The organism is Sphingobium sp. FW305-3-2-15-F-TSA7, from assembly GCF_058787155.1.
In genome coordinates, this window is sequence record NZ_JBYSZM010000038.1 from 1 (window position 1) to 57,032 (window position 57,032).

Sequence of the window (57,032 nt, forward strand, 5' to 3'; positions counted from 1 at the left end):
CGCCGAGCAGCACGAGAATCGTGGAGGCGAGCCGCTGGCCGAAGAACGCGCCCTGCACGTGCGCGGTCATCGGCATGCAGCCCCACAGGTCAACGCCGGGATCGAGCTCGCGCACGGTGCGGCGCACGGCGCCGGCCGCGGCCGCGGGATCCTGGTCGATCCTCGCCCAGGGTGTCGAGACGTTGCGCAACATGGCCTGGTTCGGCTTCATGTACCTGCTGCTCAGCCAGGGACGGCGCGCCGACGAGAAGTTCGGCGTCACGCTGATCTACGTGGCCGTCGCGCTGCTCGGTGCGGGTCTGATGGCCGTGCATCTGCTTCCCCTTGCCGTGCCCGTGATAGGGCCGGCGGCCGATGCCCTGTTCTTCCTCTCGCTCGTGCTCAGGATGATCAGCGCGGTTGCGGCGCTTGTGCTGGTGCACAATCTCTACACCGCCGCGGCCCCCGAGGCGCGCTGGGGAATCCGGCTCGCCATGTTCGGCCTGGCGGGCATGTGGCTCGTCGATCTCAACATTTACACCCTCGCCTATCTCGGTCGCGGCTGGTCGGCGGAGGCCTTCATGCTGCGCGGCTGCGCCATGGTGATGGTGGCGCCCGTCTTCGGCTTCGCGCTTCGCCGCAACGAACGCTGGCAGCTGCGCCTGTCGCGCACCGTGACCTTCCAGTCGCTCTCGCTGATCGCCCTGTGCGCCTATCTGGTGCTGATGGTGCTCATCGCCGGCGTGCTCGAATCGGTCAGCGGCGCCCTTGCCCGCACGGTGCAGGCCGGTTTCGTCATGACCGCGACGGTCGTTGCGCTGGCCCTGTTGCCGTCGCCGCGCTTCCGCGCCTGGTTCCGCGTCAAGCTGGCCAAGCATCTCTTCCGCCATCGCTACGATTATCGCGCGGAGTGGATCCGGTTCACCGACACGCTCGGGCGCCCGGGCGAGGGCGCCGCGCCGCTCGACGAACGCGTGATCAAGGCGCTGGCCGATATCACCGAATCGCCGGGCGGGTTGCTGCTGGTTTCGGGCGAAGCGGGCATGCTCGGCGTGCAGGCGCAGTGGAACTGGCCGTCGCTCGACGCGCAGGGGACCGGTGGCGACGCCGGCCTGGCCGCGCATCTGGCGAGCGGCCGCATCGTCGAATTCGACATGCTGCGCGGCGACGAGATGCGTCACGACCGCGAGGCGGCTCTGGTGCCGCAATGGATGCTCGGTGCGCCCGATGCCTGGGCGCTGGTGCCGCTCGTGCATTTCGACCGGCTTCAGGGTGCCGTCCTGCTCGAACGCCCGCCGATCGATCGTGCGCTCGACTGGGAGGATTTCGACCTGTTGCGCATCGTCGGCCGGCAGGTCGCGAGTTATCTCGCCGAAGCGCGCGGGCAGGAGGCCTTGAGTGACGGACGGCGTTTCGACGAATTCAACCGTCGCTTCGCCTTCATCATGCACGACATCAAGAATCTGGTGAGTCAGCTGAGCCTGGTCGCGCGCAATGCGGAGCGCCATGCCGACAATCCCGAATTCCGTGCCGATATGGTGGCGACGCTCCAGTCGTCGGTCGGCAAGATGAACGATCTGCTCGCCCGCCTGTCGCAGCACAACAAGGCGCGCCACGACGAACCGCGGCGGGTTTCCGGCCAGCGCATCGTCGAGGCAGTGGCGGCGGCGCGCAACCGCCAGCATCCCGTGATCGTCATGGCCACCGGCGATCCGATGCTGATCGCCGATCCGGCGCGGCTCGAACAGGCGCTCGGCCACCTCGTCCAGAATGCGATCGATGCGAGCCCGACCGGCGAACCCGTGCTGCTCAAGCTGGTCGACCAGGGGGCCGAGGTCGCGATCGAGGTGTGCGACCGGGGCGGTGGCATGTCGCAGGAATTCATGCGGTCGAGCCTGTTCAAACCCTTCGCATCGACCAAGGAGGGCGGCTTCGGCGTCGGCGCGTTCGAGGCGCGGACGCTGATCGCGGCAATGGGTGGCCGCATCGAGGTCAAGAGCCGCGAAGGTGAAGGGACGAAGTTCATCGTGACGCTGCCCTCGGCGGCGTCCAAGATTCCGGAGATGCAATGACGGCGGAAAAACCCAAGCTCCTCATCGTCGAGGATGACGAGGGGCTCCAGCGACAGCTTCGCTGGGCCTATGACGATTATGAGGTGATCGCGGTCGGCGATCGCGCGTCGGCGATCGCTGCCCTGCGGGCCGAGGAACCCGTCGTGGTCACGCTCGATCTCGGCCTGCCGCCCGATCCCGACGGCACCAGCGAAGGCTTTGCGACGCTTGCGGAGATCCTTGCGCTCAAGCCCGACACCAAGGTGATCGTCGCATCCGGCCATGGTGCGCGCGAAAGCGCTTTGCGCGCGATCGCCAGCGGCGCTTATGATTTCTACCAGAAACCCGTCGATATCGACGAGCTCGGCCTGATCGTCCGCCGCGCTTTCCAGTTGCATGCGATCGAGACGGAGAATGTCCGGCTGGCGCAGGCCAGCGGCAGCGATGCGACGGTGCTCGGGGGCATGATCACCGCCGCGCCCGAAATGCTGAAGGTCGCGCGCACGATCGAGCGTGTCGCGAACGCGGACGTGTCGGTCATGCTGCTCGGCGCCAGCGGCACCGGCAAGGAATTGCTGGCGCGCGGGGTCCATCAGTCGAGCGGTCGCCGCGGTGGCGCCTTCGTCGCGATCAACTGCGCCGCCATTCCCGAAAACCTGCTCGAATCCGAATTGTTCGGCCATGAAAAGGGCGCGTTCACCGGTGCGGTCAAGACCAATGAGGGCAAGATCGAACAGGCCCAGGGCGGCACTTTGTTCCTCGACGAGGTCGGCGACATTCCCTTGCCGCTCCAGGTCAAGCTGCTCCGCTTCCTGCAGGAACGCGTGATCGAGCGGATCGGCGGGCGCACCCCGATCGCGGTCGATACGCGCATCGTCTGCGCGACTCACCAGAATCTGGAGACGATGATCGCCGACGGCCGTTTCCGGGAGGATCTCTATTATCGCCTCGCCGAGATCGTCGTCCGCATTCCGGCCCTGGCCGAGCGCCCGGGCGACGCGCCCCTGCTCGCGCGCCATTTCCTGCTGCGCTTCGCCAAGGCGATGAATCCGGCGGTGAAGGGGCTTGCGCCCGACGCGCTGGCCGCGATCGACGCATGGGGCTGGCCGGGCAATGTGCGCGAGCTGGAGAACCGGATGAAGCGCGCGGTGATCATGGCCGACGGACGGCTGGTCACTGCGGCGGATCTCGACCTGCCCAGCCAGGCGCGGCTCGAGGATGGCGACGTGATCAATCTCAAGACCGCACGCGAAGCCGCCGATCGCAAGGCGATCCGCCGCGCATTGGCGCGCAGCGAGGGCAATATCTCGAGCAGCGCCAAGCTGCTCGGGATCAGCCGGCCGACATTGTACGACCTGCTCAAGCAATATGGCATGCAGGCCTGATCCGGCGATGCGCCGCATCCTTGTCCTGACCGCCGCGCTCGCGCTGCTCGCGGCGCCCGCGCTGCTCGCGGCGCCCGCGCTGGCTGCCGACCGTGCCGCGGCCGATGCCGCCATGCGGCGCGCGGTGGCGGCATTTGGCGGCGGCGATCCCCGCGCCGCCCGCATCGAGATGCAGAATGCGCTGAAGGCCGATCCGGGCTGGGGCGCCGCCTATGCCATGCAGGCGCGCATCTCGCTGGCGCTCGGCGACGGCCCGGGCGCCGCGGCGGAGTTCGAGCGGGCCCGGCGCGCGGGCGTGTCCGCCGCCGACATCTCGGTCTTCGTCGCCCATGCCAATGTCCTGAACGGCGATGCCGCCGCCGCGCTCACCGAACTGGATCGCGCGCCGCCGCCCGCCGCGCAGGCCGCCTATGCCGAACGCATCCGCGCCCAGGCACTGGCGGCATGGGGGGACATTGCGGCTGCGGCAAGCGCTTTCGACCGGTCGATCGCGCGCGCGCCCAGGGACGTCGCGACCTGGGTCGCGCTCGGCAATTTCCGCATGGACGTCGCCGATCAGGCCGGCGCCGTTGCCGCGGCCGATCGCGCAATGGCGCTCGCGCCCCGCTCGGTCGATGCGATGGTGCTGAAGGGCGTGCTCGTCCGCAACCAATATGGGCTCGTCGCGGCATTGCCCTGGTTCGAGCGCGCGGTCGAGATCGATCCGCAGGATGTCGATGCCCTGCTCGAAACCGCCGCGACGCTCGGCGATCTCGGGCGCGCACGCGACATGCTGGCGATGACCCGGCGGGCGCTCGCCATCGACGGCCGCAATGTCCGCGCCTTTTATCTCCAGGCGGTGCTTGCCGCGCGCGCGGGCAATTTCGGCCTCGCCCGCTCGCTCATCCAGCGGACGGGCGATGCGCTTGACGACATGCCCGGGGGCATGCTGCTGCAAGCGGTGCTCGAGATCGACGCCGGCAGCTACGAACAGGCCATAGCGCGGCTCGATCGGCTGGTTTCGATGCAGCCCGAAAATCTCCGCGTCCGCCGCCTGCTGGGAACCGCGGAGTGGCGCGCCGGCAATTATCGCGATGCCGTCGACGCGCTGCGCCCGATCGCCGACCGGCCCGATGCCGATGTCTATACGCTGACCGTGATCGGCCGTGCGCTCGAGGCGATTGACGCGCGCGATGCGGCCGCCAGCTATCTCGATCGTGCATCGGCCTCCACGCCTGGTGGCGGTGCAGTGTTCGGCGGCGGCGATCTCGGCGCATTGTCGCGGGACGCGGCGCTCGATCGCGGCGCACCGGCGCGCATTCGCTATATCCGGGGCCTGCTTGCCACCGGGCGCGGCGAGGACGCGCTGGCGGAGGCGCAGGCGCTCCAGCGTGCCAATCCGGGGACGCCCGCAGCGCATATGCTGGTCGGCGATGTCCTCGGTGCGCTCGGCCAGCCACTGCAAGCCGCCGATGCATACCGGCTCGCCGCCAATATCAGCTTCACCGAGCCGGTGGCGCTGCGCATGATCGACGCGCTCGATCGCGGTGGCCGGCGCGCCGATGCGATGACGACGCTGCGCCTGTTTCTGTCGCAGAATCCGCGCAACGTCGCCGCCCTGCTGCTCGCGTCCGACTATTTCCAGGCGGCCGGCGCATGGGAGGATTCGATCCGCATCCTCGAAGGCCTGCGCGCGCGCATGGGCAATCGCGACGCGCTGATCCTCAACAACCTGGCCTGGGCCTGGTTTCGCAGCGGCGATACCGACAAGGGGCTGGTCTATGCCAGCCGTGCCTATGCGCTCACCCCGTCCAATCCGGCGGCGGCCGATACCCTGGGCTGGCTGTTGTTTGAGACCAAGGCCGACCGCCGCGCCGGTATCGAATTGCTGGAAAAGGCGCGGGCGATCGCCCCCGCTTCGTCGGCGATCCACTGGCATCTCGCCCAGGCCTATGCCGCTGTCGGCCGCAAGCCGGAGGCCGCGCGCGCCGCGCAGGCCGCAATCGCCGCGCCAGGCTTCGGGCAGGTCGTCGAAGCGAAGGCGCTGATCGCCAGGCTCTAGGCAAAAAAAGGGCCGATCCCGAAGGACCGGCCTTTGAAAGTTTAGGAGAGGATGCCTGAAAGGCCCGATCCCTTTGCGGCGCAGCGGCCTATCTCGCAAGTGCGAATGACACCCGCATGCGTGCAAAGATTGCAACCGTGCGCAACATTGCTGCGCGCGGCGGACATTTGATTCAGTGCGCGACCGGCTCGCCGCGTGCGATTCCCGACGCCGAGAGCTGGGCATCGATCTGTGCCATCAACCGTGCCAATCCGGCTTCGTCCTTGGCTTCGGCGCGCGCGACGAGAACATCCTGGGTGTTGGATGCGCGCAACAGCCACCAGCCATCGGCGGTGTTGACGCGCGCGCCATCGGTGCGATTGACGTCGGCGCCTTCGGCCTCGAGCCGGTCGAGCACTTCGTCGACCACCGCGAACTTGCGGCTCTCGTCGACCTGGAAGCGGAGTTCGGGCGTGTTGACCATCGCCGGCATCTCGTCCTTGAGCTGGGTCAGCGACTTGCCCGACATGCGCACCGCGCTCATCAGCCGCACCGCGCCGTAGATCGCATCGTCGAAGCCGTAATAGTCCCAGAAGAAGAAGATATGGCCGCTCATCTCGCCGCCGAGCGGTGAGTTCTCCTCCTTCATCTTGGCCTTCACCAGGCTGTGGCCGGTCTTCCACATCAGCGGCTTGCCGCCCAGCGCGGCAACGCGGTCGAACAGCGCCTGGCTGGTCTTCACATCGGCCAGGATGGTCGCGCCCGGATTGGCCTTCAGCACGGGTTCGGCGAGGATACCGAGCAACTGGTCGCCCCAGACGACCCGGCCCTTGCCGTCGATCGCGCCGATCCGGTCGCCGTCGCCGTCGAACGCAACGCCGAAATCGAGATTCTTCTCGGCGACCAGGCGCTTGAGATCCTCGAGATTCTTCTCCTCGGTGGGATCGGGGTGATGATTGGGGAAATTGGCATCGACATCGGTGAAGAGCAGGTGATGTTCGCCGGGCAGCAGCTTCACCAGCTTCTCGATCACCGGGCCGGCTGCGCCATTGCCAGCATCCCAGCCGATCCGATAGGCGCCGCCGGCATAGCCCGCGAGCAGGCGGCCGACATAATCGTCCATGATATCGACATTCGAAACGGTGCCCGTTCCCTCGGTCCAGGCGCCTGCGGCGGCCAGCCGACCGATCTCCTGGATCTGCTCGCCATAGAAAGGCGCATGATGGATGACCATCTTGAAGCCATTATAATCGGCGGGATTGTGGCTGCCGGTGATCATGATGCCGCCATCGACCTCGAGCACGGCTTCGGCATAATAGAGCATCGGCGTCGGCCCCAGCCCGACCCGGGCCACGTCGACACCGCCTTCGTTGAGGCCGTTGATCAGCGCGGTTTCGAGCATCGGCGACGATTCACGCCCGTCATAACCCACTGCCACGCGTGTCCCGCCGGCCTTGCGCACCAATGTCGCGAAGCCCCGGCCGATCGCATAGGCGTCTTTCGCACCCAGTGTCTGGCCGACGATTCCGCGGATGTCATATTCGCGCAGCGTGGTGGGATCGAAGACGTGGCTCATCGTTTACTCCGGTACTGGATGGGGCAGGACCCCCGGTTATCGGGACGGCGGCACAACGCGCGAACGCAGCAACAGGTCGCGTGCCGCGTTGATTTTTCCGGCAAGCTCGGCGCTGCCCCCCGCATCGGGATGGACGCGCGCGATCAGGCGGCGATGCGCCGCGCGGATCTGGTCGGGCGTGGCCTCGGGCGTCAGGTCGAGCAGGCGCAAGGCTTCGGCGACGTTCATCGTCGGTCGCGGCGGACGACGACTCATCTTGCCGCGCCACCAGAACCAGATCAGCAGGCCGATCCCGGCAAGAAGGATCAGCTTCGCCATATCAGAGCGAAAGCTCGCCCTGTGCCTGGGGCAGTTCGAGCGCGGAGATCATCTCGCGCAGTTCCTGGCGCGCGGCGATATGGCTGATGCCGAGTTCGCCGAGTTCCTCCAGGTCGAGCAAGGTGATGCCGCGCGGAAAGAGCTCGCGATAGATCACGCGCTCGCCAAGGCCGGGTATGACGCGAAAGCCGACGCGGCGCGACAGTTCCGCCACGGCATTGCCGACGCGGCGCATGTTGCGCGCCTCGACATGCTGGAGGCGGTTGCGCAGCACCACCCAGTCCACCGTGGCGCCGTCGGTCCGCGCGCGTATCTTGCGCTGATCCCAGATCAGCTCCGCATAGAAGCTCGGGCGCTTCACCTTGAAGGTCTCCGGATCGACCTGGCCGATCAGATCGAGGTCGATGAAGCTGTCGTTGATCGGCGTCACCAGCGTATCCGCCATCGCGATCGCGGCACGTGCGACCGCGTCGTCGCGCCCCGGCGTATCGATGATCACGAATTCCCGGCCTTCGCCGAGCCGCGCGACCGCGTCCTCGAGCGCCGGCACCGTCAACGGATCGAGCACGCTATGGGGCGGCAGGATCAGCTGGACGCTTTCGCGCCGCACCGTCTCTGCGCGATTGTCCAGATAGCGGCCCAGCGTACGCTGGCGTGTATCGAGGTCGAGCGCTGCGACGCGCCGGCCGGCCTTGGCCAGTCCGATCGCGGTATGGACCGCGGTCGTCGATTTGCCACTGCCCCCTTTCTCGTTCGCAAAAACGATCAGATGCACGCCATTCACCGCCATGTAGCGATCGGGCCCCCCTAGCCACTTGATTCCAGAAGACGCGCCCCTCAAAGAGCGCGTCCCGGCCATATCGGAGGCAAGCCAGGCGTGCAAACGGTCCGTGATCTCGAAAAGCTGCGCGCCGCGATTGCGGCGTTTCGGGCTGAGGGGCTGTCCGTCGCGCTGGTACCGACCATGGGCGCGCTTCATGTCGGGCATATGGCGCTGGTGGAGGCTGCAAAGACCCGTGCCGATCGCGTCGTCGCCTCGATCTTCGTCAATCCCAGGCAATTCGGCCCGAATGAGGATCTTGCGCGCTATCCGCGGCGCGAGCGCGCCGACGCCGACATGCTGGAAGCGGCGGGGTGCGCGCTGCTGTGGTTGCCACCCGTCGAGACCATGTATCCGACGGGCTTCGCCACAACCGTTTCGGTCACCGGCGTAAGCGACGGACTCGACGGCGCATCGCGCCCCGGCCATTTCGACGGCGTCGCGACCGTCGTGTCGAAGCTGTTCAACCAGGTCCGGCCGGACGTCGCGCTGTTCGGCGAGAAGGATTATCAGCAGCTCGCGGTGATCCGCAGGATGGTGACCGATCTCGACCTCGCCATCGAGATTGCGGGCGTGCCGACTCAGCGCGACGAGGATGGCCTCGCGCTGTCGTCGCGCAACATCTATCTGACCGAGCAGGAGCGCGAAGCCGCGCGGACGCTCCCACGTGCACTGGGCGAGGCGGCGCGCGCCATCGCGAGCGGGATGCCGGTGGCGGCGGCACTCGAACGGGCGGAGTCGGCGTTGGCGAAAGCGGGGTTCGATCCGATCGACTATGTGTCGCTTTGCGACGCGGAGACGCTCCAGCCGGTGACGACGCTCGACCGGCCCGCGCGGCTGATGGCGGCGGCGGCCATCGGCGGCACCCGCCTGATCGACAATCTGCCCGTCGACTGACCGGTCACCGGCGCTTGCCCCCATCCCGATGCGCCGACATCGTGTTTTCGTGCCGGAAAACAAAGTGAAGAGGCGTTAACCATTTTTTTAAACCATGTGGCCGATTGTGCCTCTGGGCCGAAAGGTCGAACAGGGGTGTGGGAACATGGGACATAGTGCAAAGCTTGAACGCTTCTTCATAGAAAGCCGCCTCGCCGATGCGGGGCGCGGTGATCCGGATGCCTGCCTGGAACTGGGCATGGCCTATTCCTCGGGCGCGGGGAACACGATCGTCGATCTGATCCAGGCGCATAAATGGTTCAATCTCGCCGCATTGCGCGGCAGCCGCGATGCGCAGAACTGGCGGGCCGAAATCGCCGGGGAGATGAGTGCGCGCGAAATCGCCGAAGCGCAGCGTCAGGCCCGTGCCTGGCTGAGCGAGACGGCGCGCCACGCGGCCTGAACCGGCGTCAGGCCGGTGAAAGCCGGACCGACGGTGAGGATCAGCAGCTCTTTCTGAACGGACCGAGTTCGGCGAGCGCGCCGATCTCCTGGGCCACGGCGGCGCGTTCGCGGCGCAGGAAATCGGCAACGGCCGCGCGGAACCCGGGATCGGCGATATAATGCGCCGAATAGGTCGGCACCGGCTCATAGCCCCGGGCCAGCTTGTGCCCGCCTTGCGCACCCGCCTCTACCCGGTCGAGGCCGCGCGCGATCGCCGCGTCGATCGCCTGATAATAGCAAAGCTCGAAATGGAGGAAGGGCACCTCCTCCACGCATCCCCAATAGCGTCCGTACAGCGCGTCGCCGCCGATCAGGTTGAGCGCGCCCGCGATCGGGCGACCGTCGCGCAGCGCCAGGATCAACAGCAGCGCGTCCGCCATCCGCTCGCTGAGCAAAGTGAAGAAGCTGCGCGTCAGATAGGGATGGCCCCATTTCCGGGCGCCCGTGTCCTGATAGAAATCCCAGAATGCGTCCCAGTGATGCGTCTTGATCGCCTGTCCCTGCAGATGGACGATGTCGAGACCGTCGATCGCCGCGGCCCGCTCCTTGCGGATCGCCTTGCGCTTGCGTGAGGCGAGCACTGCGAGGAAATCGTCGAACGCGCGATAGCCGCGATTCTGCCAATGGAACTGGCTGTCGGTGCGGATCAGCCAGTCCGCCGCCTCGAAGAACGGTATCTGGCTCTCCTCGACGAAGGTCGCATGGGCGGAGCTTAAGCGGTTCTGCGCCACCACGGCCTCGGCCGCGGCAATGAGCTGCGGCGCGACCGCCGGATCGCGTAACAGCAATCGCGGCCCCGGTACGGGCGAGAAGGGGACGGCGACCTGGAGCTTGGGATAATAATGCCCGCCCGCGCGCTCCCATGCGTCGGCCCAGCCCTGATCGAAGACATATTCGCCCTGGCTGTGGCTTTTGGCATAGGCCGGCAGCACGCCTGCCAGCCGGCCGTCGGCGCCATCGACGGCGATCGGCACCGGCTGCCAGCCGGCCGCGGCGCCGACGCTGCCGGATTCCTCGAGCGCCGACAGGAACGCATGCGAGACGAAGGGGTTGGTGCGACCCGCGCAGTCATCCCATGCGTCGGCGTCGAAATCGCCGACGCCGTGGCCGATCCGTGCGACAAGGTCGGAATTCATCGCGGATGCACCCCGGACACGGCCCCCCTCGCGCGGGACTCGAATCGATGAAAGCTGCGCGAGACGAGCGGAACGGGGTGCATGCCGCCTATATGGGGTCAGCCCGCCTTGATCGCCACGATCGCGTCGACCTCGACCGCGGCGCCCAGCGGCAGGGAGGGGACGCCGACGGCGCTACGCGCATGCTTGCCGGCGTCGCCGAACACCGCCTGCATCAGTTCCGATGCGCCGTTGGCGACCTTGGGCTGTTCGGTGAAATGGGGATCGCTGCTGACGAACACGCCCAGCTTGACCACGCGCTCGACCCGGTCGAGCGAACCCAATGCCTGCTCCATCTGCGCCAGCAGCATCAGCGCGCAATTGCGCGCGGCCTCGTAGCCGAATTCGACATTGACGTCCTCGCCGACACGGCCGGTCATCAGGTCGCTGCCGCGAAAGGGGAGCTGGCCTGAGATGTGGAGCAGCCCGCCAATCTCGACGGCGGGAACATAGGCGGCGATCGGTGCGGCGGGCTTGGGAAGCTTCAGGCCGAGCGCTTCCAGCTTCTGGGCGGGCGTGTCTGTCATGGTGTCGGGTTCCGTTGTTTGGGTGAGTCGGTCAAGAGGGCGAATGCCTTCGGATCTCAAGAGGCGTCTTCTCGAGCTTTTCCGCTATCCAGTCCTTGGCGTCGCGCCAGTCGTCGATGCGGACATGCGCGGCGGGCGCAGGCGGCACGGCAGGGGCCAGGCTGGGTTCTGCGATCATGTGGAGGCGCCAGACCTCCGGCGCCGCGTCGGCCACCGACTGGTGATGATGCGCCAGATCGTCGACGAACACCGCCGCGCTGGGCGCATATTCGTCGAGCAGCGCCCGCACCGGCGTGCCCTTGCCGCCCTGATTGGTGACGACGCGGAAATCGATGCCGAAACCGCGGAGCTGGGCGACGCGATGCGGCTGGCGATGATCCTCCAAATTGGTGAGGACGACGATATCGGCATAGCCCGAAATCTCGGCGAGCGCTTCGCGGGCATGCGGCACCAGTGTCTGGCGGTGCATCTCGGTGTCGAAGAAGCCGCCGAGCAGCGGCCACATCTCGACACGCGACAGATATTCGCCATCGGCACGGCGCTTCATCGCGCGCGAGAAATCGCCGCCATCGGGTGTGAAATCGATCGCATGCGCCTCGTCCAGCCATGCGCCGAAATGGCTGACCATGTGGAGCAGCACCTCGTCGCAATCGGTGATCAGCAGCGGGCGGGTCATGATTCGAGTATCCTGCGCGTCTCGACGAGAATCAGCGGCTTCACCTCCAGCGCCGTGGCACAGCCGATCAGGTCGGGCTCATGCGCTTCGAGGAAGCCGAGCACTGCCGCGAGCAGCGCCGGATCGCCCGCCCGCTCGCGCAGATCGGTCGCGGTCAGTCCGGTCACGCTCAGCAGCCGGTCGGCGCGGGCGGGGTCATTCAGGGTCCAGACCAGCGCGGAAAGCGCCAATGCCTCTGCATTTGTCTCGGGGGCTGCCATCGCCTAGAGCGTCTCCATTGCATTGCAGAGGCGGGGGACGTGGCAAAAAGGGTGCTCGTTGTCGAGGACAACGAACTCAATCTCAAACTTTTCTGTGATCTGCTGCGTGCGCATGAGCATGAAGCGGAGCCGGTTCGCGACGGGCGCGAGGCGGTGGACCGCGCGCGCGCCTTCTCGCCGGACCTGATCATCATGGATATCCAGCTGCCCTATGTCAGCGGGCTCGACCTGATTCGCACGCTGAAGGCGGACGAGTTGCTGAAGCGGATTCCGGTGATGGCGGTGACCGCCTATGCCGCGCGCGGCGACGAGGAGCGCATCCGCGAAGCGGGCGCGGAGGCCTATGTCTCCAAACCGATATCGGTGATGAAGTTCATCGGCGAGGTGAGCGAGCTGCTATAAGGCGGCAAGCGCGCGGAATCGCCCCTGCGACTCGGCGAAAGCGGACAAGACAAAGGGCGAGCGCATGCGCGGCCCGCCCCGTCTTCCGAATCATCACCTTCCCGCATGCGGGAAGGTGAGAGGGATCACTTAATCTTGGCTTCCTTGAACTCGACGTGCTTGCGCGCGACGGGATCATATTTGCGGAAGGACAGCTTCTCGGTCAGGGTGCGCGGATTCTTCTTCGTGACGTAGAAGAAGCCGGTGCCTTCCGAGCTGACGAGCTTGATCTTGACGGTGGTTGGCTTGGCCATGACCCGAAACCCTTGTGAAACACTGAATTGTGCGAATCTGAAAATGAAAAGCGGCGAAAAACGCCGCTCGTTCAAGGGCGGCCCAATGCGCGATGGGGCGCCGATTGTCAACCGCTTTAGCCCCGGCACCAGGCGGACCCTAGCGGCGAGCAGCGACGCACGATAAGCAACCGCCAACGATAATCACTTACGGAGAGCCCATATATGCGCGCATTGCCACTCGTCCTGATCCTTGCGGCATGCGGGCCGGCGACCAAGACTGCTGAGCCGATCGACGCCGCGGCGCTCCATGAGAAGATGCTGGTGCTCGACACCCATCTCGACACGCCCGCCAATTTCGGCCGGCCTGGCTGGGACATCGCACAGCGCCATAGCATGGCCGACGACATGACCCAGGTCGATCTGCCGCGCATGAAGCAGGGCGGACTCGATGGCGGTTTCTGGGTGATCTATACTGCGCAGGGTCCGCTGGACGCCAAGGGTTTCGCCGATGCCAAGGCGTTCGCGCTCAAGCGCGCGGACGAGATCGCGGCGATCGTCGCGAAGAATCCCGACACGATGGCGCTGGCGACGACCGCCGACGATGCGGCGAAGATCGCGGCGACGGGCAAGGCGATCGTCTATCAGAGCATCGAGAACAGCTATCCGCTCGGCGAGGATCTCTCGCTGCTTGCCGAATTCTATCGTCGCGGCGTCCGCATGGCCGGGCCGGTCCATAGCGCCGACAACCAGTTCGCCGACAGCACAACCGGCAAGGCCCGCTGGGGCGGGCTCAGTCCGCTCGGCAAAAAATGGGTGGCGGAAATGAACCGGCTCGGCATGGTGATCGATGGCAGCCATTCCTCCGACGCCGCGCTCGACCAGATGCTCGCACTGTCGAAGACGCCGATCATCCTGTCGCATTCGGGGCCCAAGGCGGCCAACGACCATCCCCGTAACCTGGACGATGGCCGGATCAAGGCGCTCGCCGCCAAGGGCGGTGTCGTCCAGGTCAACAGCATTTTCCTGGCGCCGCTCAACAGCACGCCCGAGCGCGACGCGCTCGATGCGCGCAAGGAAAAGATCGGCACGATGACGCCGGAGGAGCAGCGCAAGCTCGCCGCCGACTATGCCGCGCTCGATGCCAAGGCGCCTTTCCAAGACGCCAGTTTCGAGAATTTCATGGCGTCGATGCTACATGTTCTGAAGCTGGTCGGCCCCGACCATGTCGGCATGGGTGCGGATTGGGATGGCGGTGGCGGCGTCAAGGGCATGGAGGACGTCTCGCTGCTCCCCAAGATCACCGTGCGGCTGCTCAAGGAAGGCTATTCGGAGACCGATATCGCGAAGATCATGGGTGGCAATACGATCAGGCTGCTACGCGCGGCCGAGGTGGCCAAGGGCAAATAGAGGCCATCGGACTTGTCCCGCGCCGACGTCGCGGGACACTCCATTGCCGGGTTACCGATCCGCGTACGGAGTGCCCCGATAGACCCTTCGCTTGCCGGGACTCGATAAAGGGCATAGCCTCTTCCAGGACGCTTGGGAGAGGGTGTCGCCATGACGAGAAATCTGTTGTTCGCGCTTTCGGCCGCGGCGCTTGCCGTGGCTGCTCCATCCGCTGCGCAGGAGCCACCGGCGGCGGCGGTTCCAGGTGAAGTGATCGAGATCGGAACCGACACCACCGCGCGCATGACGGTGCCGGTCAGCATTGGCACCGCCGGTCCCTTCGCCTTCCTGGTCGATACCGGTGCCGAGCGCACCGTGATCTCGCGCGAACTCGCCGATCGGCTGGCGCTGAGTAGCGGCGGATTCGCGCTGGTCCATTCGATGACCGGCAGTGAACGGGTGGATACGGTGCTGATCCCCTCGCTCAAGGTCAGCGCGAATCAGACCAACGACATCCGCGCCCCCGCCTTTGCCCAGCAGCATATCGGCGCATCGGGCCTGATCGGGATCGACAGCCTGCGCGATCAGCGCGTCACGCTCGACTTCAAGGCGGGCACGATGACGGTCACGCCCGGGCAGAAAATGAGCGAGCGCCGTGAGCCCGACGAAATCGTCGTCACCGCGCGCCGGCGCGCGGGACAACTCATCCTGATGGGAGCGACGTTGAATGGTGCGCGGGTCGATGTGGTCATCGACACCGGCGCGCAGGTCTCGGTCGGCAACAGCGCGCTCCGCCGGCGGCTGATCGGCCGGAATCCGCCGCATCCGCCCAAGTCGATCGAACTGATCAGCGTCACCGGCGGCCGTGCCGATGCCAGCTATACCAGCGTGAACGAGATCAAGCTGGGCGGCGCGACCATCCGCAACATGCCGATCGCCTTCTCCGACGCGCCGATCTTCCGGACGCTCGATCTGACGCGGCGGCCGGCGATCCTGCTCGGCATGGACGCGCTGCGCATGTTCGACCGCGTCTCGGTGGACTTTGCCAGCCGCAAGGTACGGCTGCTGCTGCCCGACGGCGCGGGCCGCGACAATGGCAGGCGCCTGGCGGCAAGGGAACCCGGACGCGCACCCGCGATTTGATAGCGGATGCTGGTTGCCGATAGCTGGAGCGAGATCGCGCTGCGCCTTGGGGTCGCGACCGCGATCGGGCTGTTGCTGGGGCTGGACCGCGAATTGCGTGGCCATGATGCCGGGCTCAGGACCAATGCGCTGGTGGCGCTGAGCGCGGCGATGGTCACTCTGTCTTCGCTGCTGCTGTTCGACACGCTCAAGCATTTGAATTCACAGCCTGATCCGTTGCGCGTTATCCAGGGTGTCGCGCAGGCGATCGGCTTCATCGCCGCGGGCCTGATCTTCGTGAAGCGCGGCGACGTCCACAATGTCACCACTGCCGCCAATCTTTGGGTTTCCGCCTGTGCCGGAATCGTCGCCGGGCTCGGCCAGTATAAGCTGCTCACCGTCGGCACGGTACTCGCGCTGCTGCTGCTCTTGTCGGAATATGTCTTCAAGCGGCTGATTCCACGTTATCATCAGCCGGCCGTCGACGATGACGATGCCGCGTCGCAGCCCCAGGGCGCCATTCATCGCAATACCGTCAAATATGACGACCGCATGCCTTGAACGGGCTGCAATATGCGGGGTAAGAGAACCAATGGTTCCCTTTTCGTTCGCAGGGCATGATCTGGTCGCGCTGCCGCAGGGGGCGCTCTTCTGGCCTGCGCGTCGCGCATTGCTGGTCGCCGATCTGCATTTCGAGAAAGCGAGCTGGTTCGCGCGCTTCGGACAGATGCTGCCGCCTTATGATTCGATCGCGACGCTGGCCGATCTCTCCGCGTTGCGCGCGGCGACCGGGGCGATCGAGATCTGGTGTCTCGGCGACAGTTTCCACGACAGCGAAGGCGCCGCGCGATTGCCGGAGCATGCGCGCGACATGCTGCGCACGCTGACTGCCATGACGCGCTTCGTCTGGATCACCGGCAATCACGACGCCGCACTCGCCGAATGGCTGGGCGGGGAAATCCTCGAAGAGGCGCTGGTCGACGGGCTGGTGCTGCGCCACGAGGCGGATCCGCTCGAGATGCGGCCCGAATTGTCGGGGCATTTCCACCCCAAATTCCGCGTCACCGTGCGTGGGCGGCACGTATCGCGGCGCTGCTTCGTCGCGACCGGTGCCAAGCTGATCCTGCCCGCTTTCGGCGCGCTGACCGGGGGGCTCGATGCGGGCCATCCCGAGATCATCCGCGCGGTCGGGCGTGGCGCGCAGGCCCTGGTTCCGCTCAGCGACCGGATGCTGCGCTTCCCGCTGGCCGCTTGAGGCAGGCACAAGCTTGTCATTCCCGCGAAGGCGGGAATGACGGAGTGGCCTACCGCACCAGCGCCGGGAATCCTGCCCTGAATGCCGCCACCTTCGGCTTGTCCCAACGCACGATATAGGGGTGGCCGGGATTGCGCCGGAAGAAATCCTGGTGGAAGGCCTCGGCGGGGAAGAAGCGGCCGGTTTCGATCCGCGTCACGATCGGCCGGTCGAATGCGCGAACCCTCCCGAGTTGCGCGATATAGGCCTGTGCGGCCTTTGCCTGTGCCGCCGTCTGCGGAAAGATCGCGGAACGGTAGCTCGGGCCAGTGTCGGGGCCCTGGCGATTGAGCTGGGTGGGATCGTGGGCGACCGCGAAGAAAACGCGCAGCAGCGTGCCGTAGCTGACCTGTGCCGGATCATAGGTGATGCGGATCGCCTCGGCATGGCCGGTGCGTTCGGTGGAGACCTGATCGTATGTGGCCGTGTTCGCGGTACCGCCGGCATAGCCCGAGATGACCGATCGGACGCCCTTCACCTGCTCGAATACCGCTTCCATGCCCCAGAAGCAGCCACCCGCGAGTATCGCGGTCTGCATTCCCTTTGCGGCGGTGTCGTCGATCGAAGCGCGGGGCAGCATGCGCGCCTGTTCGGCATGGGCTGGCGGCGCGGTCAGCATGGGCCAGGCCAGGGCGGCAAGCGCGGCGCCGGCCATGGCGAGGGGAACGAGCGCGAACTTTACAGTCATGGCGGGCATCCTTCGCCCGCCGTTTAGCAGAAATCGGATGAACGCGGGATGGCCCGGTCAGGCGAGACCGGCAGCCAGTTTCAGCGCCTCGACGGCGGCAATCGCGCCTTCGGGCGGTTGGATGGTCAGGATCGCGACCGCGCCCGCCAGGAAGCCGCCGGCAAAGCGGCGAGCCAGATCGGATTTCAGCACCGATATCATCGTCTCGTTTCCTCTTTCGTCCGACTCGGGGCCGAATCAATTTCGTTTCTGACAACCGGGCGATGCCACCGCGCGGCTGACGCCGCAGTGAACGGGATCACAGGGTCGTGTTCATCTTGGGAAGGACGGCGCGTCCGCGCCGGACCCGCATCAGCGAAGCGCGGCGCACGCCTCCTGGATGCGCGTGCACGCCTCGGTCAGGATCTCCTCCGACGTCGCATAGCTGACGCGGAACGCCGGTTCGAGGCCGAATGCCGCGCCATGGACGGCGGCGACACGCGCATCGTCGAGGAAATATTCGATCAGCGCCGCGTCGTTCGCGATCACATTGCCGCCCGGTGTGGTCTTGCCGATCAGGCCCGACACGTCGGGATAGACGTAGAAGGCGCCTTCGGGGCGCGGGCAATGGATGCCGTTGACCTGGTTGAGCATCGACACGACCAGGTCGCGCCGGCCCTGGAACGCGGTGTTGCGCGCTTCGAGAAAACTCTGATCGCCGGTGAGTGCAGCGGTCGCGGCGGCCTGAGCGATCGAACAGGGGTTCGACGTCGACTGCGACTGGAGCTTGCCCATCGCCTTGATCAGCCATTCGGGGCCGCCGGCAAAGCCGATGCGCCAGCCGGTCATCGAATAGGCCTTGGAACAGCCGTTCACGGTCAGCGTGCGATCGTAGAGATCGGGCGCGACCTGGGCGATCGTCGTGAAGACGAAATCGTCATAGACGATATGCTCGTACATATCGTCGGCCATCACCAGCACGTGCGGATGGCGGCGCAGCACGTCGGCGATCGCTTCCAGCTCGGTGCGCGAATAGGCGGCGCCGGTCGGGTTCGACGGCGAATTGAGGATCAGCCATTTGGTTGCGGGCGTGATCGCCGCTTCGAGCTGCGCGGGGGTGATCTTGTAGCCCTGCGATGCACCGGCCTCGATCACCACGGGCGTGCCGCCCGCAAAGTTCACGATGTCGGGATAGCTGACCCAATAAGGAGCCGGGATGATCACTTCGTCGCCGGCTTCGACACTGGCGACGAGCGCGTTGAACAAAGTGTGCTTGCCGCCGACATTCACGCTGATCTGGCCGGGCGCATAGACCAGGCCGTTGTCGCGCTTGAACTTGGTGGCGATCGCGTCCTTCAGCTCGGCGGTGCCGTCGACATTGGTATATTTGGTCTTGCCCGCACGGATCGCCTCGATCGCCGCTTCCTTGACGAAATCGGGCGTGTCGAAATCGGGCTCGCCCGCACCCAGGCCGATCACGTCGATGCCCTGGCGCTTCAGGTCGAGCACACGGCTGGTCATCGCCAGCGTGGCGGAAGGCTGGATGCGCCCAAGCGCGGCGGAGGTGCGGGACATGAATACGCTCCTGTTGCGGTGCGGCATGCCCATAGGACGGGGGATTCGTTACGGCAATGGCGGTTGGCCGGAGAATCCGGCCCTTCGCCGATTTTTTTGCGTCAGCGGACCAATGTCGCCGGGATCAGGCCGCGCACGGCGTTGCCGATGAGGAATCCGCCCGCCAGATCGTCGGCGGTCAGGTCCGCCTCGATGGCGCGCCCTTCGTCGAGGAGCTGTCCGCGCAGCACGCCGGGAAGCAGTCCGCGGACAAGCGGCGGCGTCAGCAGCACGCCGTTCCGCTCGACGAAGATATTGGTGAAGCTGCCTTCGGTCAGGCGCCCTTCGCCATCGGCAAAGATCACTTCGAAGCTCCCCGCCCCGGCCAGCGCGTCGCGATAGAAATCGCGATCGGTGGTCTTGTGGCGCAGCCGGAAATCGGCGGGATCGACGGGAAGCGGTGCAAGCGTGACCGCGACCGGGGCTTGCTGGGCGGCCGGTGCGGGCCGGATCTCGATGGCCACGGCACCGCTGCGCGCCAGCAGCAGGCGGACGCGCGACGCGGACCGCAGCCGAAAGGTCGCCGCCTGGAGCTCGTTGCGGACCTCATGGCGGTCGAACGCGAAGCCGAGCGCGTCGGCGCTCGCCTTCATGCGTTCCAGATGACGCTCCAGCAGCAGCAACCCGTCTGCAGGGTCGAAGGCCATGGTTTCGATCAGGTCGAACGCGCGTGCGCCCGCGGTCACGAAGCGGCCCTTGGCCAGGCATTCGGCCCATTCGCCCGCTGCGGTCGAATCCGCGACGACCGCGCTCCCCAGTCCGATTTCCGCTTCAACCGCCCCCCGCTCCATCGCCAGCGTCCTGATCACCACATTGAACGCTGCATCGCCCGCCGGATCAAGCCACCCGATTGATCCCGTATAGGCGCCCCGTGGTGAAGGCTCGATTTCGGCGACGATTTCCATTGCGCGAATCTTGGGCGCGCCTGTGATCGAGCCGCAGGGAAACAGTGCGGCGAGCACGTCGATCGCCGAGCGGCCGGGCGCAAGCCGCGCGGTAACGGTCGATGTCATGGTGTGGATGGTGGGATAGGTCTCGACGGTGAACAGATCGGGCACCGCGACGCTGCCCGCCTCGGCGACGCGCGACAGGTCGTTGCGCAACAGATCGACGATCATCAGATTTTCGGCGCGCTCCTTGGGATCGTCGCCCAGCGCGGATGCGGCGGCGCGATCCGCGACCGGATCGGCGCGGCGGGGTGCGGTTCCCTTCATCGGGCGCGCGGTCAGCGCGCCGCGCTCGAGCGTGAAGAACAATTCGGGCGAGGCGGAGAGCAGCCAATGATCGCCGGTGAACAGCGCGCCGCCCCAGCCCGCTTCCGATGCGGCGCGCAGCCGCGCATAGAGCGCGAGCGGATGGCCCGCCACGGGCACGCGCGCGCGAAAGCTGAGATTCGCCTGATAGATATCGCCCGCCGCGATATAGTCGCGGACACGCGCGAATTTGCCGGCATAGTCTGCGGCGGAAAGCTCGGGCCGGGGCGGGCCGGCCCAGGCGCCGTCGGGATCGGGCAGCAACGCGGCGATCTCGTCGGCGGGAATCGCGGTGAAGCCGTCGAACAGGCCGAACCAGAGCAGCGGCGCGGAGGTGCCGGTCCGCACGGGCAATCTGGGTTCGAATGCGGGGCTTGCCTCATAGGCGATATAGCCCGCTGCATGCAGGCCGCTTGCCTGCGCTCGTGCCAGTCGTTCCAGCGCCGCCCCAACCCCGGCAATTTCGCGGGTCGTGACGATCTCGACCGGATCGCGATACAGGCGCGCTGCGCCTGCGCCGGTGGTGCGGGCGTCGTCGAGCAGGACAAAGGACTGGGTGTCGGCGATCATCGGCGCAGCGATTGCCTCACCCGATGGCCCTGCGTAAAGCAAAAGCAATAAAATTGCCGAGGATATCGATGCGCGACCGAATTCCAGGGGCCGGGGCCGGCCACTGACTCCGCTCCTCTATCTCGGCGCCGCGCTGGCGGAGATCTTCGGATGCTTCGCCTTCTGGGCATGGCTGCGGCTGGACAAGCCGGTGCTGTGGATCGTGCCGGGCATGGTGTCGCTCGCATTGTTCGCCTGGGCTTTGACGATGGTCGAAAGCGCCTTTGCGGGCCGTGCCTTCGCGGCCTATGGCGGCGTCTACATCGTCGCGTCGCTCGGCTGGCTCTGGGTGGTCGAGGGTGTACGACCGGATCGGTGGGATTTGATGGGCGGTGCGGTCTGCCTGACGGGTGCCGCGATGATCCTGTTCGGGCCGCGTGGGAATTGAGGGGCTGAAATGGTTGCGAGCGTATTCGACCTGTTCAAGATCGGCGTAGGACCGTCGAGTTCGCACACTATGGGGCCGATGACGGCTGCGGCTGATTTCGCGCGGCGGCTGTCGGACGGCGGCATCATCGATCGCGTCGTGCGTGTCGATGCCGCGCTGTACGGATCGCTGGCGCTGACGGGCAAGGGCCATGCCACCGATCGCGCGGTTCTGCTCGGGCTGGCCGGCCATGTCCCGGCCGCGATCGATCCCGACGCTGCCGACGCCGCGATCGCGGCCATCCGGGCGGAGGGCCGGTTGAAGCTGGGCGGCGTGCACGAGATCGCGTTCGACGAAGCCGTCGACCTGCGCTTTCTTCAGCGCGAGCGGCTCGATTTCCATTCCAACGCGATGACCTTTGCGGCGTTCGACGGCACGGGGGATGAACTCGCGCGCCGCACCTATTATTCGGTCGGCGGTGGTGCGGTGCTCGACGAGGACCAGATCGGCCGCAACGCCGCACCCGAAGGCGGCTGGGATGTGCCGCATGTCTTCCATTCGGGCGCCGAACTGCTCGAGCTGGTGGCGGAGACAGGCATGTCGATCGCCGACCTGATGCGCTCCAACGAGGAAGCGACGCTGGCGCCGGCCGAGGTCTCCGCGAAGCTCGGCGCGATCGCCGACGCCATGTCCGCCTGCATCGACCGCGGCGTGCGATCGGACATGGCGGAGCTGCCCGGCGGCTTGCGCGTCAAGCGCCGCGCGCCCGGCATCTATCGCACGCTGATCGAACGCCAGGAACGTGCGCTTGCCGATCCGCTGGCGGTGATCGACTGGATCAACCTGTGGGCGCTGGCGGTGAACGAGGAGAATGCGGCGGGCGGCAAGGTCGTGACGGCGCCGACCAACGGCGCGGCCGGGATCGTGCCCGCGGTGCTGCGTTATTATGAGCGTTTCACGCCCAAGGCGACGAAAGAGGGGGTCGAGGATTTCCTGCTGACCGCCGCGGCGATCGGATCGTTGTTCCGCGAGAATGCGTCGATCTCGGGCGCCGAAGTCGGTTGCCAGGGCGAAGTGGGTGTGGCCTGTTCGATGGCCGCGGCCGGTCTCGCTGCCGCACTGGGCGCGACGCCCGCGCAGATCGAGAATGCCGCGGAGATCGGCATGGAGCATAATCTCGGCCTCACTTGCGATCCGGTGGGCGGGCTCGTCCAGGTGCCGTGCATCGAACGCAATGCGGTCGGCTCGATCAAGGCGGTGGAAGCGACACGGCTGGCGATGCTCGGTGACGGCACGCACCGGGTCAGCCTGGACCAAGTGATCGAGACGATGCGCAAGACCGGGCTCGATATGTCGGAACGCTACAAGGAGACCTCGCTCGGCGGGCTAGCGGTCAATGTGGTGGAGTGCTGAGGACCGATCGTTATTCGGGTGATGCCTTGCTGCAAATGGCGCTGCCCTGCGCTTCCGGTGCTCACGTACTGACGTACGCTGCGCTCCGGTTCTCGGTCATCACCATTTTCGCTCCGGCCTGACCCGAATAACGATCAGTCCTGGGATTGGTCCAATCCACGCGCCTCTTCGATCAGCAGTACAGGCACCCCGTCTCGGATTGGATAGGCCAGCCCTGCCGCTTCGGACACCAGTTCCTGTCGCGCCTCGTCATAGCGCAGCGGCTGACGCGTAACCGGGCAGACCAGGATCGCGAGCAGCTCGGGGTCGATGCTCATTGCAGCGTGGCGCCGTCGCCGTCGTCGCTGCCGTGGCGGGCGAAGAACTGCATGAGCTGGACGATCAGGTCGGCGCGTTCGGCGATGCCGGATGCTTCGAGCAAAGCCTGTTTGGCGGCGACGTCGAACGGCGCGATCTGGGCGATGCCGTTGACCAGCGATTCGTCGTCGAGCCGCGCCACCGCTTCCCAATCGACCGCATAGCCCTGCGCATCGGCGAAGCGCCGCGATTCGATCTCGAGCGCGGCGCGGCGGGCGATATCGAGCGCCGTATCGGCGTCATCCTCGGCAAAGCCGTCGAAACCGACTTCGAACTGGCGAAACGGCGTGGTCACGTCGAGCTCGCGCAAGGTGCGAAACCGCGCCAGCCCTTCGAGCACGATATTGTAGCGGCCGTCTTCCAGCGCCTCGACATGCGCGATCCGGCCGACACAGCCAATGTCGAACAGCGGCGGCGTATCCGCCGATCCCGGCCCCGCCTCGATCAGCACCGGCCTGGGCTGGATCATGCCGATCCGCCGATCGCGTGCCATCGCGTCGCTGACGAGCGCACGATAGCGCGGCTCGAAGATGTGCAGCGGCAACTGCATGCGCGGAAAGAGCAGCGCACCGGCCAGCGGAAAGACCGACAGACGGGATCTGCCGCTCGCCATCAGGTGAACAGGATCGCAGAGAGCCGTCGGCGCAGTTGCGAGACCCAGGGATCCTCGAGCCCGACAACCTCCATCAGTTTGAGCAGCCTTTGGCGCGCGGCGCCTTCGTTCCAGTCGCGGTCGCGCGCGATGCTTTCGAGCAGGGCATCGGCCGCGCCCTCGCGATCGCCCGTCGCCATCAGGCCGCCGGCCAATTCGAAACGCGCGTCGTGATCGTCCGGATCGGCCGCCGCACGGGCGCGCAGACCGGCAAGATCGTCGACCGGCTGCGTCTCCTTGGCGAGCGCGAGCGCGGTCTCGGCGCGCTGGATCGCGGGATCCTTGCGCAGCGTCTCGGGCAGGGCCGCGAGCATCGCCTCGGCCTCTTCGTTCAGTCCCGCCGTGACGGCGGCGCGGAGCTGGCCGGACAGCGCCGCCGGTTCCTCGGGCGCGATCTCGACGATCTGGGCGAAGATCGACAATGCGCGTTCGGCATCGCCCGCGGCCAGCACTTCCTCGCCCATGGCGAGCAAAGGTGCGATTTCCTGCTTCAGATCGGCTTCGGCGCTCTGCACCGGCAGCTGGCGCAGGATCTGGTCGAGCATCTGCTTGATCTGGCCTTCGGTCCGTGCGGGCGTCATGTCCGCGACGATCTGGCCCTGGAACACCGCATAGACGGTCGGGATCGACTGGATGCGGAACTGCGCGGCGACCGCCTTGTTGGCATCGACGTCGATCTTGACCAGCTTGACGCCCTTGTCGGCATAGTCGGCGGCGACTTTCTCGATCACCGGGCCGAGCTGTTTGCAGGGGCCGCACCATTCGGCCCAGAAATCGACGATCACCAGATTCGTCATCGAGGGTTCGATCACGTCGCGCTTGAAGGCCTCGAAAGCCTCGCGTTCGTCCGCACCCATTCCGAGACTCGCCACTGATCGTCACTCCCTGCTGATGTCGCGGCCTTATGTGGGGCCGAGCGGCGTCTTGCCAAGCCCTGTGCGGGACTATTGCGCGTCCTGCATTTCGCGATCAGGCCGCCGCGCCAGGATCGCGAGCAATGCGGCGCCCGTCGCCGCGATCCACAGGCTCGCCATGCCGATACGGATATAGCCGATCGATCCGCCGACCGCACCCGCGATCAACCCCAGCCAGAGCAGCAGATAGGGAAGCCACGCCATATGGTCGCCGCCGCGCAATGCATCGGCAATGCGCTGGCCCAGCTTGACCAATGTGCCGGTCATATAGGTCACGCCGATGCTCACTTCGCCGTCGCGCTGAAAAACGGTGTTCGCGCATCCCATTGCCATCGCCATTGCGCCGATCGCCGCATTGTCCATGCCCAGCAGATCGAGCAAAGCGGCGGCGAACAGCAGCGAAGCCACCATCGCCAATATCGAAGGCGCGCGGCTGCGCACGGCGGCCGACAGCAGCGATCCGGCGACGACTCCGCCGACAAAGGCCGCGATCAGCAGGGCGGCGCGCCATGCGAGTGCCGACCCTTCGGCAAGGCCGACCGCCAGCCGCGTCGAATTGCCGCTCATGAATGAAACGAACAGCCCACCCAGCTTGAGAAAGCCGACCGCATCGACGAAACCCGCGAGCATCGCCAGATATATGGCCAGCCGCTGCGCGTGTCGGTCATGACGGATCATGCCGTTTCATAGCGCGCCATCGCACGGCGCGGAACGGCGATGATGAAATGCCGGCGATCCGCTTGTCACTGCACGCGCCGAATGGCAGAGAGTGCTTGGCCTGATCCGAACAAATGATCCTGATCAGGAGCGAATCAAAATTGAGGGGAAACTGATGCCCAAGTCTTTCCGCATGGCTCTGGCGGCGGGCGCCGCATTGCTGGCCTTTCCCTCGGTCGCCTCGGCGCAGGACGATACCGCATTCCTCCGCTTCCCGCTCGCGACGACGGTCAGCGCGGCCGATGCGCCCGCCTTTGCCTGGCTGATCCGCCAGGGCAGCGACAGCGTCATCATGGCCGCCAGCGCGCCGAAATTCGAACGTATCAAACTATTCTCGCGCACCGACGCCGATGGTCAGCCGATCACCGATGTCCGCATGTCGCCCGATGGCCGCTATGTCGTTTTCCAGACCGCGGCCGGCTTCGGCGGCGGACGCGCCTATAATCCCGCCAGCCTGATCGATCCGCCCAAGCCGACGCTCTGGGTGATGGAGGCGCGTGCTGGGGCAAAGCCGGTCCAGGTCGCGGCCGGCCAGGGGCCGATCTTCTCACCCGATGGCCGCACGCTCATCTATCGCCAGGGCCGCGATCTCTGGTCGGCCGATCTTGCCGCGCCCGGCCAGTCCAAGCTGATGATCGCGGGCGGGGCCGCATTCGGGCAGCCGGTCTGGACCAGGGACGGCAAGGGCCTGATCTTCGTCTCCGAGCGCGGCGGCTATTCGTTCCTCGGCCGATATATGCTGGGCGCCGACAAGGTGGAGTGGCTGGTGACCGGTGCCGATCGGATCGGCTCACCGGTGCTGTCGCCCGACGGCAAGACCGTCGCCTATCTCCGTTTCGGCGGCCGCCAGCATGACGTGACCTACGACCTGACCGAAAGCGAACCCTTTGCGGTCGAAACCGTCGAGATCGCGACCGGCGCGATCCGCACCTTGTGGCAGAGCAAGGACCAGGCGGTGACGGCGGGGCTCGAGGATGGCGACAATGCGCTGCGCTGGGTGGGTGACGACAATATCGTCTTCTATTCGGAACATGACGGCTGGGGCCGGCTCTATGCCGTGGCCCGTGCGGGCGGCGAGATTCGCGGCCTGACGCCGACGGGCTGCGAAGCGGCGGAAAGCGAGCCCGCGAGCACCGATTCGCTGTTCGTCGTCCATAATTGCCGCGACATCGACACCCGCCAGCTTTCGATCATCAATGTCCGCACCGGCGCCGAGCGCCAGGTGAAGCGCGACGATATCGTCATGGCCAATGCGATCGCGGCCGGCACCAGCGGCTATCTGGCGCTGACCGGTGGCAACGCCGAGAATGCGCCGCTCGTCCGCGTGCTCGATCTGAAGTCGGGCAACACCGTGATGGCCGAGAAGCCGGCAGATTATGGCTATAGCCGCAGCTTCACTGCGCCTGCGCCCAAGGCGGTCCGCATCAAGGCCGCCGACGGCGGCACCGTGCCGGCGCAGCTCTTCATGCCCGCGGGCAAGGGGCCGCATCCCGCGCTCGTCTATGTCCATGGCGGACCGTCGCGCCAGATGTATCCGGCGTTCCACTATAGCGACTATTACGCCAATGATTTCGCGATGAACCGGCGCCTGGCCGAACAGGGCTATGTCGTCGTCGCGGTCAATTACCGCTCGGGCATCGGCTATGGCCGCGCCTATCGCGAGGCCGAGGGGCGCGGCTGGCGCGCCGCGTCCGAATATAGCGACGTGCTGGGCGTCGGCCGCTGGCTTGCGCAACGTGACGACGTGGATCGCAAGCGGATCGGCATCTGGGGCGGCTCCTATGGCGGGTTGCTGACGGGCCAGGCGCTGGCGCGCAATTCCGATCTGTTCAGCGCGGGCGTGGCGATCCACGGCGTGTTCGACTGGTCATGGCCATCGGAACTGGAAGGGCACCTCAATCCCAGCCGCTTCTTCGGGGTGAGCGAGGCCAATCGCCCGACCGCGCTCAAGGCATCGCCGCTCGGCGCGATCGATGGCTGGCGTTCGCCGGTGCTGCTGTTCAGCGGCGATCAGGACATGAATGTCGATGTGCGTGAAACCGTCGACCTCGCGCAGAAGCTGAAAGCGCGCAATGTCGATGTCCGCACCGTGATCCTGCCCGGCGAAGCGCACGGTTTCGTCCGGCACGAAAGCTGGGTGCGGTTGTGGCACGAGCAGGACCGTTTCCTGAACGAGAAGCTCGGCACGAAATAATCCGTCATATACGGGCGCGGCCGTTCGGTGCCGCGCCCGTATATCGTCACGTCACCAGCCGAAGGTGACGCCGACGCGCCCCCCGGTCGAACCCTTCACGGTCGAGCCGGCAATACCGCCGCTGACCCAGACCGTATCGGTCACCCGCGCGACCGCCGCACCGGAGAAACCCTGCTGACCGCGATAGGTGGCAAGGTTGAACGACACCGCGAAACTGGCGTCGGGCGGAAGCAGCGTGCCGCCCAGCGCCATCGCGGCGGCGATGCCGCCATTGGCCTGCCGCGCTTGCCGATCGAGCATCGTGACCCGGCCTTCGAGCAGTGACGCGCGATTCTCCAGCGCGGTGGTCCGGCCGTCGAGGCCGGCCAGCGTGCCGATATTGAGCGTCGAGGTGGCGAGATTGCCGAGCGCATCGGTGGTGACCAGGCTGAGTGCCCCCGACTGCGCCGTGCGGCTGGCCGAGGATGCGATGCCCAACATGGTATGCGTCGAATTCGCCGAGCCGAGCACGACCTGGCTGGGGCGCGTGGCTGTCGCCCCGGTTCCGATCGCGACCGAGCCCGCCTGCCCCGCCGTCGCGCCATTGCCCAGTGCGATGGCGCCGTCGCCGGTGGCACTGCTCGCATTGCCCAGCGCTACCGCCCCGGTGCCGGTGGCGGTGTTGTTGGCGCCCAGTGCGACCGCCCCGGTGCCGGTTGCGACATTGGGATCGCCGATCGCGACGGCGCCATTGCCCGATGCGCTATTGCCGGCGCCGATCGAAACCGCCTGTCCATTGGTCGCGCGTGCGCCGGCGCCCATCGCCACCGACTGGTCGCCGCTGGCAACCGCCGACGGGCCGACCGCGATGGCATCGGTACCCGTCGCCTGTGGCCCCGGCCCGGTGCTGTTGGCGCGGAAATAAGCACCGTTGGCGGCAGCGGCATTGGCGGTGGATTGCGCCGTGGCGGCCTCGGTGCGTGCCGTGTCGGCGGTGGACTGCGCGGTCGCGGCATTGGCGAGTGCGGTATTGGCCGTGCCTTGCGCGGCGGCGGCATTGGCGAGCGCGGTGTTGGCGGTGCCCTGCGCGGCCGCGGCATTGGCCAGGGCCGTATCGGCCGTGCCTTGTGCCGCTGCAGCCGCGGCACCCCCATTCGTCGCCGCGGCCAGCGCCGCATCGGCCTTGGCGTCGACGGCGTCGAGTTGTCCCTTGTTCACGGCGTCGGTCGCGGCGGTGCCGGCCGCGACATTGACGATCCGCCGTTCGGCCCCCGCCTTGCCGACCGACACGGTATTGGCCTGATCGGCAATCGAGTGATCGCCGATCGCCACGGCGCCGAAGGCCGTCGCTTCGGAGAGATTGCCGATCGCGATCGCGCCGCCGCCGGCATTGGCTTTCGCCGAGGCCCCGATGGCGACGGCATATTGGTTGGATGCCGTCGCGAAGGTGCCGACAGCAACGGTCAGCCCGCCCAGGCCCTTCGCGCCATAGCCATAGGCCGATGACTGGTTGCCCACCGCCTGCGCCTCATAGCCACCGGCCAGCGCATAATTGCCCGTCGCTTCGCTGTTGCTGCCGATCGCGGTGGCGCCGAACTTGTCGGCGGTGGCGCTGCTGCCCAGCGCGACCGTGTCGGTCGCATTGGCATTGGCCTGAAGCCCGATCGCGACCGCGCGCGAACCGCTCAGCACACCGGCGGTATAGCCCGCGCTGGCATTGAGGCCCATCGCGATGCTGAAGTCGGCCGTCGTCGCGTCATAGCCGGCGGAAATGCCATAGGCGCCGCGCGCATCGGCATTTCTTCCCAGCGCGACAGCGGCGAACCCGCCGGCCTCGGCGCTCACACCCAAGCTGGTCGCGTTGACGCCGGTCGATTTCGCGAAGGCGCCGACCGCGGTCGAGGAGTGCTGCGTCGCCTTGGTCTGCCAGCCAATGGCGACGGCTTGGGCCTCCGCCGCGGCGCTGTTTTCGCCGATGGCGACATTGCCTTCGAACGCGGCCGATGCGCTCTCACCGATCGCGACCGCATCGGTGCCTGCGGCCACCGCGGCCGCCCCGGTGCTGTTGATCGCGACATAGGGATTGGTCGCGCCCGCCGCGACCGCGTCGAGCTGGGCCTTGTTCACCGCGTCGGTCGCGAGCGTGCCGGCTGCGACATTGGTGATGGCACGCTCGGAACCGATTCTGCCGACGGAGACGCTGTTCGCCCGATCGGCCATGGAATTGGCACCGATCGCGACGGCGTTGATGGCGGCGGCAGTGGTCGAACTCGATCGGCCCAATGCGACCGAATCGACGCCATCGGCGGTCGAACCATTGCCGATCGCGGTGGCGAATGCGCCGTTGACGGTCGTGGCATGGCCCAGCGCCGTCCCGTTATCGGCGAAGGCCCGGGCATTTCCGCCGACCGCGGTCGTGCCGGAGAAATTCGCCTCAGCACCGCGGCCGACGGCAAGCGCACTGGTGCCGTTGGTGATGGCGCCGACGCCCAGCGCGGTCGCCCCCTGACCGGTTGCCGAAGCGCCGGTGCCCAGCGCCGTAGCCTGCCGCGAAAGCGCCTTCGCATCTTCGCCGATCGCGATGCCGTCATCCATGGCGGCGATTGCCCCGCCCCCGGTGCTGCTGATCGCGATATAGGGGTTGATCGCGGCGGCCGCGACCGCGTCGAGCTGCGCCTTGTTCACCGCGTCAAAGGCTTCGGTGCCCGCCGCGACATTGATGATCTGGCGCTGGAAGGGCGGGACCGGCTGGCCCGGTATCCCTGAATCGCGTGGGCTCGACTGGCCCACCGAAACCGCGCTGCCGCGATCGGCGACCGACCCCGCCCCCAAGGCGACGCCGCGGAAATCGGTCGCGAGAGAGAAGGTGCCGATGGCGGTCGAGTCGTAGCCGCTGGCTTCCGAGGCGCGGCCGATCGCGGTCGCGGCATCGTTGGTCGCGGTTGCCTGATAACCGACAGCGACCGCGCGTACACTGGCCTGAGCGCTGGAGCCGATCGCGACGGCGACGCTCCCGTTCGCTTGTGCACCACCGCAGGCGACCGATCGTTCGGCTCCTGCTGCCACGACACCGCTCGGGTCACCCTCGCTATCGGTGCAGATCACATTGTCTTGCCCCGCCTGCGCCGGCGTTGCCACGGCAAGCCCCGCAACCAGGGCGAGCGGGGCGGTCGCGGTGAGAAGGCTGATGGTCTTGCGCATGATTCGTGTTCCTTGTTGCGCCGCTATCCCAGCCGGCGCGGTTGACGGTCTCGACCCTGCGGCCGGCGCATGTTCTTCCGCACCCTTCCGCTTGCCTTCCCGCCGCCGCGCCCACATAGAAAAGGCGCGCCGATGTGTTGGCGTGTGGCAAGACGGGGAAAGGCGATCGAAACGGACACGCCGCCCGAAAAAAATTCAGCCGGTACGGCGGATGCGCTGGTCGCGTCGCTTTATGAGGAGCTGCGCACGATCGCGCGGCGGGAGCATTGGCGCGCCGGTGCGCCGCAGACATTGCAGACCACCGCGCTGATCAACGAAGCCTATATCAAGCTGCGCAAGCGCGACGGCTGGGACAGCCAGTCGCATTTCCTTGGCTGTGCGGCGACCGCGATCCGCCACATCCTGATCGACGCGGCGCGCGCGCGTCTGGCGTCGAAGCGCGACGCGCCGACCTACAGCTTCACCCAGAGCCTCGATTCACTTGCCGCGGCGATCCCGGAAGATGCCGAAGTCGTGAAGCTGGGCGACGCGCTCAAAGCCTTGTCGGAAGTTGATCCCGAACTGGCGCAGGTCGTCGATTGCCGCTTTTTCGCCGGCCTCGACGAAAAGGAGACCGCCGATGTCCTCGGCGTCAGCGACCGCACCGTGCGCCGCTGGTGGATCCGCGCACGCGCCTGGATCCATCGCGAGATGGCAGCCGCCTAAATTGCCGCGATCCTGGCCCGCAGCGCCGGGAAGGATTTCAGATGGGCTTCGCCGGCGCGCCCGAGCGCACGGAATATGGTTTCCGCCTGAACGATTGCGGCGCGCGCTTCGGCGCCGCGGCCCTGCTTCAACAGGATGACCGCATTCACCTTCGCCATGATGCCATAGGGCAGGCCGCGCGGTTTCATCGCCGTCACCAGCGGTGTGATTTCCGCAAGAATGCGTTCCGCACCGTCGGTGTCGCCGGTTTCCGCGGTGGCTTCGGCAAGGTTCAGGCCGATGACCAATGTCGGCACCGCGCCGGGCCCGAGCTTCTCCATGGCGATCGGACGAGCTTCGGCCAGGGTCTGCCTGGCTTCGGCGAATTTGCCGAGCGCCAGCCTGGCGCGACCGAGCTGGAACAGGTCGACCGCCAGCCCGGCCGATCGGCCGAACACTGCGCGGCGCTGCTTCGCCACGCGCTCGAAGATCGCTTCGGCGCGCGCATGATCGTTGAGCTTGAGCAGCCGCACGCCCTTGAGCTGCGCGATCGCCAGCCCCGTCGTGCTGTTTTCCTGGCCCGTACGCTTCAGCGCGGCATCGGCCTGCGCGAACACCGCCGGCATTGCATCGAGGCGATCCGCCTCTGCCATATAGACCAGCAGGTTGTTGTAGAATGTCAGCAGGTCACGATGATTTTCGGCATAGACACTGTCGGCCTCGGGCAAGGCCCCGCTAAGCAGATCGATCGCGCTATTATAATCGCCGCTGCGCTGCGCGATCTGCGCACGGCTGCTGATCACGTCCAGCCGTTCGACGCGGAACCGTGCGGGATCGGTGCGGAACACGGCATCGGCAGCGTCGAGCAGCGGCGCGATTTCGTCGTTCCGGTTCATCGCCGCTGCGGTGGAGGCGAGGCGTAGCTTGATCTGTGCCGTCGCCACCGCGTCATCCTTGCCGATGCCCCTGTCGAGCGCGCGGCGCAACAGCGTGTCGGCCCCGACAGGATCCTCGAGATTGACGTAGAGATCGGACAGGGTGGTGATGAGTGTCGCCGATCGTGCGCTGGTGTCGAGCGATCCGGCCAGGCGCTCGGACGTCTGGTCGAGCATCTGCTTGACCGTCGCGTCGGCACCGGCGCCGCCATCCCTGCTGTCGCGGAACATGACGGTGAGCATCCGGTTGATCGCTTCCGATCGGCGCGCCTCGGCCAGCGCGAGGTCGCGCTCGACCGCGGTCTTGCGCGCCTGCCAGGCGATGCCGCTTGCCCCGATCAGCAGGGCGGCGACCGTCGCCGCTGTCGCGGCGACTGCCCAGCGATAGCGGCTGACGAAACGGCCGACGCGGTAACGGGTCGTGCCGGCGCGCGCGCGGACAGGCATCAGTTCCTGGTGCCGTTCTATGTCCTCGGCCAGCTCGGCGGTGCTGCGATAGCGTTCCTGCGGATCGCGGCGCATGGCTTTCAGGATGATCGCGTCGAGATCGCCGGCGATCCGTGCAGGCGGAATGGGGGCCCCCGGTCGCTGCGCGGCCTTGCTTGCCAGCGGCGCATCCTCGTGCAGGACGCGGCGGATGATCGAGGGGATCGACGCGCCGTCGCGCCGCCACGGTCCGCTGCCGACGATCAGCTCGAACAGGATCGCGCCCAGCGCATAGACATCGGTCGCGACCGTCGCGGCGTCGCCGTCGAGCTGTTCGGGCGCGGCATAGTCCGGTGTCAGCATTGCCTGGGTCGTTGCCGGTACCGCGTCGCTGTCGTCGAGCAGCTTGGCAATGCCGAAATCGAGCAGGCGAACCCGGCCGTCCCCATCGATCAGGATGTTGGAGGGTTTGAGGTCGCGATGGACGACCAGATTGGCATGGGCATAGCCGACCGCGTCGCAGATCTCGCGGAACAGTGCGAGCCGTGTCGCCAGGTCCGCGTTGTTGGCGCGGCACCAGGCGTCGATCGGCGTGCCGTCGACATAATCCATCGCCATGAACGGGCGCCCGTCGGGTGCGATGCCGCCGTCGATCAGCCGGGCGATGCCGCGATGCGCGAGCCGGGCGAGCAAGCGGCGTTCGCGATCGAACAGGTCGCCGCGCCCCGCGACATCGGCGCGCAGCAGCTTGAGTGCAACGCGTTGTTCGAAATCCGCCGTGGCGCGGTGCGCCAGATAGACTTCTCCCATGCCGCCGCGCCCGATCAGCCGTTCGATGGTGAAGGCGCCGATCCGGTCGCCGGCGGCAAGCGAACTATAGGCCATATCGACGGTCGGGCCGGACAATGGCGGCGGTGCCGCGTCGAGGATGCCGCCCATATCGGCCGCCGCCAGCAGCGATTCGATTTCCGCACGGATCGCGTCGGGTATCTCCGCCCGGTCCAGTCGTGTGGCGCGATCGGTGGGCGAGAGCCCGATCAGTTCATCGAAAAGTGCTTCGATCCGGTCCCAGTCCTTGTCGGTCGCCATTGCCGCTCGAAGCTCCCCCGGATCGCCCGGTTCGAGCATAGAGCAGATGCGGCGATCGCCAAGCCACTGAATTCTCCGGCCTCATGTCCCCTTTTTCACGGCGATATAGGCGTCGACATCGGTCTCGACGACCGTCATCGGGCGCGCGCCGTTGCCGAGCACGACGTCGTGGAAATCGCGGATGTCGAACTTCGTGCCCAAAGCCTTTTCCGCCCGGTGACGCAGCTCCCAGAATTTCTCGTAGCCGATGCGGTAGGCGAGCGCCTGTGCGGGCAGGCTGGTGGAATAGCGCAAGGTCTCCGACGCGATCTCGACATCGGACAACGAGGTCGCTTCGTGCATATAGGCGCGCGCCTTTTCGAGCGACCAGCCGAAATAATTCATGCCCGAATCGACGACGAGCCGGGCGGCGAGGAAGGATTCGTTGATGTAGCGGCCGTACAGCGCCTCGGGCGTGTCGTAGAGCCCCATCTCGATCGGCAGGCTCGCGGCATATTCGCCCCAGCCTTCGGTGAAGGCGCCGGCAAGATATTGTCTGCGGAACGGCGACAGCGCCGGATTCTCGTCCTGCGTGGCGATGTGGAAATGATGGCCCGGGATCAGTTCGTGATAGATCAGCGTGCCGGCATTGATCAGGCTGCGTTTCTCGATGTTCGACGCGTTATAGTGATACAGGCCGCGCGGCTCGGCCGCGCTGGGCGGGCCGTAATAGCCGAATGTCTGCCCCGCTTCGATGGCCGGCGGCAACCGCTCGACGCCATAGGGCGCCTTGGGCAAGGTCCGGAAATAGCTTGGAACCTTGGGCTCGATCGCGCGGATATAGCGGTCATAGGTCGCTTCGATATCGGCGGGCGTCTTTGCCAGGAAGCGCGGATCCTTGCTGATCCGGTCGTAGAATTCGCGACCCGTGCCGGTGAAGCCCAGCTTCACCCGGATCGCCTTCATCCGGGCCTCGACATCGGCGACGGCGGCGAGCCCGCGCTGCTGCAACTGCTCGGGCGTCAGCGGCAATGTCGTGTTCTCACGAACGAGCGCGCGATACACGTCCTTGCCGCCGGGATATTGGCCGATGCCAACGGTTTCGGGCGCCTTGGCGGCATAATCCTCGCCGATCATCGCAGCGAGCTTGGCGAAGCCGGGTGTCAGCCGGGTCGCTGCGACCGCATCGATCTCGCGCAGCAAGGTGGTGCGCGCCTCGGGCGAGAGGCCCGACAATCGGGTTTCCGCCGGCTTGAGCGCGCCCGTGGTTGCGGCAATGCCCTGCCAGGTGCTGCGCACCACCGGCAGCGCCGGGCGGGGGAGATAGATGCCGCGCGCGGTCTGATCAGCGACCTTGGCGATCAGCGAATCGAGCATCGTCGCATAGGCATCGACCAGCGTCCGATAGTGACGGGCATCGTCGGCCGTTGCGAGCGGATGCGCGGCAAGCACCTGCTGCGCCGCGTTGAAGGTCGCTGGCGCTAGATAGGATGTGAGGTCGAAGCTCAGCCAGTATTTGGTCTCGGCCAGCCCGTCATCGGCCAGTTCGAACTGAAGGATGCGATAGGTGGTGCCGTCGACCCCGTTCAGCGCGGCGGGGTCGATGGCGGCGAGCGACGCGGCCCAGCGCTGGCGCTTCACCTGATTCTCGCGCACCGGCCGGATCGAGAAATCGGAGAATTTATCGACGGGCAGGCGGGCCCATACGCGCGACGTGAATTCGGTCTCGAGCGTGTTCTGGTAGATGCTGTCGGCCAGCGCGCGCAGCGCGGCGTCGTTCGCCGTCGCCGCAGCCTGTGTCTGCGCCGCCGCCGATGTCGCAATCGCCGGCGTGACCATCGCCAGCGCCAAGAGCGCGGTCATCCTGATACCTGACATTCGCCGTCCCCTCATTCTATATGTTCCATACATTTGTGCATGGTGATGCGAAGGAGTCAATGCATCCATCGGCGGCACCATGCGATGATCGTCGGTTCAGGCGCTGCCCGCGCGCGCCAGGTCGTGCGGGAGTGCGCGGATCGCCGCCCAGAAATGAAACGCCGCCCAGATGCCGGTCAGGCCGGAGATGGCGAGCGCGAAGCGCAGCGATTGCGCGGGATCGGCGATATGGCCGGCCAGCAGGTCGGACCCCAGTCCGATCAACTGCGGCGCGATCGCCAGATTGGCGATGTTGGCGGCGAACAGCAGCACGGCGACGGTCACGCCACGCATGTCGGGCCGCACCAGATTCTGGAGCAGCGCCAGCGTCGGGCCGACATAGACATTGGTGAACGGTATGAAGAGCCACAGCAACAGCACCGCGCTGGCGCGGTCGCTCACCATATGCGCCGCGACGCCGGGCAATGTGATCAGCAATGTCACCCAGGCAAGGAATTGGCATTGCCATTTGGCGTCCAGCCGGGCGAGTCGGATGGTGACGATCGTCGCGACGATCATCGCCGCCGCGCCGCCGGCGCCGCTCATCAACCCCACTTCGATCCCGGCCTCACCGACGCTGAAGCCATGCGAACGACCGAGAAAGGCGGGTGTCCACCAGACCAGCCCCATACCCGAAAAGGTCGCGATCGTGCTGCCGGCCAGCACATGCATCAATGCGCGCTGCGAGCGGATGAAGGACAATGTCTCGCGGAAATTCGGCGCTTCGGCCGCCAGCGAGATACCGGGGTCGCTCGCGCCGCGCTTGGGTTCGCGGACGCTGATCAGCAGGATCAGTACCGGCAGGCTGGCGCAGGCGAAGACGATCAGCCCATGTCGCCAGCCGAAGGCTTCGGCCAGCATACCGCCGCCGATCCCGCCGATCGCCGAACCGAGCGCGATGCCCAGCGCATAGACGGACATCGCGACGATCCGCTCCGAGGGCAGGAAGTAATCGGCCAGGATCGAATGCGACGGCGGCGTACCGCCCGCTTCGCCGATGCCCACGCCGATCCGCGCCAGCAGCAATTGCCAGAAATTCTGCGCCAGCCCGCAAAAGGCGGTGAACATCGACCAGATGGCGAGCGCCCACATGATCATGTTGCGGCGGTTGACGCGGTCGGCCAGTGCGCCGAGCGGCAGGCCCGCCGCCGTGTAGAACAGCGCGAGCGCCACGCCGGTGAGAAAGCCGACCGCAGTGTCGGTCAGCTGGAATTCGGCCTTGATCGGTTCGATCAGGGTCGAGAGCACGAAGCGGTCTGCGATGTTCATCGCATAGACCAGAGTCATCACCGCCAGCACCCAATAGCGTCGGCGTGCGATCGTCCCTGGTGACTCGATGGGCTCGGAAGCGGCAATGGCGTTGGAAGTCATGAGTCCGTCTCCGATATGCCGCGCGGGCCGTAAGAAACTGCCAGCTTGACGTGCCGTGTCAATACACCAATGTATCGTTTTGCTGAGTGGTCATGCCGCCGCGAACGCTCCCGCGCGCGGCGTCGAGCGTATTCTGCAACAGGCATGCGATCGTCATCGGGCCGACGCCGCCCGGCACCGGGGTGATCGCGCCCGCCACCTGGCGGGCTTCGGCGAAGGCGACGTCGCCGACGATCCGTGTCGTGCCTGGCCTGGCCGGATCGGGCACGCGATTGATCCCGACATCGATCACCACCGCACCTGGGCGGATCCAGTCGCCGCGGATCAGCTCGGGAATGCCAACCGCGACGACGATGATGTCGGCGGCCCGGCACAGTTCGGGCAGATCCCGCGAATGGCGATGGGCGATGGTGACGGTGCAATCCTCCATCAGCAGCAATTGCGCCATCGGCCGGCCGACGATCACCGATCGACCGACGACGAGCGCGCGTTTGCCGCGCAGCGATCCGATCGTGTCGCGCAGCATCATGATGCAGCCGAGCGGCGTGCACGGGGCAAGGCCGGGTTCGCCGAGCGCGAGTTTGCCGGCATTCACGACGTGGAAGCCGTCGACATCCTTGTCCGGACGCACGGCCGAGATCACGCGCTGCGTATCGATATGTCCGGGCAGCGGAAGCTGGACGAGGATGCCATGTACCGCGGGATCGCGATTGAGCCGGTCGATCAGCGCCAGCAATTCCGCTTCGCCGGTATCGGCGGGCAGCAGATGCGCGAAGGAATCCATGCCGATCGCACCGCATTGTTCGCGCTTGCGGCGGACATAGATGGCGCTTGCCGCATCGTCGCCGACCAGCACCACCGCCAGGCCGGGCGCGAAGCCATGGTCGTGACGGAACAGCGCGGTGCCTTCGGCGACCCGCGCACGCAGATCGTCCGCGAAACGCTTGCCGTCGATCAGCGTCGCATCGGACATCGTAGCGGGCGTCGTAACGGACATGGCAAGGCTCCCGGCGATCAGGTGAGGACGACGGTTTGCGAACCGTTGGGCAGGACGCGGTGCTCGCAATGCCAGCGCACCGCGCGCGACAGCACCGATGCCTCGACCTCGCGGCCGATCGCGACCATTTCGTCGGCGGTGGTCGCATGCGTCACGCGGCGGACGTCCTGTTCGATGATCGGCCCCTCGTCGAGCGCCGAGGTCACATAATGCGCAGTGGCGCCGATCAGCTTCACACCGCGCGCCTTTGCCTGGTGATAGGGTTTGGCGCCCTTGAAGCTGGGCAGGAAACTGTGATGGATATTGATGCAACGGCCCGCCAACGCATCCGAGAAGGAGTCGGAGAGGATCTGCATATAGCGGGCGAGGACGACCAGCTCCGCGCCGCTTTCCTCGATCACGCGCATGAACGCGGCTTCCTGAGCCGGCTTGTCCGCGCGGTCGACGGGCAGATGGTGAAAGGGCAGCCCATGCCATTCGACCAGCTTGCGTTCGGTCTCGTGGTTGGAAACCACGCCGACGATGCGGATCGGCAGCGCGCCGATCTCGGTCTTGTGGATCAGATCGACGAGGCAATGGTTGAACTTCGAGACCGCGATCAGCACGGGCATCGGCCGGGTCAGGTCGTAGATTTCGTGCTCGAGTCTGAGGCTTTCGACGACGGGCGCCATCTGCGCCTCCAGATCGGCCAGGCTGGCCTCGCCGCTGGTCAATTCCATGCGCACGAAAAAGGTCACGCTGTCCGGATCGCCATAGATCGACGCTTCGCGGATATCCCAGCCATTGGTGGCGAGGACGGGCGCGACCCGTGCGAGGATGCCGGGCCTGTCGGGGCATCGGAAGCGGAGCACGCAATGTGCGTGTGGCGATGTGGTCATCAGGAAGCTCCGGGGAGATTTGCTCAGGTCACGCCGTGATCGAGCAGGTGCGTGACATAGGTGGCGTAGGATTGATCCGCGACCAGCCAGAAGCTCGGCCGGTCGTCGATGCGCGTCAGGAAAATACCGATATCGCCGAAGCGCGTGCGCGCCACGCTGCCGGTCGGAAAGGCGTCGGCGGTCAGGTCGATCGGGCAATAGGCGGCAAGCCGGTCGATCGCCGGCGCGCCGCTCAGGCGCCAGGCCGTCGATCCCTGGCTCACGTTCAGGACCAGGGCCAGCGCGTCGTCGCGGAATGCGGCCTCGATCCGGTCGGTCGCGTCGCCGACCGCCGCGGCGTCGCCGACGAGCAGCCATTCGTGCGGTGCGACCGAGGCGCAGCCCATATCGGCGTTCCGGCTGATCCGGTTGGCGGCGGTTGGCGGCGCGAAGCCGAGCGCGGCGGTTAGCCGGGCGGTGACGTCCTCCGCACCGACGATCTGCACCTTGCCGACGCCGAAATCGTGTTCCACCATCGGCGATTGCAGGGGCTTGAACTCAGCCATCGAGCCGCACTCCCTGCGGGTCGTAGCGGCAGGGCGCGACGATCCGTGCTTCGCGCCATGATCCCAGATCGTTGATGCGCACCGCCTCTCCCATCCGCGTGGTGCCGCGCCTGACCAGCGCCAGCGCGACCGGCGTTGCCAGTGTCGGCGACCATGCACTCGACGTCACCCAGCCATCGCTGCCGATCGCTTGCTCCTCGCCATGCGTCACGACGTGCGCGCCGGCCGTCAGCGGCGTCGCCTTGCCGTCGACGATCTCGAGCCCGACCAATTGCCGCCGATCCTCGCGCAGCGCGTCGGGGCGCGTGGTCGAACGGCGGCCGATGAAATCGCTCGCCTTCTTCGCGACGATGCCGGCCATGCCGACATCCTGCGGCTGGGTCATGCCGTCGGTATCCGATCCGACATGCAGGAAACCCTTCTCGATGCGCATCGTCATCAGCGCCTCGATGCCGAAGGGTGCGATCCCGAACGGCGCGCCCGCTTCGACCAGTTTCGTCCAGAGCGTGGCGGCATTGTTCCAGGGCACTGCGATCTCATAGGACAGCTCGCCCGAAAAACTGACGCGCGCGACGCGGGCGCGGATGCCCAGGATATGGCCGGCGCGATGATGCATGTGCGGAAAGGCCTGGGCCGAAAAATCGATATCGCTCTCCAGCGACTGGAGCAGCGTCCGTGCCTCGGGGCCCGCGAGATTGGCGACCGCCCAGCATGTCGTCACATCCTCGGTGAGCACGCGCAGCGACGTCCATTCGCATTGCAGCCATTCCTTCAGGATCTCGGCAATCGCCCCGGCATGGCCGCTGGTGGTGCCGACCAGGAAATGATCATGTGCAAGCCGGGTGACGATGCCGTCGTCGAAGACCGTGCCATTCTCGTCGAGCATCAGCGCGTAGCGGCAGCGATCGGGTTTCAGCGTGCTGATCGTGTTGACATAGATGCGATCGAGGAACGCGGCGGCATCGGGGCCCTTCACCTCGATCTTGCCGAGCGGCGAGGCTTCGAAAATGCCGACGCCACCGCGCACCGCCAGCACTTCGCGTGCGATCGCATCGGCTTCGCTTTCGGTGCCGACCGGATAGAAGGCCGGACGCATCCAGCCGCCATATTCCTCCATCGCGGCGCCGCCCGCGACATGCCAGTCGTTCAGCGCCAGCCGGCGGCGGGGCTGCAGGCCGTCGCCGACCCGGTGACCGGCGAACACGCCGATCGTGGTCGGATCATAGGGCGCGCGAAAGCGGGTGGTGCCGATCTGGTCGAGTCGCTTGCCGAGCAGGTCGGCGAGGATGCCGATGCCGTTGACGTTCGACGTCTTGCCCTGGTCGGACGCCATGCCAAGCGTGGTGTAGCGTTTGAGATGCTCGACCGAGCGGAAATTCTCGCGCGCGGCGAGCGCGACGTCGCCGGCGGTGACGTCATTCTGGAAATCGACCCAGGCAAGCGCGCTCGGCATGTCGGTGCGCGACGCGGACCAGAGTGGGCGGACGGGATCGGTTGCCGGATCGCCCGATGATGCGCCACGCGCGGCGGCAAGCGTGCCCTGGGCGGAGAAATCACCGGCGGCCGCCCCGATGCTGAGATGATTCGTCGGTCCCGATCTTGGGAGGAAGCTTTGCAGCGCCTCGTCGAGCCGCAAGCCGCCGCCGGCCTGCGAATGGAGATGCACTGCGGGGTTCCAGCCGCCCGACATCAGGATCGCCTGGGCTTTTACGGTGGTGGCCGTGCCGGTCAATCGGCCCCGCGAATCGAGTGCACAGAGCCGCACCCCGCGCACTGACTTCGATCCGATCGCGGCCTCGGCGGTGCTGCCGGCATGAACGGCGATGCCGCGTGCCCGTGCCGCCGCGACCAATGCGGCCGGCGGGTCGATCCGGCTATCGGCGATCGCCGCGACGACGGCGCCGGCATCCGCCAGTTCGAAGGCGGCATGCCAGGCGCTGTCATTGTTGGTGACGACTGCAATCGTCGGCGCGACCAGCACGCCGTAGCGACGCAGATAGGCCAGTGCTGCGCCGGCCAGCATCACGCCGGGCCGATCATTGTTGGCGAAGACCAGGGGCCGCTCGAACGCGCCGGTGGCAAGGATCACCCTGTCGGCCCGCACCCGCCACAGCCGCTGGCGCGGACCCTTGCGCTGGCCGAGCGGCAGATGATCGGTCAGCCGCTCGCACAGCGCGATCATGCCGTGATCATAATAGCCGGTCGCCAGCGTGCGCGACCGCAGCGTGACGTTGGGAAGCGCTTCCAGTGCCGCGAGCGTTTCGGCGATCCACTGACGTGCCGGCAGTCCCTCGACCATCTCGTCGCTGCCCGCCATCCGGCCGCCCCAATGGGTTCCACCGGTGACCAGGGTGACGCGCCCGCCGCCCTTCGCTTCGTGCAGCGCCGCGGCCAGGCCGGCAATGCCGCCGCCGACGACCAATATGTCGCAATGCGCCGATGCCTGGGCATAGATGTCGGGATCGGCGTCGCGCGGCGATCGGCCAAGGCCGGCGGCGCGGCGGATCGCGCCCTCGAACATCAGCCAGTCCGGCCACATGAAGGTCTTGTAGTAGAAGGCCGCCGGGATGAAGCGCTTGATCAGCCCGTTGATCGCCATCAGGTCGAAGTCGAGATTCGGCCAGGCATTGACCGGTGCGGCGTCGAGCGCGTCGTAGAGCTCGACATAGGGCGCCTTGAGATTGGGGATCGTCGCCGCGCCGCGTTCGAGCTGGACGATCGCATTGGGCTCGTCGAGCCCGGCTGCCAGCAGCCCGCGCGGCCGATGATATTTGAAGCTGCGCCCGAACAACGTCACACCGCTGGCCAGCAATGCCGATGCCAGGGTGTCGCCGGCGAATCCCGAATAGTCCCGGCCCGCCCAGCGAAAATGGATGGGGCGGTCGCGGTCGACCAATGCACCGCCCGAAACCCGATAGCCGCTCATCGCGCCGGCTCCTTCGATTCGGGTTTTGGCAATTCGGGTTTCGGATCGGTCATCGCATAGATTGCGACGATGCGATGGCTCACCGTGTCACGGGCGACGTTGAACCAGGTCCTGCAGCCGAAGCGATGGAACCAGCGCTCGAAGCCGACGCCTTTCGGATTGTCGCGATAGAAGAGATAATCGCCCCATGCCGCATCGTCGATGGCGCCGGGTTTGGGCGGGCGGACGATATGGCTTTCGCCGCCGCAGCGGAATTCGCTTTCGGCGCGCGGGCCGCACCAGGGGCATTCGATCAGGAGCATGATGGGTTCTTCAATGGGCTATGCCGGACGCGGCGGCTTCGTCGATCAGCGCGCCACTGTGGAAACGATCGAGCGAGAAGGCGGCGGCGAAGGGATGCGGTGTGCCCGTCGCGAGGGCGTGGGCGAAGCAGACGCCGCCCGCCGGGATCGCCTTGAACCCGCCCGTTCCCCAGCCGCAATTGAGATAAAGCCCGCCGACCGGGCTTTCGCCGATGATCGGGGTCGAATCATGGACGACGTCGACGATGCCCGCCCATTGCCGGAGCAGGCGGACACGCGAGAATTGCGGGAACATGTCGATCAGTCCCGCTGCCGCCTGTTCGAGCGCGGGCAGGCTGCCGCGCTGCGCATAGGAGGGAAACAGATCGAGCGCACCGCCCAGCACCAGCTCGCCCTTGTCCGACTGGCTGACATAGACGCCGGTGGCGGGTGACAGCACGACGGTGTCGAGCACCGGCTTCATCGGCTCGGACACGAAGGCCTGCAGCGCATAGGACGTGATCGGCAGCCGGAAGCCGGCGAGCTTCGCGAGCATCGAGCTGTGGCCGGCCACGGCCAGGCCGACGCGGTCGCTCGCGATATCGCCCAGCGAGGTCTTTATCCCAGCGATCCGTCCGCCGCGAATGTCGAACCCGGTCACCTCGCAATTCTGGATGATGTCGACGCCCAGCATGTCGGCGCCGCGCGCATAGCCCCAGGCCACCGCATCGTGCCGCGCGGTGCCGCCACGCGGCTGGAGCAGCCCGGCGAGCACGGGAAAGCGTGGATCGGGATTGAGCCCGGGGATCCGCCGGCGCACTTCGTCGGCTTCGTGATATTCGACGTCGGCGCCGTTGCGCAGCATCGCATTGGCCGATCGGCGAAGCATTTCGAGGCCGTGCCGGTCATGGGCGAGCGACCACATGCCGCGGCGCGAGAACATGATGTTGTAGTTCAACTCGCGCGACAGCCCTTCGTAGAGCGACAGCGAGAAATCGTAGAAGCGCGTGCTTTCGGGAAAGAAGTAGTTGGAGCGGATGACCGTGGTGTTGCGCCCGGTATTGCCGCCGCCGATCCAGCCGCGCTCGATCACCGCGACGTTGCGCATGCCGTGCTGGCTGGCGAGATAATAGGCGGTGGCAAGGCCGTGCCCGCCGCCGCCGACGATGATCGCGTCATACGCCTTTTTGGGCGTCGCATCGCGCCACGCCGGCTCCCAGCCGCGCTGCCCCGACAGTCCCGCCTTCAACAGCGACCAGGCCGAATAATGTCTCATGATCCGCGCATCCGCGCCCGCCGCTCCCCTATGCCTATTTGCCCATTCTTAGATACAGTAATGTCTGGAAGCAAGCGGGAGATTTCTCCGGTACCGGAATGCGGCCCGCGAGCCGCGCGTTCGATGCTGGGGCAACGACATTGACTCAACGAGATATAATCATGGAATCCCTGCATAATATCCAGTCGACCGATGTGCCTTCCGATCGCGGTTCCGCGTCGCGATACTGGCTGGAAAAATTTCGCGAACCATCGTCGGGAGATCGCTCTTTCCGAGTCGATCCCGATCATATTAGGTACAGTATTGCATGGTGAATCGCTTTGGTTCAGCATGGGCGGAACCGGAGCCGGCCCGTGCTCCCAATGTCCGGAATCGGAGAGGAGATGCCATGACTGCGATCATTCTCGAAAACGCACGCATATTCGACGGCGTCGATGCCGACTGCGCGGACGGCATGTCGGTCGCGATCGAGCAGGGGCGCATCCGCGAGATTTCCGACGCGCCGATCACGCTCGCCGATGCGCGGCGGATCGATCTGGGTGGGCGGACGCTGATGCCAGGCATGATCGACCTGCACGTCCATGCCTATGCCTCCGACCTCGACGTGAAGCGCGTCGACGGCGCGGGGGATCCCTATCGCACCGCCCATGCCGTTCGCATGCTCGGCCATGCGCTCGATTGCGGTTTCACCACGGTGCGCGATATTGGCGGTGGCGACTGGAGCCTGTCGCGCGCGCTTGCCGACGGCCTGATTCGGGGGCCGCGCTTCTTCTATGCCGGCAAGATCCTGTCGATGACGGGCGGACATGGCGATTTCCGGGGACAGGGCGAGAGCCGGCACAGCCAGGGCTATTGCAGTTGCGGTGACGCCAATACGCTGTGCGTCGTCGCCGACGGCGTCGACGAATGCTTGAAGGCGGTGCGCGAGGAACTGCGCCGCGGGGCGCATTGCATCAAGATCATGGGATCAGGCGGAGTCGCCTCACCCACCGATCCGATCTGGATGAATCAATATCGTGAGGACGAGATCCGGGCGATCGTCGGCGAATGCGCGGAGCGGCGCAGTTATGTCTCGGCGCATTGCCACCCGGCCAGCGCGATCCGCCGCTGCGTCGATTATGGCGTGCGCTGCATCGAGCATGGAACGCTGATCGACGACGAGACCGCGACGTTCGTCGTCGAGCGCGGCGCCTATATCGTGCCGACGATGGCGACCATCTATGCGCTGCGCGAATGCGGGCCCGGGCTGTGCTTTCCGGCCAACAGCCTGGAGAAGCTCGAGTCGATGTTCGGCGAGGCGCTGGCGGGCATGGACAGGATGCGCGGGGCGGGCGTTTCCATCGGGCTCGGCACCGACCTGCTCGGCGAAACCTATGATCGGCAATGCAGCGAGTTCTCGCTCAGAAGCGAAGTCTTCACGCCCGTCGAGATCCTGCGTCAGGCGACGTCGATCGGCGCGGAGATTCTCCAGCAGCAGGGGCAATTGGGGTGCGTCGCGGTCGATGCGCATGCCGACCTGATCGTGGTCGATGGCGATCCGCTCGCCGATATCGGCTTGCTGGCGCGCGACGGCCAGGCGCTCTCGCTCATCATGCGGGCCGGCGAACTCGTGAAGAACGGGCTCGGCTGAACTGACGGGCCGGTTCAGGCCTCCGGGTCGGCCGGCTTGGGCTTGGTCGTACGCGGCTTGCGCGCCGGTTTCTCGCCCGTCGGAATCTGGCGCTGCAGCACCTTGGTGAATTCGGGTGTCGGCGCGCGTCCGGTCAGCACCGAATAATAGATCGGGACCAGCCTGATCCGCTCGCTCAGCTCTTCGCGCATGCCCAGCGCATAATAGCCGATCTGGTGGAAATAGGTGACGCGTGCGCGCACCAGGCTCTCTTCCGAGCCATAGCCGCTCATCTCGAACAATTCCTGCAACAGCCCGATCCAGGCCTTGTCGACGCGCTCGACCGACTGCGCCACTTCGGGCGCGCGACGGGCCCAGGCGCGGATCGCGACGTCGAACGACGGAAAGTTCGGATCTTCGCCCAGCCAGATTGCGACCACTTCGGTCAGGTCGGGCACGCTGCGCGCCCAACGTGCGCGGATCTGGGCCAGCTCGAAATAATTGCGTGCTTCCCAGTCGGTCAGCAGCGCGTCGAGCAGATCCTTGCGATGCTGGAAATGCCAGTAGAAGCTGCCGCGCGTCACGCGCATCTGACGGGCGAGGCGATCGACCTTCACTTCGTCGATGCCACGCTCGACCAATGTCTTGCGTGCGTTTGCGATCCAGTCCTCGCGAGTGAGGCGGCGCGATGTGCGGGCGGTCGAGGTGGCAGCGCTCATATCGTGCAGCGTTGCTCGGATCGGATCGGCTTGTCCAGAGCCTGGGCAAAAGCCGTCGTCCGAAATCGCGCCGACACGGCGTCAGGGACGTGCGGCGATGCCGCGAATCTCACATCATCACCATCGTCGATTTCCATGCAGTACCGTCTGTTCATGTGTGATTTATCCGCCACGGATTCGGTGCAGGCGTGAGGTGATTCGGGTGGTTCATACTCCGGAATAGTAAAAATAAACTCTGCTATATCATATGGATAACTGGGATAATCAGCCATATCGACGCGCCCGAAGAAAGCGGATTGCAAGTAGGTGAAAATTATAAGACAGTACTGCATGGAAATAGTCGAATCCCGATACGGGGTCGGCAAGGGTGTCCAAGCAGGCACAAACCAAAAAAGGGGGGTTGGATTATGCGATCGAAGACATGGATTCTGACGAGGTGCGCGATCGGTGCGCTGATCATGTCGCCCGGCGCCGCACTCGCGCAGGAATCGACGGACGCAGAGACCGCGTCGCAGGACACCAACGACATCGTCGTCACCGCCAGCAAGCGCGAGGAACGGCTGCAGGATGTGCCGACCGCGATCACCGCGGTGACCGGCGAGGCGATCGAAGCGATGGGGGTCACCAGTTTCCGCGACTATGCCAGCCTGATTCCCGGCCTGACCCAGCGCGACACGGGTTCGCCGGGGCTCGGCACGATCATTCTGCGCGGCCTCAATTCGGGCCCGCAGCAGACCAGCAACACCGCAGGCTATTATATCGACGATACGCCGTTCAGCGCGAGCGGCTATCTGGCGGTGAGCGGCCTGATGACGCCCGAACCCGAACTGGCCGAGATCGAGCGGATCGAAGTGCTCAAGGGGCCGCAGGGGACGCTTTACGGCGCCGGCAGCTTGGGCGGTCTTATCCGCGTCGTCACCAAGAAGCCCGATCCCAGCCGTCTCTACGGTACCGTGCGCGGTGAGGTGAGCGACGTCGATGGCGGTGAAATGGGGTTCCTGCTGCGCGGAACGATCAACGTCCCGGTCGTCGCCGATACCGTCGCGATCTCGGCCACCGGCTATTATCGCCGGCTGCCGGGCTTCGTCGACAATGTCACCACGGGCACGCGCAACGTCAATCGCAGCAATGTCTCCGGCGGACGCATCGCGCTGTTCGCGGAGCCGGCGCCCGACCTCAAGATCAATATCAGCGGGCAATATCAGGACATCAAGAGCTTCGGATCTTCGTCGCTCGAAACGCTGCCGGGCAGTTTCATCCCGGCCTATGGCGGCTATGCCTATAGCGCGTTCCGCGATTTCGGCAGCCGGGTGAAATATCGGCTCGGCAGCGCATCGGTCGAATATGACACCGGCATCGGCACGGTGACCGCTGCGGCGAGCTACGCCAAATATAATGTCAGCCTCAGGGCCGATTATACCAGCGTCTATATCCCGACGGCGCGCGCCGTGCTCGGGCCGGTCTCGCAGCTGCTGTTCGGTGCGCCGATCGACACGATCCTGCCCGCCTCGACGCTGGCCGAAGGGCTGATCAACCCGGCCGCCGAGAAATATTCGGCGGAACTGCGCTTCGCCTCGAAGCGGCTGGGGCCGGTCGAGTTCCTGGCGGGGCTGTTCTACACCGATGAGGACAGCATCTACATCACCACCGTCACGCCGTTCACCGCGGCCGATGCCCCGCTCCAGGCGCCGTTCCAGACCCTGATCCGCGCGACGACGACGTCGAAATACAAGGAGATTGCGGGCTTCGGAAACCTGACTTTCTATCTGACCGACGCGCTCGATGTGACGGGCGGCATCCGCTATGCGCGCAACGATCAGGTTTCGGGCACCGGCGGGCCGGGCGGGGTCACCTATTTCCGGCCGCGCACGCCCCTGACCTTCAAGTTCGAAGATGACGCGACCACGTATCTCGCCACGGTTCGCTGGCGTCCGGCCCGCAACCTCAGCCTCTATGCGCGCGCCGCCAGCGGCTATCGTCCGGGCGGACCGCAGACCAACAGCGCGCCGCCGCCGGGCGCGCAGACCTTCGTCCGCCCGGATTCGGTGTGGAACTATGAAGCGGGCATCAAGGGTTCGGCGCTCAACGGCACCTTCAGCTTCGACGCGTCGGTCTATCATATCGACTGGGACGACATTCAGCTCAACACCCTGGTCAACGGCTTCGTGCTCGGCGGCAATGCGGCGAGCGCGACCGTCGACGGGTTTGAACTGCAATTGCAGGCACGCCCCAGCCATTTGCTGACGGTTGGCGCCAATGTCGGGCACACCAATGCCAGGCTGAAGGCGATCACGCCGGCCGCCGCCGCGGTGACGGGCGCGAGCGCCGGCGACCGGTTGCCGCTCACGCCGCCCTGGACCGCAGCGGTGATCGCCGATCATGCGATCCCGCTGTCCGACACGATGGACGGCAATGTCGGCGCGACGCTGCGTTTCCAGTCGGCGACGGCGTCGACCTATAAATTGCTCGATCCCACCGCGACGCAGAAGCTGCCCGAGATCACGACGGTCGATCTGCGCGCGAGCGTCACGTTCGACAAGCGCTTCACCGCGCAGGTGCGGGTGGAGAATCTGTTCGACGTCCTCGCCTTCACCAACATCGATGCCAGCGGCGGCGGTGTGGTGATCCGGCCGCGGACCATCTCGCTGGGGCTGAGCGCCAATTTCTGACGCACGGAACACTGAAACGCGAATATTGGGACGGGGAACGAACATGGACCGACGTCAATTCATAGCGACCGCGGCTGCCGGTGCCGGGGCGATCGCCGCCGCGCGGCCGGCGATCGCCGGAGACCTGCCACAGGCGACGCCCGATCAGATGCGGAAATATGTCCGTAATCCGGGACCGAAAACGCCGGTCACCAACGTGAAGGCGGCGGTCAGCACCGACAATGCGATCGTCACCGAGACGATCCTGAAGGTGTTGCGCGAGGGCGGCAACGCCGTCGACGCCGCGATCGCCGGCTGCATGGTGCAGGCCGCGGTCGAGCCGTTCATGACCAACCACACCGGCACCGTCACTTTCCTCTATTATGAGGCGGCGACCGGAAAGACCTATCAGCTCGACAGCACCGGCACGTTCCCTGCGGACCTGCCGCCGTTCAGGCCGATCCCGGCCATGGCCGGGTCGGGCTATGCCGCCTATCCACCCTCCGCGGTGATCCCCGGCTTCATGCCGGGTCTCAAGGAAATGCACGCCAAGTTCGCGACCAAGCCCTGGGCGTCGTTGTGCGAGGATGCGATCCGCTGGTCGGAGGAAGGGCATCCGGTCTCGACCTTCGAAGTGCAGGTCAACGAGTTCGGTCAGGCCTTTTACAACTACTTCCCCGACGGTCGCCGCTTCTTCGCGCCGCAGGGTCATCTGGTGAAGGTGGGCGATCTGTTCGTGAACAAGCCGCTGGCCGACACCTTGCGCAAGGTCGCCGCCGAGGGCCCCGACCATATGATCACCGGCGCCTGGGCCGATGCCTTCATCGCGCGCGGCAATGCGATGGGGTGGAAGATCGAGAAGCGGCACATGACCGCGACGCCGCCGCGCTGGATGGAGCCGCTGCGCTTCAAGCATCATGATTATGAGGTCGTCAGCCTCGCTCCGCCGCAGAATCAGGGGCTGCGCATCGCGATCACCATGGGCATATTGCGCCATCTCGGTATCCGGAACGTCGCGCCGGGGTCGGCCGAGCATTATTTCTTCATGGCGCATGCGCTGCGCCACGCAATCTACCATGCCGGGTTCAGCGGCGATTCCGTCGCGGTCGCGCCCTATGATACCGCCGCGCTGCTCGACGACGATTTCTACGCCCATGCCGCACGGCTGATCCGCGGCACCATGCCGAGGGTCGATCTGACGCAGCATGTGCGGATGACCGGCGGCCCTGGCAGTGCGCTGGGCGGTCCGCCCACCACGGGTGCTGGCAATATCGTCGAGAAGCAGCCGAGCGGAAGCTGCGAGCTGTCGATCGTCGATGCCAAGGGCAATTGGGTCCAGATGATGAATACGCTGCAATCGGGCGGCATCCCCGGCACGGTCGTCGGCGGCGTGCCGATGGTCGGCAGCCATTGCAGCTTCAACCAGCCCGAGACGGGCATGATGCAGTTGCTCGCACCCAATGCGCGGATGCGCACGGTGATGGGCAACACCATCGTGCTCAAGGACAATCGGCCGGTGCTGTCGCTCGGCAGCCCGGGCAACGTCCATTGCACGGTGCCGCAGGTGCTGACCAATGTGCTCGATTTCGGAATGACGCCTTATGCAGCGGCCGATGCACCCCGGCTGTTGCCGCTGACCGATGGTAGCGAGCTGGTGATCGAGGATCGCCTGTCCGACGCCACATCGGCCAGGCTGGCCGCGATGGGGCTCAGGGTGCGCGCGATCGCCGCCTATGATTATCATATGGGATCGTTCCAGATGTGCTTCCGTGACGATGCCGGCAAACTCGGCAGCGCCGCCGATCCGCGCCGCATGGGCGTGGCGGACGGATTGCGCTGATGCGCGGTGCGATCATCGTCGCGCTGGCGCTGACGGGCATCGCGCCGGCCCATGCCCAGGCACAGGATGCGATGGCGGATGCCTATGCGCGTGCGGAGAAGGTGCTCGACGCCAATCTGGCGGGCGCGATCCGCAATGCACAGCTGGTGCCGCACTGGATCGGGACCGGTGATCGTTTCTGGTACAAGCGCGACGGTGCAAGCGGCCCCGAATGGCTGATCGTCGATGCCGCGACCGGCCGGCGCCGACCCGCCTTCGACGATGCGCGATTGCGGCAGGCGGCGGCGAGCGCGCTCGGCGGCGATGTGCCGGCTATGCTTCCGGTCACCGATCTTGACGATAGCCAGGCGACTCTGATGGTGGGTGGCCGCAGCGTGCGCTGCGCGCTTGCCGACTATGCCTGCACGGCGGCGGCCCAGTCGCCTGCAACGCCCGAGACCGCCTGGTCATCCGATGGCAGCCATGGCGTGTTCGTGCGCGATCACAATCTCTGGCTGCGCACCAGGGGCGCGGCGGCGCCCGTCGCCCTGACCAGCGACGGCGTTGCGCATTTCGCTTATGGTACGCTGCCCGGTACGTCGCTGTTCGCGATCCCGACGATGCGGTCCAAGGCGCCGATGCCGCCCTCCGGCATTGCCTGGTCGCCCGATGGCCGGAAATTGCTGAGCGGACGGACCGACGAGCGCGCGGTGAAACCCTATCCCTTCGTCGAATGGGTGCCGCAGGACGGCAGCTTCCGGCCGAAATTGTGGGAACCGCGCATCCCCTTGCTGGGCGAGCGCGAAGGCGATACCGAGACCGCGGTGTTCGATGTGGCGTCGGGCCGCAAGACGATCGTGACGCTGCCCGAGGGCTGGAGTTTCTACCAGCCGATCCTCAACTGGTCGGCGGATGGTCGGCGGGCCTGGGGGCTTGCGGCCACGCGCGCGCTGAAGAACATCGCGCTTGCGGAGATCGATCTGGAAACCGGCACGACGCGGCTGGTGGTGCAGGAAGCGACGCCCAAATGGGGGCGGTTCAACGCGTTCATCTACAGTCCGGCGAATGTCACCGTCCTTGAGCGTTCGCGCGAAATCCTCTGGTATTCGGAGCGCGACGATTGGGGGCAGATCTATCTTTACGACCTGACGACCGGTCGGCTGAAGCGCAAGCTGACCACGGCCAAGCGCACCGTGCGCGACATCATCGGCGTGGACGCGGCGCGACGGCGGATGATCTATAGCGCGGGCGGCACCGACGACGGCGACGATCCCTATCTCGTCCGGCTGCATTCGGTGTCGCTCGACGGCGGCAAGGAACGGCTGCTCTCGCCCGAAGCCGGCGTGCATGTCGCCGCGCGGGCACCCAATGGCAATGCCACGCCCAATCCGGGCACCGCCGCGCTTTCGCCCAATGGCGACTGGATCGTCGAAAGCCATTCGCTGCTCGACCGGCCGCCGGTCAGCGTGCTGCGCGCGGCCGGCGACGGGCGCGTGGTGGCGACGCTGGAGACCGCCGATGTCAGCCGCGTCGCCGCATCGGGCTGGCGCAGTCCGACACGGGTCGAGACGCTGTCGGCGGACGGCAGGACACGGATCTGGGGCACCGTCTATTTTCCCCCGAACATGGTGCCGGGCCACAAATATCCGGTGATCGACGCCATTTATGGCGGGCCGCAGGTGACCAATGCCCCGGCCGATTACCGCGAGGCGGTGACGACGTCGAATCCGCGCGCCCGCGCGAGCCTGGCCGAGCTCGGCTTCATCGTCGTCACCATCGACGGACGCGGCACGCCGGGTCGTTCAAAGACGTTCAACGCGGAAAGCTTCGAGCAATTCGCCGAGCCCGAACTGGCCGATCATGTCGCGGGAATCCGCCAGCTCGCCGAACGCTTCGGCAGTTTCGATCTCGATCGCGTCGGCATCTATGGCCATTCCTTCGGCGGCTATACCTCGGCGCGCGCCATCCTGACCTGGCCCGATTTCTACAAGGTCGCGGTGTCCTCTGCCGGCCCGCACAATTTCCAGGGCTTCTACCCGGTCGAGGGCATCTTCCCGCTGGCCGATTATGGTGAGGGGCGCAGCCTCGCACCCGATCCCGTGGCGGTGCCGCGCAACTATGCCGGGCTCGACATGCTGCCGCTCGCCGGCCGGCTGAAGGGCCGGTTGATGCTGGTCTATGGCGATCTCGACGAGAATGCGCTGCCCGCGGTCACGCTGCAGCTCGCCGACGCGCTCGCCAAGGCGAACAAGCGCTACGACCTGCTCTATCTGCCCAATCGCGATCACAATTTCTTCCGGACCGACGCCTATTATACGCAGCGCATGTGGGATTATTTCGTCGAGCATCTGCTGCATCGGACGCCGCCCGCCGATTTCCGCCTGAAGCTTGCCGCTGCCGCGCCGGCAGCCGGATTCTGATCGATATTTTCCCAGCAAGGACCCGAGATGAAGATGACTCGCCGAACCGCCGTCACCAGCCTGCTCGCCGCGGGCGCCGCCACCACGCTTCCCGGCGTCGCGATCGCGGGGCGCAAGGTCGATCTGTCGCCGGCGAAATGGCCGGCGGGCGAATATGATCGCTTCATGAAGGCGCAGGGTGTCGACCGGACGACGGCGGGCGCCGCGCGCGGCACGCACGGCGCGGTCACCGTGGCCTATAGCGGCCTGGCCGCGCGCGCGGGGCTGGAAGCGTTGAAGCAGGGCGGCAACGCGATCGATGCGGTGATGACGGGCGCGCTTGCCCAGGTCGCTTTGGCGATGGGCGCGCCGATCAGCTATTTCGGGATCATGTCGCTGGTCTATTACGACGCGAAGACCGGCAAGACCCACACGATGAACGCCGAGTGGGACACGGTTTCGGGCGAGACCGATCCGGCGAGCATTCCCGGCGCGATCGATTTTTCGAGCAAGGCGGCGCTGCAGGGCAAGGGTGCGCCGAGCGGGCGCACCGCTTTGGTCGGTGGCTTCATGAAGGGGGTCGAGGCTGCGCACCGGAAATTCGGCAAGCTGCCATTCGCCAGCCTGTTCGACCCCGCCATCCATATTGCGGACAAGGGCATGCCGGTGACGCCCTTCCTCGCCGAGATCTTCGCCTTTCGCGACGCCGATATCCGCCGCCTGCCCGAGACCCGCGCGACGCTCGTCAAGCCCGATGGCTCGCCCTATGTGGCTGGCGACGTCTTCCGCCAGCCCAGGCTCGCCGAGACATTGCGTGCGGTGGCGCGCGATGGCGCCGACCATATGTATGGCGGGCCATGGGGGCAGCGGCTGGTCGCGGCGGTCCAGGCCGATGGCGGCAAGATGACGATCGACGACCTGCGCAATTACCAGGTCATCTGGGCGGATCCGCTCACCGCGCCCCTGCGCAACGGCTATTCGATCCACACCAATCCGACGCCGAACTTCGGCGGTGTCTCGCTGATCGAAGCGCAGAATCTGGCGGACGCCGCGGGCCTGTGCGGCGGCGAGCATTGGACCAAGTCGCCCCAGGCGCTGCGCAAGGCGCTGGAGATCACGCAATTGTTCGGCATCTCGATGTTCCCGAAGGCCGCGCAGGAAGCGATCTATCCCGGTATCGACTTCAGTTCCGAAGCGCGCGTCACCAAGGACCATGCGGCCGCGCTGTGGAAACAGATCGAGGGCGGCAAGACCTTCACCAAATGGAAGCAAACGACGCCGATGCACTCGGACGACATCGTCGCGATCGATGCCGAGGGCAACATCGCGGCGATCACCCATTCGATCAATTGCGTGAACTGGGGCAAGACCGGAATCTTCGTCGACGGCATCTCGATCGGCGATCCCGCAAGCTTCCAGCAGGCGGCGATCGCGCAGGTGAAGCCGGGCAGCCGCCTGCCCGCGCCGACCGAGACGGGCATCCTGTTCAAGGACGGCAAGGCCGTACTCGGCTTCGCATCGATGGGCGCAGGGCTCCACCAGCGCACCTTCCAGGGGCTGCTCAACGTCACCTGTTTCGGCATGGACGTGGAGGCGGCGATCAACACGCCGGACTTCTTCCTGCCATCGATCGATCCGGCGACGGGCGAAACGACGATGGGCGTGCCCGAGGGACGCTTCGATTCGAAGCTGCTCGACGCGACCGGCCTCGCCTGGCGCGCGATGCCGCTCGCCGAAGCGCGTCTCGGCGGCGAAGGCAAATGGGTGGCGATCAGCCGCGACCCCAAGACCGGCGCGCTCCACGCCGCTTCGCACAACCGCAACAACAGCGCGGCCGTGGCTTATTGAGTTGGTGCGGAATTAGGTCCGGCACGACCCACGCCGCATCGGGCGCCCCCCGCGCGGCTCGCACGGCATGATTGCGCGATCCGGTGCGCACTTTTCCGTCGCCGCAAGACACTTTTTTGCCGCTGGTGCGTTGTCACCCCCGAACACGCCATGCGCATCGGGGGATCGAATCATGAGGAACGGGGCTGTGGTCCTGCTGGCAACGCTGCTCCTGGCCGCTTGCGGCGAAGCGAAGCAGCAACAGTCGGCCAGCGCGGACATTCCCTTCGACACGCGGGCGGAAACGCGTAGCGGCCCGGTCGGCCGATCCGAGATCACCGGGATCGACGCTGCGATCAGCGACGCCGAAAAAATGCCCGCCGATTCGGACATGCTGCCGCCCGCGCCGCCGGCCGCCGTGGCGCCGGAGGGAAGTTCCAGGCCCGCTGCACCCGCCGCTGGTGAAGTGGCACCCGTCCTGGCCACCGCGCCCGCCGCCGCCAGCGGTTCGTAGATCGGCATCATTTGTCGGCCTATTGCCAGACTCTTTGCCGAAGGGGGTTGCGGGCAGCAAAAGCCGATGCTAACAGCCGCGCCTCACCCCCGGGGCCTGCCCCGGACATGACGCCGAGCGGGCGTAGCTCAGGGGTAGAGCACGACCTTGCCAAGGTCGGGGTCGAGGGTTCGAATCCCTTCGCCCGCTCCAGCGTTCTTCGCATCGAAGGACCCGCCGATACGCAGCCGAAAGGCTGCGATAAGGCCGATCGCGCCCATCGGGGAGCGCACAGCCAATCGCGACCATCACACATGAAAAGCCATTCGTCGCTGCAAGATCCTGATGCGAACAAATCGGGAACGTGATAGGGCCGGCGGTATTCGGTGTTTCTGGAGGAGTGTATGGCGCGCATTCGCAGGGCGAAGTCATCGATACCGACCGACGATAACCCGATGCTGCCCTTCGAATGGAACGAAGCCGACGCAGACGCGCGCGCGATCGTTCCGGTGTCCAGGCGCAGGCCCAGGCGCGTGGCGAAACCAGAAACCAAGCCGGTTCCCGTTCCCGTGTCATTCCGGCAGGCCGCCCCACCGCCGCCAATGCCTTCGACGCCATTCGGCACCTGGCTGCTCGCCCAGACAAGGAACGATGGCTGGATCGGCGATTTGGCAAAGGCGGCAAAGGCCGATGGCGCATTTCCCAGGGGTGGCGATGCGGACGCTGTGCGCAGGCGGCTGTCGCTCGCAGGCGCCGAAGCGGACATGGTCGAAGCGGTCGACGCCGCCGAGCTGGCCTGGTTGGCCGGCTGATAACGTGGGAAGCTTTTGATCCGCCCCGTCTGCCTTTGTGGCGGGCTGAAGACGTGGAACGTCATGGTCATGGACGCAGCGTCGCCCGTTCAGTTGAGCTGCGCGCGCCCCATTTTCGGCGAGAAGCCGAAGGTGCGCTTGAACGCCGTCGCGAAATTGCTCGAATGCTCATATCCCGCGTCGAACGCGATCTCGGTCACCGAGCGGTCGGTGGTGCGCAATTGTCGCAACGCCTCGTCCATCCGCGCGCGCTGCCGATAGCTGGAGATGGTCATGCCGGTGACCTGCTTGAAACTCTCCATCATCTGCGTCTCGTTCCAGGCGAGTTGCCGGCAAAGCTGCGCGATGCTCATCGTGGCGCCTTCCCCGCTCTGGAGGATCTCGCACAATTCCATCACCTTCTGACGGTTCTTCGGCCGGATCGGATCGGCGGTTCCGTCACCCGACAGCTGACGCAGCGACAGATAGAGAAGCTCGAGCGCTTTCGCCTCGAGCATCAGGTCCGCCAGGCGATCGGACTGGAGCTGCAGCATATCCTCCACGATCGCGCGCATCGCCAGCGGCAGCGGGGCGTCGCGATGGCAGAATTGCGTGATCGGGCCGCGCAGATAGTCGAGCAGGATGCTGGGCAGATCCTCGCTGTCGGGAATGAGTTCGCGCAGGAAATCGCGACTGCACACGATCGTGACCGCGCGCGTGCGCGTGTCGGGCTTCACGATCTCGTGCTTCACCGTGTGCGGCGGCTGGACGAGGAAGGACAGCCGCCCCGATTCCACCACCGAGGAATGCTCTGCATCGTCGCGGATCAGGCTGCTGCCA

The 57,032-nt window shown here is 66.3% G+C and carries 51 protein-coding genes and 1 tRNA gene (1 of these 52 running past the window's edge); 22 read left to right on the forward strand and 30 right to left on the reverse strand.

Going from position 1 to position 57,032, the window contains the following annotated elements; all coding sequences use genetic code 11:
• On the reverse strand, positions 1–211 hold a 211-nt coding region (locus tag AC3WN8_RS24610), incomplete at its 3' end, for a hypothetical protein (RefSeq protein ID WP_492672143.1).
• Here AC3WN8_RS24610 and prsK point away from each other — a divergent pair.
• From prsK to AC3WN8_RS24625, 3 genes are read left to right on the forward strand one after another with little or no spacing between them, the layout of a single operon-like run.
• Complete coding sequence (prsK, locus tag AC3WN8_RS24615) at positions 192–2,051, forward strand: XrtA/PEP-CTERM system histidine kinase PrsK (RefSeq protein WP_492672144.1); 1,860 nt, start codon at positions 192–194, stop codon at positions 2,049–2,051. The two genes, AC3WN8_RS24610 and prsK, sit on opposite strands and share 20 nt — an antisense overlap.
• Positions 2,048–3,415, forward strand: a complete 1,368-nt coding sequence (gene prsR, locus AC3WN8_RS24620) for a PEP-CTERM-box response regulator transcription factor (RefSeq protein ID WP_492672145.1) — start codon at positions 2,048–2,050, stop codon at positions 3,413–3,415. Before prsK ends, prsR begins: the two co-directional genes overlap by 4 nt.
• A 7-nt stretch (positions 3,416–3,422) precedes the next feature.
• Entirely contained in the window at positions 3,423–5,456 is a 2,034-nt protein-coding gene (locus AC3WN8_RS24625; protein WP_492672146.1) for a tetratricopeptide repeat protein, read from the forward strand.
• Positions 5,457–5,628: 172 nt separating this feature from the next.
• Here AC3WN8_RS24625 and pgmG read toward each other — a convergent pair whose 3' ends face one another.
• Genes pgmG through AC3WN8_RS24640 form a run of 3 tightly spaced genes read right to left on the reverse strand, consistent with a single transcriptional unit; the run spans position 5,629 to position 8,119 of the window.
• Positions 5,629–7,011 (reverse strand): phosphoglucomutase/phosphomannomutase PgmG, encoded by a 1,383-nt coding sequence (gene pgmG, locus AC3WN8_RS24630; protein ID WP_492672147.1) that lies wholly within the window; start codon positions 7,009–7,011, stop codon positions 5,629–5,631.
• 36 nt (positions 7,012–7,047) lie between these two features.
• Positions 7,048–7,329, reverse strand: coding sequence for a J domain-containing protein (locus tag AC3WN8_RS24635; RefSeq protein WP_492672148.1), 282 nt, complete (start codon positions 7,327–7,329; stop codon positions 7,048–7,050).
• 1 nt (position 7,330) lies between these two features.
• On the reverse strand, positions 7,331–8,119 hold the full coding sequence (locus tag AC3WN8_RS24640; protein ID WP_492672149.1) for a division plane positioning ATPase MipZ: 789 nt from the start codon (positions 8,117–8,119) through the stop codon (positions 7,331–7,333).
• A gap of 87 nt (positions 8,120–8,206) precedes the next feature.
• Between AC3WN8_RS24640 and panC the strand changes: the two genes are divergently transcribed.
• Both panC and AC3WN8_RS24650 read left to right on the forward strand, forming a co-directional pair.
• Positions 8,207–9,046 carry a pantoate--beta-alanine ligase gene (gene panC / locus AC3WN8_RS24645; RefSeq protein WP_492672150.1) on the forward strand — a complete coding sequence of 280 codons (840 nt, stop codon included), beginning with the start codon at positions 8,207–8,209 and terminating at the stop codon, positions 9,044–9,046.
• 145 nt (positions 9,047–9,191) lie between these two features.
• A complete protein-coding gene (locus AC3WN8_RS24650) occupies positions 9,192–9,488 on the forward strand; it encodes a hypothetical protein (protein ID WP_492672151.1) in 297 nt (98 codons plus the stop codon).
• Positions 9,489–9,528: 40 nt separating this feature from the next.
• On the opposite strand, the gene AC3WN8_RS24655 is transcribed toward AC3WN8_RS24650, so the two are convergent.
• The 4 genes from AC3WN8_RS24655 to AC3WN8_RS24670 form a co-directional block, all read right to left on the reverse strand.
• The gene (locus tag AC3WN8_RS24655) at positions 9,529–10,665 is read right to left on the reverse strand and encodes a GNAT family N-acetyltransferase (RefSeq protein ID WP_492672152.1); all 1,137 of its coding nucleotides are present in this window, start codon (positions 10,663–10,665) and stop codon (positions 9,529–9,531) included.
• A gap of 98 nt (positions 10,666–10,763) precedes the next feature.
• Positions 10,764–11,231: a RidA family protein gene (locus AC3WN8_RS24660; protein WP_492672153.1), complete on the reverse strand. Its 468-nt coding sequence runs from the start codon at positions 11,229–11,231 to the stop codon at positions 10,764–10,766.
• Between the two features lie 31 nt (positions 11,232–11,262).
• Positions 11,263–11,907, reverse strand: coding sequence for an HAD family hydrolase (locus AC3WN8_RS24665; RefSeq protein ID WP_492672154.1), 645 nt, complete (start codon positions 11,905–11,907; stop codon positions 11,263–11,265).
• Positions 11,904–12,167 carry a DUF3572 family protein gene (locus tag AC3WN8_RS24670; protein ID WP_492672155.1) on the reverse strand — a complete coding sequence of 88 codons (264 nt, stop codon included), beginning with the start codon at positions 12,165–12,167 and terminating at the stop codon, positions 11,904–11,906. The genes AC3WN8_RS24665 and AC3WN8_RS24670 overlap by 4 nt, the downstream gene beginning before the upstream one ends.
• Before the next feature lie 39 nt (positions 12,168–12,206).
• Here AC3WN8_RS24670 and AC3WN8_RS24675 point away from each other — a divergent pair, with 39 nt between their 5' ends.
• Entirely contained in the window at positions 12,207–12,569 is a 363-nt protein-coding gene (locus AC3WN8_RS24675; RefSeq protein ID WP_492672156.1) for a response regulator, read from the forward strand.
• Between the two features lie 125 nt (positions 12,570–12,694).
• Here AC3WN8_RS24675 and rpmG read toward each other — a convergent pair whose 3' ends face one another.
• A complete protein-coding gene (gene rpmG, locus AC3WN8_RS24680; RefSeq protein ID WP_492672157.1) occupies positions 12,695–12,862 on the reverse strand; it encodes a 50S ribosomal protein L33 in 168 nt (55 codons plus the stop codon).
• 204 nt (positions 12,863–13,066) lie between these two features.
• Between rpmG and AC3WN8_RS24685 the strand changes: the two genes are divergently transcribed.
• The 4 genes from AC3WN8_RS24685 to pdeM all read left to right on the forward strand — a co-directional run bounded on the left by AC3WN8_RS24685 (position 13,067) and on the right by pdeM (position 16,607).
• A complete protein-coding gene (locus tag AC3WN8_RS24685; RefSeq protein ID WP_492672158.1) occupies positions 13,067–14,251 on the forward strand; it encodes a dipeptidase in 1,185 nt (394 codons plus the stop codon).
• 150 nt (positions 14,252–14,401) lie between these two features.
• Positions 14,402–15,373 carry an aspartyl protease family protein gene (locus AC3WN8_RS24690; RefSeq protein ID WP_492672159.1) on the forward strand — a complete coding sequence of 324 codons (972 nt, stop codon included), beginning with the start codon at positions 14,402–14,404 and terminating at the stop codon, positions 15,371–15,373.
• A gap of 6 nt (positions 15,374–15,379) precedes the next feature.
• A complete protein-coding gene (locus AC3WN8_RS24695; RefSeq protein WP_492672160.1) occupies positions 15,380–15,913 on the forward strand; it encodes an MgtC/SapB family protein in 534 nt (177 codons plus the stop codon).
• Between the two features lie 31 nt (positions 15,914–15,944).
• Positions 15,945–16,607: a ligase-associated DNA damage response endonuclease PdeM gene (gene pdeM / locus AC3WN8_RS24700; RefSeq protein WP_492672161.1), complete on the forward strand. Its 663-nt coding sequence runs from the start codon at positions 15,945–15,947 to the stop codon at positions 16,605–16,607.
• 49 nt (positions 16,608–16,656) lie between these two features.
• Here the strand turns inward: pdeM and msrA are convergent, their stop codons facing one another.
• From msrA to pabB, 4 genes are all read right to left on the reverse strand, one after another.
• Entirely contained in the window at positions 16,657–17,334 is a 678-nt protein-coding gene (gene msrA, locus AC3WN8_RS24705) for a peptide-methionine (S)-S-oxide reductase MsrA (protein WP_492672162.1), read from the reverse strand.
• Positions 17,335–17,391: 57 nt separating this feature from the next.
• On the reverse strand, positions 17,392–17,535 hold the full coding sequence (locus tag AC3WN8_RS24710) for a hypothetical protein (RefSeq protein WP_492672163.1): 144 nt from the start codon (positions 17,533–17,535) through the stop codon (positions 17,392–17,394).
• A gap of 150 nt (positions 17,536–17,685) precedes the next feature.
• Positions 17,686–18,888: a pyridoxal phosphate-dependent aminotransferase gene (locus tag AC3WN8_RS24715; protein WP_492672164.1), complete on the reverse strand. Its 1,203-nt coding sequence runs from the start codon at positions 18,886–18,888 to the stop codon at positions 17,686–17,688.
• A gap of 101 nt (positions 18,889–18,989) precedes the next feature.
• On the reverse strand, positions 18,990–20,750 hold the full coding sequence (gene pabB, locus AC3WN8_RS24720; protein ID WP_492672165.1) for an aminodeoxychorismate synthase component I: 1,761 nt from the start codon (positions 20,748–20,750) through the stop codon (positions 18,990–18,992).
• Positions 20,751–20,853: 103 nt separating this feature from the next.
• Between pabB and AC3WN8_RS24725 the strand changes: the two genes are divergently transcribed.
• The gene (locus AC3WN8_RS24725; RefSeq protein WP_492672207.1) at positions 20,854–21,177 is read left to right on the forward strand and encodes a YnfA family protein; all 324 of its coding nucleotides are present in this window, start codon (positions 20,854–20,856) and stop codon (positions 21,175–21,177) included.
• Between the two features lie 9 nt (positions 21,178–21,186).
• On the forward strand, positions 21,187–22,569 hold the full coding sequence (locus tag AC3WN8_RS24730) for an L-serine ammonia-lyase (RefSeq protein ID WP_492672166.1): 1,383 nt from the start codon (positions 21,187–21,189) through the stop codon (positions 22,567–22,569).
• Between the two features lie 134 nt (positions 22,570–22,703).
• On the opposite strand, the gene AC3WN8_RS24735 is transcribed toward AC3WN8_RS24730, so the two are convergent.
• From AC3WN8_RS24735 to AC3WN8_RS24750, 4 genes are all read right to left on the reverse strand, one after another.
• Positions 22,704–22,886 (reverse strand): Trm112 family protein, encoded by a 183-nt coding sequence (locus AC3WN8_RS24735; protein ID WP_492672167.1) that lies wholly within the window; start codon positions 22,884–22,886, stop codon positions 22,704–22,706.
• Complete coding sequence (locus tag AC3WN8_RS24740; protein WP_492672168.1) at positions 22,883–23,539, reverse strand: LON peptidase substrate-binding domain-containing protein; 657 nt, start codon at positions 23,537–23,539, stop codon at positions 22,883–22,885. Before AC3WN8_RS24740 ends, AC3WN8_RS24735 begins: the two co-directional genes overlap by 4 nt.
• Positions 23,539–24,450, reverse strand: a complete 912-nt coding sequence (locus AC3WN8_RS24745; protein WP_492672169.1) for a tetratricopeptide repeat protein — start codon at positions 24,448–24,450, stop codon at positions 23,539–23,541. The genes AC3WN8_RS24740 and AC3WN8_RS24745 overlap by 1 nt, the downstream gene beginning before the upstream one ends.
• Before the next feature lie 72 nt (positions 24,451–24,522).
• Positions 24,523–25,170 (reverse strand): YoaK family protein, encoded by a 648-nt coding sequence (locus tag AC3WN8_RS24750; protein ID WP_492672170.1) that lies wholly within the window; start codon positions 25,168–25,170, stop codon positions 24,523–24,525.
• A 154-nt stretch (positions 25,171–25,324) separates the two neighbouring features.
• On the opposite strand from AC3WN8_RS24750, the gene AC3WN8_RS24755 reads away from it, so the two are divergent.
• Positions 25,325–27,403: an alpha/beta fold hydrolase gene (locus AC3WN8_RS24755; protein WP_492672171.1), complete on the forward strand. Its 2,079-nt coding sequence runs from the start codon at positions 25,325–25,327 to the stop codon at positions 27,401–27,403.
• 51 nt (positions 27,404–27,454) lie between these two features.
• Here AC3WN8_RS24755 and AC3WN8_RS24760 read toward each other — a convergent pair whose 3' ends face one another.
• A complete protein-coding gene (locus tag AC3WN8_RS24760; RefSeq protein ID WP_492672172.1) occupies positions 27,455–30,583 on the reverse strand; it encodes a YadA-like family protein in 3,129 nt (1,042 codons plus the stop codon).
• A 144-nt stretch (positions 30,584–30,727) separates the two neighbouring features.
• On the opposite strand from AC3WN8_RS24760, the gene AC3WN8_RS24765 reads away from it, so the two are divergent.
• A complete protein-coding gene (locus AC3WN8_RS24765) occupies positions 30,728–31,288 on the forward strand; it encodes an ECF-type sigma factor (protein WP_492672173.1) in 561 nt (186 codons plus the stop codon).
• Here the strand turns inward: AC3WN8_RS24765 and AC3WN8_RS24770 are convergent.
• The 9 genes from AC3WN8_RS24770 to AC3WN8_RS24810 form a co-directional block, all read right to left on the reverse strand.
• The gene (locus AC3WN8_RS24770; RefSeq protein ID WP_492672174.1) at positions 31,285–33,717 is read right to left on the reverse strand and encodes a serine/threonine-protein kinase; all 2,433 of its coding nucleotides are present in this window, start codon (positions 33,715–33,717) and stop codon (positions 31,285–31,287) included. The genes AC3WN8_RS24765 and AC3WN8_RS24770 overlap by 4 nt on opposite strands.
• An 81-nt stretch (positions 33,718–33,798) precedes the next feature.
• The gene (locus AC3WN8_RS24775; RefSeq protein WP_492672175.1) at positions 33,799–35,574 is read right to left on the reverse strand and encodes a DUF885 domain-containing protein; all 1,776 of its coding nucleotides are present in this window, start codon (positions 35,572–35,574) and stop codon (positions 33,799–33,801) included.
• Between the two features lie 96 nt (positions 35,575–35,670).
• Positions 35,671–36,984 (reverse strand): spinster family MFS transporter, encoded by a 1,314-nt coding sequence (locus AC3WN8_RS24780; RefSeq protein WP_492672176.1) that lies wholly within the window; start codon positions 36,982–36,984, stop codon positions 35,671–35,673.
• Positions 36,985–37,042: 58 nt separating this feature from the next.
• Positions 37,043–37,957, reverse strand: coding sequence for a bifunctional methylenetetrahydrofolate dehydrogenase/methenyltetrahydrofolate cyclohydrolase FolD (gene folD, locus AC3WN8_RS24785; protein ID WP_492672208.1), 915 nt, complete (start codon positions 37,955–37,957; stop codon positions 37,043–37,045).
• Between the two features lie 41 nt (positions 37,958–37,998).
• Complete coding sequence (gene purU / locus AC3WN8_RS24790) at positions 37,999–38,859, reverse strand: formyltetrahydrofolate deformylase (RefSeq protein WP_492672177.1); 861 nt, start codon at positions 38,857–38,859, stop codon at positions 37,999–38,001.
• Positions 38,860–38,882: 23 nt separating this feature from the next.
• Positions 38,883–39,404, reverse strand: a complete 522-nt coding sequence (locus tag AC3WN8_RS24795; RefSeq protein WP_492672178.1) for a sarcosine oxidase subunit gamma — start codon at positions 39,402–39,404, stop codon at positions 38,883–38,885.
• Positions 39,397–42,330 (reverse strand): sarcosine oxidase subunit alpha family protein, encoded by a 2,934-nt coding sequence (locus AC3WN8_RS24800; protein ID WP_492672179.1) that lies wholly within the window; start codon positions 42,328–42,330, stop codon positions 39,397–39,399. Before AC3WN8_RS24800 ends, AC3WN8_RS24795 begins: the two co-directional genes overlap by 8 nt.
• Positions 42,327–42,632, reverse strand: a complete 306-nt coding sequence (locus AC3WN8_RS24805; protein WP_492672180.1) for a sarcosine oxidase subunit delta — start codon at positions 42,630–42,632, stop codon at positions 42,327–42,329. The genes AC3WN8_RS24800 and AC3WN8_RS24805 overlap by 4 nt, the downstream gene beginning before the upstream one ends.
• Before the next feature lie 10 nt (positions 42,633–42,642).
• A complete protein-coding gene (locus tag AC3WN8_RS24810) occupies positions 42,643–43,887 on the reverse strand; it encodes a sarcosine oxidase subunit beta family protein (RefSeq protein ID WP_492672181.1) in 1,245 nt (414 codons plus the stop codon).
• A gap of 388 nt (positions 43,888–44,275) precedes the next feature.
• On the opposite strand from AC3WN8_RS24810, the gene AC3WN8_RS24815 reads away from it, so the two are divergent.
• A complete protein-coding gene (locus tag AC3WN8_RS24815; RefSeq protein WP_492672182.1) occupies positions 44,276–45,517 on the forward strand; it encodes a metal-dependent hydrolase family protein in 1,242 nt (413 codons plus the stop codon).
• A gap of 14 nt (positions 45,518–45,531) precedes the next feature.
• Here the strand turns inward: AC3WN8_RS24815 and AC3WN8_RS24820 are convergent, their stop codons facing one another.
• Both AC3WN8_RS24820 and AC3WN8_RS24825 read right to left on the reverse strand, forming a co-directional pair.
• On the reverse strand, positions 45,532–46,215 hold the full coding sequence (locus AC3WN8_RS24820) for a TetR/AcrR family transcriptional regulator (RefSeq protein WP_492672183.1): 684 nt from the start codon (positions 46,213–46,215) through the stop codon (positions 45,532–45,534).
• A complete protein-coding gene (locus AC3WN8_RS24825; protein ID WP_492672184.1) occupies positions 46,212–46,487 on the reverse strand; it encodes a hypothetical protein in 276 nt (91 codons plus the stop codon). The genes AC3WN8_RS24820 and AC3WN8_RS24825 overlap by 4 nt, the downstream gene beginning before the upstream one ends.
• 135 nt (positions 46,488–46,622) lie before the next feature.
• Between AC3WN8_RS24825 and AC3WN8_RS24830 the strand changes: the two genes are divergently transcribed.
• From AC3WN8_RS24830 to AC3WN8_RS24860, 7 genes are all read left to right on the forward strand, one after another.
• Positions 46,623–48,884: a TonB-dependent receptor gene (locus tag AC3WN8_RS24830; RefSeq protein ID WP_492672185.1), complete on the forward strand. Its 2,262-nt coding sequence runs from the start codon at positions 46,623–46,625 to the stop codon at positions 48,882–48,884.
• A gap of 43 nt (positions 48,885–48,927) precedes the next feature.
• The gene (locus tag AC3WN8_RS24835) at positions 48,928–50,703 is read left to right on the forward strand and encodes a gamma-glutamyltransferase family protein (RefSeq protein ID WP_492672186.1); all 1,776 of its coding nucleotides are present in this window, start codon (positions 48,928–48,930) and stop codon (positions 50,701–50,703) included.
• On the forward strand, positions 50,703–53,102 hold the full coding sequence (locus tag AC3WN8_RS24840; protein WP_492672187.1) for a S9 family peptidase: 2,400 nt from the start codon (positions 50,703–50,705) through the stop codon (positions 53,100–53,102). The genes AC3WN8_RS24835 and AC3WN8_RS24840 overlap by 1 nt, the downstream gene beginning before the upstream one ends.
• Before the next feature lie 33 nt (positions 53,103–53,135).
• Positions 53,136–54,929 (forward strand): gamma-glutamyltransferase, encoded by a 1,794-nt coding sequence (locus tag AC3WN8_RS24845; protein WP_492672188.1) that lies wholly within the window; start codon positions 53,136–53,138, stop codon positions 54,927–54,929.
• Positions 54,930–55,101: 172 nt separating this feature from the next.
• The gene (locus AC3WN8_RS24850) at positions 55,102–55,422 is read left to right on the forward strand and encodes a hypothetical protein (protein ID WP_492672189.1); all 321 of its coding nucleotides are present in this window, start codon (positions 55,102–55,104) and stop codon (positions 55,420–55,422) included.
• A gap of 117 nt (positions 55,423–55,539) precedes the next feature.
• Positions 55,540–55,614: transfer RNA gene (locus AC3WN8_RS24855), tRNA-Gly, on the forward strand.
• Positions 55,615–55,934: 320 nt separating this feature from the next.
• Positions 55,935–56,213, forward strand: a complete 279-nt coding sequence (locus tag AC3WN8_RS24860) for a hypothetical protein (protein WP_492672190.1) — start codon at positions 55,935–55,937, stop codon at positions 56,211–56,213.
• Between the two features lie 89 nt (positions 56,214–56,302).
• On the opposite strand, the gene AC3WN8_RS24865 is transcribed toward AC3WN8_RS24860, so the two are convergent.
• A protein-coding gene (locus AC3WN8_RS24865) for a helix-turn-helix transcriptional regulator (protein WP_492672191.1) crosses the window boundary here: on the reverse strand, positions 56,303–57,032 show its 3' portion. It continues 275 nt past the right edge of the window; the window shows 730 of its 1,005 coding nt (coding positions 276–1,005); its start codon lies off the right edge, out of view; the stop codon is at positions 56,303–56,305.

Excerpts from the sequence above, each read along its gene's own strand:
- prsK (WP_492672144.1), top strand. The coding sequence starts at position 192 with ATGGCCTGGTTCGGCTTCATGTACCTGCTGCTCAGCCAGGGACGGCGC.
- prsR (WP_492672145.1), top strand. The coding sequence starts at position 2,048 with ATGACGGCGGAAAAACCCAAGCTCCTCATCGTCGAGGATGACGAGGGG.
- AC3WN8_RS24625 (WP_492672146.1), top strand. The coding sequence starts at position 3,423 with ATGCGCCGCATCCTTGTCCTGACCGCCGCGCTCGCGCTGCTCGCGGCG.
- pgmG (WP_492672147.1), bottom strand. The coding sequence starts at position 7,011 with ATGAGCCACGTCTTCGATCCCACCACGCTGCGCGAATATGACATCCGC.
- AC3WN8_RS24635 (WP_492672148.1), bottom strand. The coding sequence starts at position 7,329 with ATGGCGAAGCTGATCCTTCTTGCCGGGATCGGCCTGCTGATCTGGTTC.
- AC3WN8_RS24640 (WP_492672149.1), bottom strand. The coding sequence starts at position 8,119 with ATGGCGGTGAATGGCGTGCATCTGATCGTTTTTGCGAACGAGAAAGGG.
- AC3WN8_RS24650 (WP_492672151.1), top strand. The coding sequence starts at position 9,192 with ATGGGACATAGTGCAAAGCTTGAACGCTTCTTCATAGAAAGCCGCCTC.
- AC3WN8_RS24655 (WP_492672152.1), bottom strand. The coding sequence starts at position 10,665 with ATGAATTCCGACCTTGTCGCACGGATCGGCCACGGCGTCGGCGATTTC.
- AC3WN8_RS24660 (WP_492672153.1), bottom strand. The coding sequence starts at position 11,231 with ATGACAGACACGCCCGCCCAGAAGCTGGAAGCGCTCGGCCTGAAGCTT.
- AC3WN8_RS24665 (WP_492672154.1), bottom strand. The coding sequence starts at position 11,907 with ATGACCCGCCCGCTGCTGATCACCGATTGCGACGAGGTGCTGCTCCAC.
- AC3WN8_RS24670 (WP_492672155.1), bottom strand. The coding sequence starts at position 12,167 with ATGGCAGCCCCCGAGACAAATGCAGAGGCATTGGCGCTTTCCGCGCTG.
- rpmG (WP_492672157.1), bottom strand. The coding sequence starts at position 12,862 with ATGGCCAAGCCAACCACCGTCAAGATCAAGCTCGTCAGCTCGGAAGGC.
- AC3WN8_RS24685 (WP_492672158.1), top strand. The coding sequence starts at position 13,067 with ATGCGCGCATTGCCACTCGTCCTGATCCTTGCGGCATGCGGGCCGGCG.
- AC3WN8_RS24690 (WP_492672159.1), top strand. The coding sequence starts at position 14,402 with ATGACGAGAAATCTGTTGTTCGCGCTTTCGGCCGCGGCGCTTGCCGTG.
- AC3WN8_RS24695 (WP_492672160.1), top strand. The coding sequence starts at position 15,380 with ATGCTGGTTGCCGATAGCTGGAGCGAGATCGCGCTGCGCCTTGGGGTC.
- pdeM (WP_492672161.1), top strand. The coding sequence starts at position 15,945 with ATGGTTCCCTTTTCGTTCGCAGGGCATGATCTGGTCGCGCTGCCGCAG.
- msrA (WP_492672162.1), bottom strand. The coding sequence starts at position 17,334 with ATGACTGTAAAGTTCGCGCTCGTTCCCCTCGCCATGGCCGGCGCCGCG.
- AC3WN8_RS24710 (WP_492672163.1), bottom strand. The coding sequence starts at position 17,535 with ATGATATCGGTGCTGAAATCCGATCTGGCTCGCCGCTTTGCCGGCGGC.
- AC3WN8_RS24715 (WP_492672164.1), bottom strand. The coding sequence starts at position 18,888 with ATGTCCCGCACCTCCGCCGCGCTTGGGCGCATCCAGCCTTCCGCCACG.
- pabB (WP_492672165.1), bottom strand. The coding sequence starts at position 20,750 with ATGATCGCCGACACCCAGTCCTTTGTCCTGCTCGACGACGCCCGCACC.
- AC3WN8_RS24730 (WP_492672166.1), top strand. The coding sequence starts at position 21,187 with ATGGTTGCGAGCGTATTCGACCTGTTCAAGATCGGCGTAGGACCGTCG.
- AC3WN8_RS24735 (WP_492672167.1), bottom strand. The coding sequence starts at position 22,886 with ATGAGCATCGACCCCGAGCTGCTCGCGATCCTGGTCTGCCCGGTTACG.
- AC3WN8_RS24740 (WP_492672168.1), bottom strand. The coding sequence starts at position 23,539 with ATGGCGAGCGGCAGATCCCGTCTGTCGGTCTTTCCGCTGGCCGGTGCG.
- AC3WN8_RS24750 (WP_492672170.1), bottom strand. The coding sequence starts at position 25,170 with ATGATCCGTCATGACCGACACGCGCAGCGGCTGGCCATATATCTGGCG.
- AC3WN8_RS24755 (WP_492672171.1), top strand. The coding sequence starts at position 25,325 with ATGCCCAAGTCTTTCCGCATGGCTCTGGCGGCGGGCGCCGCATTGCTG.
- AC3WN8_RS24760 (WP_492672172.1), bottom strand. The coding sequence starts at position 30,583 with ATGCGCAAGACCATCAGCCTTCTCACCGCGACCGCCCCGCTCGCCCTG.
- AC3WN8_RS24770 (WP_492672174.1), bottom strand. The coding sequence starts at position 33,717 with ATGGCGACCGACAAGGACTGGGACCGGATCGAAGCACTTTTCGATGAA.
- AC3WN8_RS24775 (WP_492672175.1), bottom strand. The coding sequence starts at position 35,574 with ATGTCAGGTATCAGGATGACCGCGCTCTTGGCGCTGGCGATGGTCACG.
- AC3WN8_RS24780 (WP_492672176.1), bottom strand. The coding sequence starts at position 36,984 with ATGACTTCCAACGCCATTGCCGCTTCCGAGCCCATCGAGTCACCAGGG.
- folD (WP_492672208.1), bottom strand. The coding sequence starts at position 37,957 with ATGTCCGATGCGACGCTGATCGACGGCAAGCGTTTCGCGGACGATCTG.
- purU (WP_492672177.1), bottom strand. The coding sequence starts at position 38,859 with ATGACCACATCGCCACACGCACATTGCGTGCTCCGCTTCCGATGCCCC.
- AC3WN8_RS24795 (WP_492672178.1), bottom strand. The coding sequence starts at position 39,404 with ATGGCTGAGTTCAAGCCCCTGCAATCGCCGATGGTGGAACACGATTTC.
- AC3WN8_RS24800 (WP_492672179.1), bottom strand. The coding sequence starts at position 42,330 with ATGAGCGGCTATCGGGTTTCGGGCGGTGCATTGGTCGACCGCGACCGC.
- AC3WN8_RS24805 (WP_492672180.1), bottom strand. The coding sequence starts at position 42,632 with ATGCTCCTGATCGAATGCCCCTGGTGCGGCCCGCGCGCCGAAAGCGAA.
- AC3WN8_RS24810 (WP_492672181.1), bottom strand. The coding sequence starts at position 43,887 with ATGAGACATTATTCGGCCTGGTCGCTGTTGAAGGCGGGACTGTCGGGG.
- AC3WN8_RS24815 (WP_492672182.1), top strand. The coding sequence starts at position 44,276 with ATGACTGCGATCATTCTCGAAAACGCACGCATATTCGACGGCGTCGAT.
- AC3WN8_RS24820 (WP_492672183.1), bottom strand. The coding sequence starts at position 46,215 with ATGAGCGCTGCCACCTCGACCGCCCGCACATCGCGCCGCCTCACTCGC.
- AC3WN8_RS24825 (WP_492672184.1), bottom strand. The coding sequence starts at position 46,487 with ATGGCTGATTATCCCAGTTATCCATATGATATAGCAGAGTTTATTTTT.
- AC3WN8_RS24830 (WP_492672185.1), top strand. The coding sequence starts at position 46,623 with ATGCGATCGAAGACATGGATTCTGACGAGGTGCGCGATCGGTGCGCTG.
- AC3WN8_RS24835 (WP_492672186.1), top strand. The coding sequence starts at position 48,928 with ATGGACCGACGTCAATTCATAGCGACCGCGGCTGCCGGTGCCGGGGCG.
- AC3WN8_RS24840 (WP_492672187.1), top strand. The coding sequence starts at position 50,703 with ATGCGCGGTGCGATCATCGTCGCGCTGGCGCTGACGGGCATCGCGCCG.
- AC3WN8_RS24845 (WP_492672188.1), top strand. The coding sequence starts at position 53,136 with ATGACTCGCCGAACCGCCGTCACCAGCCTGCTCGCCGCGGGCGCCGCC.
- AC3WN8_RS24850 (WP_492672189.1), top strand. The coding sequence starts at position 55,102 with ATGAGGAACGGGGCTGTGGTCCTGCTGGCAACGCTGCTCCTGGCCGCT.